Here is a 55,699-nt window from a genome sequence, read left to right as displayed (position 1 = left end):
TCGCCGCATCGCCCGAGCGCACCAGCGTCTCGGGGAGGGTCGAGAAGTGGTGCGCGCGCAGCACCGCGCGCGGCGTGATCCCGGTCTCGTCGAGTGCCCGGCCGACGCGGTCGTGCCCCGACGACGAGTCGATCAGGGCCAGGCGCAGCGTCGCCAGCTCGGCGGGCTCGACCGGCACGCCGACGAGATCGTCGGGCCAGGTCGCCACGCAGACGTAGGTCTCGGTGAACAGGTCGGTCGTCACGGTACGGCCGGTGGGCGCGGCGCTGCTGACGGCGGCGTCGACCTCTCCGCTGAGGATCCAGCGGTCCACCGCGTCGACGTCGATGGGCACGACGTCGAGACTCACGCCGGGAGCCTCGGTCGACATGCGCTCCATGAGGGGCGGCAGGTAGGCGTACTCGCCCATGTCGGTCAGCGCCACGCGGAATCGGGAGCGGGCCGTGAGCGGGTCGAACTCCCGCCCCGCGACGACGTCGTCGATCGCATCGATCGACGACCGGGCGACGGTGTAGAGCTGCTCCGCCCGCGCGGTCGGCGTCATCCCCCGGGCCGAGCGGACGAAGAGGGGGTCGCCGAGCTCCCCGCGCAGCCGGCCCAGCGCGTAGCTGACCGAGGGTTGTGTGACGTTGAGCGCTCCGGCCGCCCGTGTGAGGCTGCGGCGCTCATAAATCGCCACGAAGGTGCGCAGCAGATCGAGATCGATGGATGCCATGTGCTCGCCCTTCCGGTGCAGCTCTATAGAGAGATTCTATGGTCGGCATCCGAACCTTCGTCTGGACCTCTCGGCGTTCGGCGTCTTGAATCGACAACGGCGCACGAACACGCGCGAAGGGAAGAGTGCAATGACGCAGACATGGTCGCCGCGGCGCGTCGCGATCCTCGGGGCATCCGGTCTCACCGGTGCGGGCCTCGCCCATCAGCTCTCACTCAGCGACGACTACGACGAGATCCTGCTGTTCGATCTCAAAGAGAACGTGCTGCAGGCGCACGCGATCGACATGCGTGAAGCGCAGATCGTCGCGGGACGCACGCGGGCCCGGCTCGTCGTCGTGCCGCTCGACCGCGCGGCCGAGCAGGAGCCCGTCGACCTCGTGGTGTTCGCCGCCTCGCTTCCCGAGACGCCGGACGGGACCCGGGAAGCGTTCCTGCAGGGCAACCTCGGGGTGCTCGACGCGGTGCGTCCCGCCATCGAGGCGCTCGCGGGCGAGACGGGCCTCGTCATGATCGTCACCAACCCCGCCGACGTGCTGGCCACCTGCCTCGCGCACACCAGCGGCATCCACCCCGCGCGGATCTTCGGCTACTGCCTCAACGACAGCGCCCGCTTCATCGCCGCGATCTCGCGGGAGCTGGAGGTGGACCCGGGTCGCCTCGACGCCCTCGTGATCGGCGAGCACGGCGACGGTCAGGTGCTCGTGTGGAGCGGTGTCACCCTCGACGGCGCTCCGCTCGTCCTCGACGCCGCGCAGCGCGCGCGGATCGACGCCGACGCCCGCGGCTGGTTCCGGCGCTGGTCCGACCTGCGGCCCGGCCGCAGCTCCGGCTGGACGACGCCGGTGGGCTCCGCCCGCACGATTGCGCAGCTCGCCGCCGGCGAGCCGGTACCGGTCGCGGTGTGGCGACGCGACGGCGATGGCAACGACTCCCACACGACGCTGCTCGCGGTCGTGCGCGACGACACCGTCGCGCCCACCCCGCTGGACTACCTCGACGACGCCGAACGCGCCGCCGTCGACGAGGCCTCCGCGGCCCTCGCCGACAAGGCCCTGCGCGCCGCCGCACTCACGCACTGACACACCGAAAGGGGACTGACCGATGACGTTCTTCGACCCGCAGACCTGGGATGGCCGCTACTTCGACGGATCGTGGGTGAGCACGCCCGACACCGCCGCGGTGATCTCGCCCTCGACCGGCGAGACGATCGGCCGGGTGGCCGCGGCCACCGCCGCCGACCTCGACCGCACGGTGGACGCCGCGCGCCGCGCGCAGACCGCGTGGGCCGCCGCCCCCGCCGAGGAGCGCGCCGCCGCCATGCGCCGCGCCGCGGCGATCATCGAGGAGAACACCGAGACCCTCGCCCGCTGGCTCAGCGACGAGGCCGGTTCCGCCCAGGGCAAGGCCCACTTCGAGGCCAGCCTCGTCGCGAACGAGTTCCACCTCGCCGCGGCCACCGCGATGATGCCGTACGGCCAGCTGCTGCGCTCGGCGCGCGGCCGCGCCTCAGCCTCAGCCGTCGCCGCCCCGTCGGAGTGGTCGGCGTGATCTCGCCGTTCAACTTCCCCGGCATCCTGTCGGCGCGCTCGATCGCCCCGGCTCTCGCCCTCGGCAACGCCGTCGTGCTCAAGCCCGACCCGCGCACGAGCGTCAGCGGCGGCCTGTTCTTCGCCGCCGTGCTCGAGGCCGCCGGTGTTCCCGCCGGGGTGTTCTCGGTGCTGCCGGGCGGCGTCGAAGTGGGATCGGCGCTCGTCGATCACCCCGCGGTGCCGATCATCTCGTTCACCGGGTCGACCGAGGCGGGTCGCATCATCGGTGCCCGCGCGGGACAGCTGCTCAAGCGCGCGCACCTCGAGCTCGGTGGCAACAACGCCCTCGTCGTGCTCGGTGACGTCGACGTCGCCGCCGCGGCATCCGCCGGCGCGTGGGGATCGTTCCTGCACCAGGGCCAGATCTGCATGACCACCGGGCGCCACCTCGTGCACGACAGCATCTACGACGAGTACGTCGAGGCCCTGAGCGCCAAGGCGTCCGCCCTGCCCGCGGGCGACCCCTCCACGGGTGTGCCGCTCGGACCGATCATCGACGAGCGCCAGCGCGACAAGATCGCCGCGATCGTGAGCGAGACGGTCGACGCCGGCGCCCGGGTCACCGCGGGCGGCGGGTATGACCGCCTGTTCTTCGAGGCCACCGTCCTCGCCGACGTCACCGCGGAGCACGCCGCGTTCCAGAAGGAGATCTTCGGCCCCGTCGCCCCGGTGACGCGCTTCGGCTCGGTCGACGAGCTCGTCGAGCTCGTCAACGCTAGCGACTACGGCCTCTCCCTCGGCATCCTGGCCAAAGACGCGTTCCGCGCCTACGAGCTGGCCGATCGCCTGCCCAGCGGCATCCTGCACATCAACGACCAGACCGTCGACGACGAGTCGCAGGCTCCGTTCGGCGGCGTCGGCGCCTCGGGCACGGGCGCACGGTTCGGCGGGCACGAGGCGAACATCGAGGCGTTCACCGAGACGCAGTGGGTCACGATGCAGGCCGACATCGCGACCTACCCGTTCTGATCTCGCGGAGGAATCCCCCCAATGTCCACTCCCGACGTCGCCCAGGCGTTCTACGAGGTGCTGCGCGCGCGCGGCGTGACCCGGATCTTCGGCAACCCCGGCTCCAACGAGCTGACCATGCTGAAGCACCTGCCCGACGACATCGACTACGTCCTCGCCCTCCAGGAGGGCGCGGCGGTGGCGATGGCCGACGGCTACGCGCAGGCGTCAGGGTCGCTGGGTGTGGTCAACCTGCACTCCTCGTCGGGCACGGGCAACGCGATGGGCAACCTCACCAACAGCGCCGCCGCGCACGCTCCCGTGCTCGTGCTCGCGGGGCAGCAGAGCCGCCGCTACGTGCCGCTGAACGCGATGCTGACGAACGTGGATGCCACGCGCCTGGCGGATCCGCTCGTGAAGTTCTCGGCCGAGCCGCTGCGGCCGGAAGACGTGCCCGCGGCGGTGTCGCAGGCGGCGCTGCTGGCGCTGTCGGCTCCGACCGGACCCACCTACGTCTCGGTCCCGCTCGACGACTGGGCGCGATCCGCCGACGAGCGCGTCGCCGCCGGACTCGCGTCGCGGTCGGTGGCGGCGGCCCCGGTGCTCGCCGAGGCGCACCTCGACGAGATCGCGGCCCAGCTCGACGCCGCGTCGTCACCGGTGCTGGTACTCGGACCGGGCGTGGACACGGATGCCGGATGGGCGGCCACGCGCGCACTCAGCGAGCGCCGCGGCCTGCCGGTGTGGGTCGCGCCGAGTCCGTCTCGCGCGCCGTTCTCGACGCGGCATCCGCACTTCCGCGGCATCCTGCCCACTGGGCTCGGGGCGGTGGCCGACGTGCTCGCCGACCACGACCTCGTCGTGACCCTCGGCGCCGCGGTGTTCCGGTACCACCAGTTCGTGGAGGGGGCTCCCCTCGCCTCCGGCACGCGGCTGGTCGGCGTCACCTCCGACCCCGGCGAGGCGGCTCGTGCCGCGGCGGGCGCGATCTTCGTCGGCGACCCCGTCGATGCCGCGGCGCGACTGGCATCCCGCGTCCGACAGGGCGGATCGCCCGCGGGCGCCGCCTTCGCCCCGGATGCCGCTCCCCCGGCGACGGACGGACGGTTCTCGGCGCCGGCGATCCTCGACGCGGTCGATCGCGCGAAGCCCGACGACGCCGTGATCGTGCTCGAGTGGACCTCGGCGGATGCCCTGTGGGCGCGCCTGACGTTCGATCGCGCGCAGTCGTACTACTTCCCCGCGAACGGCGGTCTCGGCTGGGGCCTGCCCGCCGCGATCGGCGTGCAGCTCGCCGACCCCGGCCGCCCGGTGATCGCGCTCATCGGCGACGGGGCGATGCAGTACACCCCGGCGGCCCTGTGGACGGCGGCGCGCTATGGCATCCCCGTCACCTTCGTGATCGCGCAGAACCAGGAGTACGGGGCGCTCCAGCGCTTCTCGCGCATCATGGACGTCCCCGACGGCGGGTACCTCGACATCGACGGCCTCGACCCGTGCGCGATCGCGCGCGGCTACGGCATCGACGCCCATCATCTCGACGACCTCGACCAGCTCGAGGACTTCGTCGCCGCGGCCTCGGCCGCTCCCGGCCCACGGCTCGCCGTGGTCCCGCAACTGTCCCAACGCTGAATCCCTGCCTACCCGCTGCGACGGTCACGTCGCGGCGTCGACAACGATGTCCAAGGAGTCCTGCATGTCCGCTGAACACTCACGCCGTTCGGGTGGTTTCACCCCGACCGGCACCATCTCGACCGCGGCGGACCGCCGCCGTGTCGTCTTCGCCACGGTCGTCGGCACCACCGTGGAGTGGTACGACTTCTTCCTCTACTCCACCGCCGCGGGCCTGGTGTTCGGCCAGCTGTTCTTCGCTCCGGCCGGGCCCGGGTTCGCGCAGATCCTGTCGTTCCTCACCGTGGGACTGAGCTTCCTGTTCCGCCCGCTCGGCGCGTTCCTCGCCGGGCACCTCGGCGACAAGTACGGCCGTCGCATCGTCCTCATGCTGACGCTGATCCTGATGGGCGCGTCCACGACGCTCATCGGCGTGCTGCCGACGTACGACGTCATCGGCATCGCCGCCCCCATCCTGCTGATCCTGCTGCGCATCCTGCAGGGGATCTCGGCCGGCGGCGAGTGGGGTGGCGCCGTGCTCATGGCCGTCGAGCACGCCCCCAAGGCCAAGCGCAGCCTCTTCGGCGCCTCCCCGCAACTCGGCGTGCCGCTCGGTCTGCTGCTGGCCAGCGGCATCCTCGCGCTGATGGCACTCATCGCGCCGGGCGACGCGTTCCTCGCGTGGGGCTGGCGCGTGCCGTTCCTGCTGTCGTTCGTGCTGATCCTCGTCGGCCACTACGTGCGCAAGAAGGTCGAGGAGAGCCCGGTGTTCGTCGAGCTGAGCGAGCGCAAGGAGAAGACCCAGGCGCCGATCGTCCAGCTCTTCCGCAAGCACGCCGTGCTCGTGATCATCGCCGCGCTCGTGTTCGCGGGCAACAACGCCGTGGGCTACATGACCACCGGCGGATACATCCAGCGCTACGCCACCAACCCCAACGGGCCGGTGGGGCTGGCCACCGCCGACGTGCTCGGCGCCGTCACCCTCTCGGCCGTGTCGTGGCTGGTCTTCACCGCGATCGGCGGGTGGATCGGCGACAAGATCGGCCGCCGCAACACCTACTTCGTCGGCTGGGCCGCCCAGCTCGTCGGCGTGCTGCTGCTGTTTCCGCTCGTCAACACCGGCAGCGTGGGCATGCTCGCGCTGGGCCTCGTCGTGCTCACGGTCGGCCTTGGCCTGACCTACGGGCCCCAGGCGGCGCTGTACGCCGAGCTGTTCCCGGCATCCATCCGCTTCTCGGGGGTGTCGATCTCGTACGCGATCGGCGCGATCCTCGGCGGCGCGTTCGCCCCGACCATCGCTCAGGCGCTCGTCGACGCGACCGGCGGCACGAACGCGGTCACCGTCTACCTCGCCGGCATGACGGTCATCGGCTTCCTCGCCACCCTGCTGCTGCGCGACCGCAGCGGCATCCCCCTCGGCCCCGACCACGAGGCCGAGCAGTCCGTGAGCCCGGTGCGCGGCCTGCAGCGGGCCTGACCCGGTTGCACGGCCTCGCCCCCCGTCGCGCGGGGCGGGGCCGTGCCGCGCGGGCTCGTGCCGTTCTTCGGATCGAACGCCCGCTTTTTTCTTCCTTGTCAAACAGACTGACTGTTCATACAGTCAGTGCAGATCACTCCGGAGGTTCCCATGTCCGACACGCTGTCCCCCACCGCCCCGGCGCTCACCGCACCCGACGGCACGCGATTCCGCGATCTCGACCACGACGGCATCATGGCGGTCTACGAGAACCCGACCGCGAGCATCGACGACCGCGTCGACGACCTGCTGTCGCGGATGACGTTGGCCGAGAAGGCCGGACAGATGTTCCAGTCGGTCATCGAGTCCGGACGCGGCGGAGTCGTCGTCGAGCACGAGACCCCCGACGATGACGTCGTCGGCGCCGAGCGCTACAACAAGACGGCGACCAGCGACCTGCTCGGCGAGAAGCACATGACGCACTTCAACGTGCTCGAGCTCGAGAGCGTCGAGCAGGCCGTGGCCTGGAGCAACGCCCTGCAGGAGGCAGCGTCACGCACGCGACTCGGCATCCCCGTGACCCTCTCCACTGATCCGCGCCATGCGTTCGTCCGCAACGTCGGCGCCTCGCTCCCCTCCGCGTTCTTCTCGAAGTGGCCGGAGCCCCTGGGCCTTGCCGCGCTCCGCGATGTCGAGACGGTCCGGGAGTTCGCCGACATCGCGCGCGCCGAGTACGCCTCCGTCGGCATCCGCGCCGCACTCCACCCCACCGTCGACCTCACGACCGAGCCGCGCTGGGCGCGGCAGATCCACACGTTCGGAGAGGATGCCGAGCTCGCCTCCGCCTACGTGCGCGCGTACCTCGACGGGTTCCAGGGTGCCGAGCTGGGTGCGACGTCGGTGGCCTGCACCACCAAGCACTTCCCCGGAGGCGGTCCCCAGAAGAACGGCGAGGACGCACACTTCCCCTACGGGCGGGAGCAGGTCTACCCGGGCGACAACTTCGATTACCACCTCGAGCCCTTCCGTGCCGCGATCGCGGCGGGCACGGCGGGCATCATGCCCTACTACGGCCTCCCCGAGGGGCTCGTCCTCGACGGCGAGCCGGTCGAAGAGGTCGGGTTCGGCTTCAACAAGCAGATCCTCACCGGCCTGCTGCGCGAGAAGCTCGGCTACGACGGGGTCATCTGCACCGACTGGGCCCTCGTGCACGGGTACACCACCCCCGGGCGGGAGCTGCCCCCGAAGGCGTGGGGCATGGAGCACGCCGACGCACGCACCCGCGTGAAGAAGATCCTCGACGCCGGAGCCGATCAGCTCGGCGGCGAGAAGTGCCCCGAGATCGTCGTCGACCTGGTCGAGAGCGGCGAGATCGCCGAGCAGCGCATCGACGAGTCGGTGCGGCGTCTGCTGCGGGTGAAGTTCGCCCTCGGGCTGTTCGACGACCCGTTCCTCGACCTCGATCACGCGCGCGCCGTCGCGGGGGCCGCCGACGCGGTCGCGGCCGGTCACGCGGCCCAGCAGCGCAGCATCACCGTGCTCACCAACGGCGACGCCGGCCGCGCGGTGCTCCCCCTCCGCACCGGTCTGCGGGTCTACGCCGAGGGCGTCGACCGGGCGATCCTGGCCGACTTCGCCGAGGTGGTGGACGATGCCCAGGATGCCGACATCGCGATCCTCCGCGTGAAGGCGCCGAGCGAGGTGCGGCAGACCTTCTACTTCGAGACGTTCTTCCACCAGGGCTCGCTCGAGTTCTCGGCCGACGAGGCCGCCCACATCGACGCGCTCTGCCGCGCCGTCCCGACCGTCGTGGACGTATTCCTCGACCGACCGGCCATCCTCACCGACGTCGTCGCCGCGGCGGCGGCGGTGACGGGATCGTTCGGCAGCGGAGATCGCGCGTACCTCGAGGTCCTCTTCGGTCGTGCGCGCGCGGAGGGGCGGCTGCCGTTCGAGCTCCCCTCGTCGATGGCCGCCGTCGAGCGTTCGCGCGAAGACGTGCCCTTCGACACCGAGGCACCGCTGTTCCCCCACGGACACGGACTCACGACCACAGCCTGACCCCTGCCCCCTCCCTTCCCCCTCGTCAAAGGAGACACCATGACACAGACACAGCATCCGGTCCCGACGGCCGCCGACAGCACGGCCGAGAGCACCGCCGAACGCATGATGCGGCTGACCGGCCAGCACGTCGGCGCCGGCTTCATCACCCGCTACGTGCTCGGCCAACTGGGGGTGTGGATCGCCCTCATGACCCCCGCCGCCGTCACCCTCTCGCTTCGCGTCGGCGACGTGGATCCGGCGAACAAGGCGGCATCCCTCTCGCTCATCGCGGGGCTCGGCGCCGCCTGTGCACTGTTCGCCAACCCGATCTTCGGGCGCCTCAGCGACAAGTCGACGTCGCGTTTCGGTCAGCGGCGCCCCTTCATCCTCGGCGGCGTGCTGGTGGGGATCATCGCGACGTTCTTCCTGGGAGCGGCGACGACCATTCCGATGATCGCCGTCGCCTGGTGCATCGCGCAGGTCGGCTTCAACACCGCCCTCGCCGCCACCGTGGCCGTGCTGCCCGAACGCGTCCCCGCGCACAAGCGCGGTCGGGTGTCGGCGTGGCTCGGCTCCGGCAGCCAGGTCGGTGCCGTCGCCGGAACGTTCCTCGTGCAGGGGACGGGCACGCAGGGCGTGTGGATGTTCCTCGCCCCCGCCGCGCTCGCCCTCGTGCTCGTCGTCGTCTTCGTCGCCGGCCTCAAGGAAGTGCCGCGCACCCGCGCGGAGGTCGGCCGGTTCCGTCTCGCCGACATCTTCACCGCGCTGTGGATCAACCCGTTCCGCTTCCCGGCCTTCGGACTGGCGTGGGTGGGTCGCTTCCTCGTCTGGACCGCGCTGGCCCTGCTGACGACGTACAAGACCTACTTCCTCAGCGACCACCTCGGCCTCCCCAAGGAGGCCCTGCCGAACCTGCTCTTCATCTCCATGCTGGCTCTCGCCGCCAGCGTGTTCGTCAGCAGCCTGCTCGCGGGCTGGCTGAGCGACATCGTGAAACGACGTAAGGTCTTCGTCATCGCCGCCTCGCTCGGCTACGCGGCCGCGATGATCGTGGTGGCCACCGCCACCGGCTTCGACGGGTTCCTGCTCGGCGTCGTCATCGGCGGTCTGTCGCAGGGGGCGTACATGGGCGTCGACTACGCACTCGTCTCGGACGTGCTGCCCGACTCCGACACCGAGGCCGCGAAGGGCATGGGCGTGTTCAACCTGTCCAGCACCGTGCCCCAGACGGTCGCCCCCGTGCTTGCGCCGGTGCTTCTGCTGATCGGGGCGACGCCCGGCAGCCAGAACTACGTCGCGCTGTACGTCGGCGCGGCGGTCTTCGCCCTGCTGGGCGCGGCGGCGATCGCCGTCATCCGCGGCGTCCGCTGATCCGACCGGGCGGCGGTCCGCGAGACCGCCGCCCTAGGATGAGTGCCATGCCCCGCGCCCCCCGGATCGTCGCGCAGGGTGACTCGACCCGGGAGGCGATCTTCGCCTCGGCCGTGCACAACTTCGGCCGATTCGGCTACCGCGGAACCTCTCTCGCACGTATCGCCGCGGACGCCGGCATCGTCCAGTCCGCGATCCTGCACCACTTCTCCACTAAGGAGAAGCTGCTCCTGGCCACGCTCGAGCGCTTCTACGACGAACACGGCACGCTGCGCGACCCCGAGGGCCGGGGCATCGATGAGATGCCCGTTCCCGACTACCTCGAGCTCGCCGCCGCCACCAACGAGCGCCGCGCAGACCTGGTGCGCTTCTACGCGGTGCTCTCGGCCGAGAGCACGACCGAGGAGCACCCCGCTCAGGAGTTCTTCCGCGCGCGGTTCGCGCAGATGCGCGGCCATCTCACCGACAAGATCCAGGCCGAGTGGGGCGGCGCCCTCTCCCCCGAACGAGCGCGCGATCTCGTCACCCTCGCGGTGGCGGCCCTCGACGGCCTGCAGACCCAGTGGATCCTCGAACCCCGCGTCGCGATGACCTCGTGCGTCACCCTGCTGCGGCGCGTCCTCTCCCCCGTCGACCCCGTCGACCCCGCCGACCCCGCCGACCCCGCCGACCCGGCCGACCCGGCCGACCCCGCCGACCCCGCCGATTCGCGCGTCGGCTGAGGGCCCGCGGCCCCGCCGGGGCGGATTCGCGCGCATCGACCGGCGGGCAGCGCTGCGCGCGGACGCGCGACCGAGGAACGCAAAAACACACGAGGAGCGCCACGCCTCCCGTGCCGCTCAGCCGACGAACCGCTCCGCCAACGCCGACCGCCGCACCTTTCCGGCGTCGTTGCGCAGCGGCGCGGTCGACACGTGCACCGCGACGGGCGCGCGACGACCCAGGTGCGTCCGGGCGTGGGCCATCACCGACGCGGATGCCGCCGAGTCGGTGAGCCGGACGGCGGCGTGCACCACCTGGCCCAGCTCGTCGTCGGCGACGCCGAAGGCGACGGCTTCCGCCACGGCGGGATGCTCTTGGAGCGCCGCCTCGATGACGGCGGGGGCGATCTTGTCACCCCCGCGATTGATCATGTCGTCCGACCGGTCGTGCAGGAAGAGGTAGCCGTCGGCATCCACGTGTCCGATGTCGCCAAGGGTGTCCCAGCCCTCGGCGTCGCGGCGCGAGGTCCCGCCCACGTAGGCGTAGGCGGGGGCGGCGCCGCGCCGCATCCACACCAGTCCGCCCTCGCCCGTGGGCAGGTCGCGCCCGCTGTCGTCGCGGATACGGATCTCGGTGCCCCCGATCGCCCGCCCGACGCTGCCCGGGCGTTCGAGCCATTCCGTCCCCGCGATGCGGGTGAGTCCGTTCGACTCGCTGCCGGCGTACACCTCGTCGACCCGCTCGGCGCCGATCCAGTCGAGAAACGCCCGCTTCAGCGCCGGCGCGCACGGTGCCCCCATGTGCAGCACGCTCTCGATGCTCGCGACGCGCTCGGGGGCCCGCGCTTCGGCGGGCAGACGCAGCAGGCGCGCCATCATCGCGGGAACCAGCAGACCCCACGTCGCCCGGTGCGTCTCGACGGCCGTGACCCACGCGGCGGGGTCGAAGCGGTCCAGGATGACGAGACGGTGACCCGTCAGCAGGCCGCGGAACGCGTAGGTGAACACCGCGGAGTGCCACAGGGGTCCGGCGACGATCTGCGTCGCCTGGCGGGGCAAGAACTCCGCGACCGGGCGCGAGGGATCCAGGGTCGCGGGCGCGGCAGCGCGCACGATCTTGGGCCGTCCCGTCGAGCCCGAGGTCGCCGGGGCCTTCCAGCACGATGCCGCCGCATCCGGCAGCTCGCCGCCGCGCGGGGCCACGCGCGCCCCGGGCAGCCACGCGATCCCGGACGACGCGGGCCGCGACCCCACGGCGGCCGCGGGCACGGCCAGCGCCTCCAGGGCGCCGCGCTCCGCCGCGGTCAGCTCGGTCGACAGGGGCTGCGGCGTCGCGCCCGCCCGCCAGATCCCGAAGCACGCGACCACGAAGTCACGCCCGTTGCGCAGCGACACGGCGACGAGGTCGTCGCGCCGCACCCCACGGCGACGGAGTTCGTGCGCGAGCGCCGAGGCCGCGGCATCCAGCTCCTCCGCCGTCATCGCGCCGGCACTGTCCACGACGAGGGGCTCGTCGGGATCGGCCCGCGCGCGCTCGGCGAGGATCGCCGAGAATGTCTGCTCGGTCATCGCGGGCTCGCCAGCGGCACGCGGGCGTAGAACTCCTCGTGCGCTCGCGCCGCGCGATCCCACGTGTGGGCACGGGCGAGCTCGACCCCGGCGGCGGAGTCGACGAATGCCCGTCCGCGCAGCACCGCGCCGAGCTGGGCTGCGATCTCGGACGGCGTCGACGCGTAGAGCACGGCGTCACCGAACACCTCGCGAATGACCGGCAGGTCTCTCGCGCGACCACCGGCGTGGCCGCGGCGAGCGCCTCCATCGCGGCGAGGCCGAAGCCCTCCTTGGTCGAGACGAAGGCGAGCGCCCGCGCCTCGGCGACGAGGGCCGGCAGCGCGGCGTCGTCGACCGGCCCGAGGATGATCGGACGGATGCCGAGCTCCACCGCACGCGCCTCGAAGCGGTCCCGGTACTCGCGGTAGTCGAACAGGGTCTCGCCGCCGCCGAACACCAGACGCAGGTCGGGGTGCGTATCGCGCGTGAGGGCGTAGGCCTCGAGGAGGTCGATCGAGCCCTTGCGCGGCTCGATGCCCCCGAGGGCCAGCACGTACGCGCCGAGCTGCGTTCGCCATGCCGCCCGGGCGTCGTCTGCCTCGGCCGCGGCGGCGAACCGTTCGGCATCCACCCCGTTCGCGATCACCTCGGGGCGTACGCCGTACCCCTCCTCGACCTCGCGCGCCACCGCGTGCGAGACGCACAGTCGGGCGACCGGCTCGGTGACGGCGCGGTCATGGCACGCCACGAGCTGGGGCGTCGTGAACGCGTCGAGGTGGTGGATCGTGCGGACGACGGGGATGCCGCGCCGCAGGGCCGCGTTCGCCGAGATGCAGTCCTGCGCGTGGACGATGTCGGCATCCGGGTCCAGCGCAGCGGCCATCAGCTCGATCGAGCGCTCGATGCGCTCCCCCACGCCCTCGCCGTCGCGCGGGGGGAAGGGCACGACGCGCACGCGGACGCGCGGGTCGACCGGACGGAAGAACGCGGTGTCGTCGCCGCGCCCGAGCGTCCACACCTCGACCTCGTGACCGCGTGCGGCGAGCGCCTCGGCGAGCGCGAGGGTGTGCACGACGCCGCCGCGGGGTTTGGTGGAGTAGGTCAGCTGCGCGATGCGCATGGGTCGTCCTTTCCGCGGCGAGCACGCGGTCTATGCCGGCGCGGTGAGCCGGTAGGCGTGTTCGGCGCGCTGCGCGAGGTGGTTGAGCGAGCGTCGCGCGCGGGCCACGTCGGCGGAGACGTCGGCCTCCGCGACGGCGAGCCCGCCCTTCGCCCAGGTCTTGGCGACGATCTCGCCCGCGGGGTCGACGACCTTCGCCTGCCCGAGGAAGCGCAGGCCGCCCAGCACGCCCGTCTGGTTCGACGACACGAGGTAGACCTGGTTCTCGGCCGCGCGGGCGCAGTCGTACAGGTCGAACAGGTGGGCCTGCCGGTCGTTGCGGATGCGGTCGGACCGGTCGGTCACGCTCGCCGGCCACGCGCTCAGGCACGCGATGACCTGTGCGCCGTCGAGCGCGACCGACCGCGCCGCCTCGGGAAAGGTCTTGTCGAAGTCGATCAGCATGCCGATGCGACCGACCGGGGTGTCGAAGGCGCGGAAGTCGTCGCCGGCGGCGTAGACCTCGGATTCGCCCAGCGGCAGGTGCACCTTGCGGTGCACCCCCAGCACGCCGTCCCCGTTCACGCAGACGGCGGTGTTGTACCGCCGCTCCTCGCCCCCGTCGACGGCACGCTCGGCGATCCCGAAGCACACCGTCATGTCACCCGCCAGCGCGACGATCGCGGCGACCTCGGGTCCGTCGATCTCAACGGAGTGGGGGATGCCGTCGCCCTCCTCCACCGGGTGGTGCAGGTCGAGCAGGTAGCCGCCGATCGTGGCGTCCGGCAGCACGAGCAGATCGACACCGCGCCCGCGCGCGTCATCGATGATCCCGGGGAGCTTCGCGAGCGTGCGGTCCACGTCGCGACCGAAGTGGGCCGCCACCGCAGCCATCGTCACGGATGCCATTCCCCGAGAGTACGCGCTGGCCGCTCAGCGCACGGCGAGGACGCCGCGCGACGCCGCCACGATGCCGGCGGCGACGTGCTCGGCATCCCGGGCGATCGCGTGGAAACGGCCCGAGCCCCACGTGTGCAGCCACGGAAGCCCCACGAAGGAGAATCCGGGGACCGCCGTCGCGCCACGGTCGTGCGCCGGGTGCCCGGCCGCATCGAGCACGTCGAGGTCGCCGAGCCACGACCAGTCCGCGCGGAAGCCGATGGCCCAGACGACGGCGTCGATCTCGTCGAGGTCGAGCCGAGTGGGGCCTCCCGCGGGCGTCCACACCGGCTGGTAGCGCGCCTCGACCGGAGCGTCGATGCCCTCGCGGGCGATGTAGGCATCGATGTCGTTCTTGATCGACTCGGCGACCGCATCGGCCCGGTCGAGGTTGGCCGCCAGGCTGTCGTCGAACGCGAGGCTTCCGTCGGCGACGCCGATCGCCCGTCCGTGCAGGCCCATCCCCTGAGCCGCGAAGAGGCGGAGGTCAATGTCGCGTCCGCCGTCGCGCCCGGTGACGTAGTGGTTGGTCGCCGCGCGCTTGGCCGCGGCCTGCTCCCCCACCGGCACGTCGTAGACGCCCATGTCGGCGAGCCACGTCATGCAGTCCCGTCCGCGGTAGAACCGCGCCACGCGCGGCGCGCGCCCCACGGCGAGGTGCACCTGGCGCCCCTCGAGGTGAAGGTCCTCGGCAATCTGCGTGCCGGACTGCCCCGTCCCCACCACGAGCACCGAACCCGGGAGCTGTGCCGCGTTGCGGTAGTGGTGCGAGTGCATCTGCACGATGCGCTCGGGCAGGTCGTCGGCCCACGACGGCGTGATGGGGCGGTGATAGCCCCCGGTCGCCGAGGTGACGGCATCCGCGGTGATCTCGCCCGCGCTGGTCTGTACGACGAACACCCCGTCGTCGCGGCGGTCGACCCGCCGCACCTCCACGCCCTCGGCGATCGGAGCGTCGAACGTGTCGGCGTAGCCGCGCACCCAGGCGTAGACCTCGTCGCGGGTCATGAACCCGTCGGGGTCGGGGCCGTCGTAGGCGTAACCGGGAAGCCGGCAGTGCCAGTTGGGGGTCACGAGGGTGAAGTTGTCCCACCGCCCGTCGCGCCACTCGTGCGCCGCGGACTCCCGCTCGATCACGACGTGCCGCACCCCCGCCTGCGCGAGGTGCCAGCTGACCGAGAGGCCCGCCTGCCCGCCGCCGACGATGACCGCGGAGTAGTGGTCGCCCGGCTGCAGGTCGACGGCGATCATGACGCACCCACCGGGAGGGGAGGCTCCATGCGCAGCACGGTGACCTCGCCGCCGTCGTAGGCAGCCGCCGACCGCACGATCTCGTCACGGGATGCCATGGCCGAGGTGCACGCGAAGCCATAGGCGGCCCGCACGCGTTCGCCCGCGGCATCCAGGGCCTCGCTCGATCGTGCGACGAAGTCGGCGACGTCGTAGCTGCTCCCCGTGGAGAGGTAGTCGTGCATCACGAGGCTCGGTGAGTAGTGCGAGGACTCGACGCCGTCGGGCCAGCGCACCGCGAAGCGCATCTCAGGCACGGGCCAGCTCCTTCCATCCCTCGACGTGCGCCCCGGCCGTCTCGGCGACCGGGCCGTAGACGTCGGGCCGACGGTCGCGCAGGTGGAACATGCCCCCGCGCATCGTCCGGAACGTCTCCTCGATGTCGATCTCGGCGATGGCGAGCCCGGTGCCGAGAAGGGTCGTCGCGAGGATGTTGCCGCCCGGGTCGACGACCTTCGCGTTGCCGACGTAGCGGAGCGACCCGAAGGTGCCCGACTGGTTGGATGCCATCCAGAACACCTGGTTGTCGAGGGCCCGCGCGATGTCGAACTGGTTGAACCGGTAGGTCCACCGGTCGTCCTGCAGGTTCTCGGCGGTCGCGGTGCGCGCCGCGGGCCACGCCGACATGCTCACCACGATCTCGGCACCGTCGAGGGCGAGCATGCGCGCGGCCTCGGGGAACGCCTTGTCGTAGCAGATCTGCATGCCCACGCGCCCGATGGGGGTGTCGAAGGCGCGATAGGTGTCGCCGGCCGAGTACGACATGTTCTCTCCCAGCGGCTGGTGCACCTTGCGGTACGAGCCGTAGATGTTCTCGCCATCCAGGCACACCGCGGCGTTGTACCGCGTCTCACCGTCGTCGGCCAGCTCGCAGAAGCCGATCGTCACGACCATGTCGCCGACGAGCTCCTGCACGCGGGCGATCTCGGGTCCGTCGAGCCGGATGGCCGGCGGCATCGAGCGCTTCGTGGTCTTGACGGTGTCGCCGTGGTTGCCGAGGGAGGAGAGGTACCCGCCGATGGCGGCCTCGGGGAACGCGAGGAACGACACCCCCGCGGCGCGCGCCTCGGTCACCAGGTCGGCGATGAGCGCGTAGTTCTGCTCCAGGTCTCGGGTGAAGTTCGCCGAGACGGAAGCGACTTTCATGGTCATGCCGGGCCTCAGAGGTTGTAGGTGGAGTTGATGATCGCACCCTTGCGCGCGTAGTAGATGAGCGCGTCCTGCACGTCGAGCGGGTGCGCGGGGATGACGCCCTCGATGAGGTCTTCTTCGCGGATGCCGTGCAGGGCCAGGCCGAAGCGGCAGCAGTAGACCGTGCCGCCCTCTTTGATGAAGGTCTCGAGAGAGTTGTTCATGTTGAGCTCGCCCGGGAAGCCCGCGTCACCCGTGGTCGGGAAGCCGCGGTTCGCCGTGGCGGCGAGGGTCCCGGGGCCGTACAGGTAGATCGCCGACTCGAAGCCCTTGCGCAGCGCGCGAGTGGCCTGGAGGATCGCGACGAAGCTCACCGACGACTCGTGCGGGATGCCGTGGATGAGCGTGAAGTACGACTCGCCGTCCTCGGCCTGGAAGTCGGGGAACAGCTTGGTCGAGCCGTAGATGTTGCTGCCCTTGGGGAGCGAGGGGTGCGGAACCTCGCCGAGGGATTTGGCGATGTTCTCGGCGATCTGGGCGTCGATGTCGGTGGTCATGGTCGTGTCCTTCGCGTCGGTGGAGCCGGGGATGGAGCGTCTGTCTAATTCCAGGCTCGTCGGTTCGTGTTTCGGATTGGTTTCGGTCGGAAAGAGGTTGCGTTACGCCTGGCCGAGGCCCGTGGCATCCGTGTCGAGCGCACGGGTCTCGACGCCGTCGGGCCACCGCAGGACGACTCCGGGCTCGGCGCTGAGTTCGCCGATCGTGGCCGAGTGCGCGAGCGGCGAGGGGATCTCGGGCGCATCGGCGGTGAGCATGCCGAACCCCGGGAAGCAGGTGAGCCAGTCGCCGAAGGCGACGTCGGGCGGCGCGGGGATGTCGGCCACGTCGATGCGCGCGCCCGTGCCCGACGCCTCGGCGAGCATCGCCGTCGTGCCGACGATGCCGGCCATGCTGACGTCTTTCGCCGCAGCGGGCCGGTGCGCGGCGAGGAGCCCTGCCAGGTGCCGCAGCTCCTCGCCCGTCCGGGTGGAGGTCGAGTCCCACTGGCGCCCCTCGAAGCCGCGGCGCCAGCGGCCGTGCAGGTCGACGGTGAGGCCCAGCCGGTGCCCGACCCGCCCACCCCCGCCGGGGATCGGCGCGGTCGTGCGACCGAGCGCGGTCACCGCCAGCGACGACGCCCCCCGCAGCTGCGTGTGCCCGCCGAGGATCGGCACGTCCCACGCGACCGCGGCGCTGCGCAGCCCCGAGACGATGCGGCGCACCGCCGACGGGGTGGCCGCCGACACGGCATCCATCAGTCCCACCGCCCGCGCACCCATCGCCGACAGGTCGTTGACGTTGACCAGCACTCCGCACCATCCGGCCCACTCGGGGTCTTTGTCGATGAGGGCGGGAAGGATCGCGTCGGTGGCGACCACGACGTCGGTGCCCGACACGAGCGCCCCGTCGTCTCCGACCCAGCCGTCGCCGCCGAGGGACTCGGGATGGTCGTCGCGGATGCCGGCGAGCACGTCGCCGAGGGGGAGCTTCATGGCCCCCACGAGGTCGGCGATGCGGTCGATGGGCCAGCGCATCCGCACGTGCGGCGCGCCGCCGATCACGGCCTCCCCCCAGCGCACCCACCCGAGGTGGCGGAAGAGGGGCTCGTTGCGCTCCTGCACCGTGGCGTCGAAGCGCAGCACGCCGCGGCTCACAGCCTCACGACACGCTTCGCGAACGAGAGCGGAACCGATCCCGCCCGCGTGTCGAGCGCCGCGGCGCACGACCAGGCGTCCGCCCGTCCACCAGCCGATGTCGCGCGCGGTGGCGGGCGCGAGCCGCACCCCGCCGAGCACGTCACCGGTGGCGGTCGCCGCGACCAGCACCACGGTGCGGGGGTCGTCGTCGATGTCGTCGTGGTCGGTGCCGGCGAAGAGCCCCTGCTCGCCGACGAACACGTCGCGCCGGATCGCGCGGTACGCGGCGAGGTCGGCGGCATCCGCCACCCGGATGACCCACGCGGGCGCCTCCTGCGCACGGCGTGCGCCGGTCAGCACAGGGACGTCGAACATCACGCGCCCGCCGTCTTGAGGATGCTGCACGCGCCACACGCGGCACACCCGGCCTTCTGATCCTCACCGCGCATGCCGGCCGCGTGCAGCAGCTGCGCGACCCGCGACGTGATGTCGTCGACGACCGCGCGGTGCGGGGCCGGCACCTTATCGACGTCGGTGGCGAGCGTGCCCTTGAGCGGGCGGAACGGCACGACGAACGGGTACACGCCCATCTCGATCAGCTCGCGCGCCCCCTCGACCGCCTCATCGGGGTCCTCCCCCATGCCGACGATGAGGTAGGTCGACACCTGATTCCAGCCGAACACCCGCACGGCCTCGCGCCACGCGGCGCGGTACTCGTCCATGCTCACGCGGGACTTGCCCGGCATCCATCGGCGGCGCACGTCGTCGTCCATCGACTCGACATGGATGCCGATGGATCGGGCGCCCGCGTCGTACAGGTCGGTGATGGCCTGCAGGTCGGCGGGCGGCTCGCACTGCACCTGGATCTCGAGCTGCGGGACGGCGGCCTTGACAGCCCGCACGCAACGCGCGAGGTGTTTGGCGCCGCGGTCCCAGCCGTTCGAGGTGCCGGTGGTCATGACCATGTGCGTCACGCCGTCCAAGCGCACAGCCGCCTCGGCGACCTCGGCGAGCATCGCGGGCGTCTTCACCGCGATCGTCGTACCCGCATCGAGGGAGGCCTCGATCGCACAGAAGCGACAACGCTCGCTCTCGTCGTAGCGGACGCACGTCTGCACGACCGTGGTGGCGAGCACGTTCTTGCCGTGGAGCTTCGCGATCTTGTCGTACGCCACGCCCTCGTCGGTCTGCAGGTCGTAGAACTTCGGTCGCACGACCGGGGCGACGTCGAAGCCGAGATCGGCACCGTCGCGGGTGAGGCGCCCGGACGCGGTGATGACGTACGGGCTGTTCGGATTGAGGGGGATGGCCGCGCCCTCGCCGTCGACGACGAAGTGGCCGTCGTCGCTCGGGCCGGCTCCGCCGGTGCGGCGGACGGGGGCGTCGCTGCGGACGCCGAGCAGGGCTAGGCTGACACGCGTCGAGACGCGATCACGGTCGGCGGGTGCGAGCGCTGAAGCGTTGTCCATTCCCCCAGTAGAACGATGGCGTATTTCGAGACGACGTCCAGCGGATAGCGGTTCTGTTTCCGCATCCTGGGTGTTCGCGCTTCCGTTCAGCCCGGGCGAGGGCCGGAACCCGCGATGACGGACCGTGACGCCGCGACCCCCTCCCCGACGGCGACGCCGTTAGCGTGACGAGGGTGACCCGACCGCTCCGCTCCCTCGGATTCCTCACCATCGGCCTGTTCGACCGCGAGAACCCGCGGGCCGGGCACGAGACGACGCTGTCGATCATCGAGCGCGGCGAGCGCCTCGGCTTCGACAGCGCGTGGCTGCGCGACCGCCACCTGCAGTACGGCATCTCGTCCCCCGTGGCGGTGCTGGCCGCGGCATCGCAGCGCACGAGCCGCATCCGCCTGGGCACCGCGGTGATCCCGCTCGGGTGGGAGAACCCGTTGCGCCTGGCGGAAGACCTCGCCACGGTCGACGTCCTCGCGGGCGGGCGGCTGGAGCCCGGCTTCTCGGTCGGGGCTCCGCGACGCTACGACGAGATCGCCCCCGCGCTGTACCCCGACACCGCCGATCAGGAGGACTTCGGCTACGAGCGCCTCGCTCGCCTGCGCCGTTTCCTCGCCGGCGAGCGTGTCAGTCCGTTCTCGGGCACCGAGGGCATCGAGGAGTACTCGGAGCGCGTCGAGCCGCATTCCACGGGCCTCGCCGACCGCCTCTGGTACGGCGCCGGGAGCCCGGCATCCACCACCTGGGCGGCCGAGAACGGTTTCCATCTGCTGACCAGCAGCGTCATCCAGTCGGTGCACTCGACCGACTTCGACGTCGAGCAGGACGCGCAGATCCGCCTCTACCGTGAGACGCACCCCGACGGCGAGAACGCCCGGGTGTCCCAGGGGCTCGTGGTCGTGCCGACCGACTCGGCGACGCCGGAGCAGCGCCGACGTTACGAGGCGTACGCGGAGTCGCGGCGGGGACGCGTCGGCATCCCTCAGGGCCCCCGCGGTCTGCTGTTCGCCGAGGACATCGTCGGCACCTCGGAGCAGATCGCGGAGCGTCTGCTGTCGTCGCGGTCGTTCCCGCAGGTCGACGAGGTGGCGTTCGCGCTGCCTTTCGCCTTTGAGCCCGACGACTACGCGCGAATCCTCGAGGACATCGCCGGGCGGTTGGGGCCGCTGCTCGGGTGGGCGCCGACGGCCTGACGCCGGGGCTCGTCACGCCCCACGTCCCGTCGCCCCCGCCCCCAGCCGGTTGAGTGTCCAAGAAACCCGGACGATTCTTCGCGGCGTCCGGGTGTTCTGGACACTCACGGGTGGTCACGTCGTCACGCGCGGGGCCGCGGGCCGTGAGCACGCAGCCATCTCCATCAGCGCGCGAGCGCGAGACACTCTCGCGCCGCCCGCCACAACTTCAGCGATCCGCACAACCTCAGCCCGAACACCCCCCAGCGGACTGAGGTTGTGCAGATCCCTGAGCGAACGCCGCCCCCGTGGCCCCCGCGCGTTCAGCGCTGCGGCCCCAGCCCCCGTATCCCCGCGCGCTCAGCGCTGCCGCGCCACCGCCCGCGTCAGCCGCGCCGCCGCCTCGAGCAACAGCTCCTCCGACGTGTCGCCGTAGGCGAGGCGCAGGTGCCGGTCGGCATCCGTCCCGGGCCCCGAGGGGAAGAACGACCCGCGCTGGTACTCCACGCCCTCGGCGCTCGCGTCGGCGGCAAGGCGGTCGGCATCCAGGGAGTCGTCGGTCAGACGCGGCCACAGGAACAGACCGCCGTCGGGCACCGTGACGTCGAAGAAGCCGGATGCCGAGAGCGCGTCGGCCAGAGCGTGCGCCCGCGACCGGTACAGCTCCCGCGCCGCCCCCAAGACGCGCGGGAACAGTCCGGTATCGCTCGTCAGCAGCTCGGCGACCACCGCCTGCACGAAAGTCGACGAGTGCCCGTCCTGGCGGCTGCGCAGGGCGACGGCATCCGGAATCAGGCGCTCGGGCAGCACGACCCAGCCGAGGCGCAGGCCCGGGCCGAGGGTCTTGGTGAAGGTGTTGACGTGGATGACGTGGTCGGAGTCGTGGAACGGCGCGAGCGACTCGGGCTCGCCGTGGAAGCGCAGCTCGCGGTAGGGGTCGTCGGCGAAGACGACGAAGCCGTACTTCTCGGCGAGATCCACGAGCTCGCGCCGCCGGGCAGTCGGCAACGACGACTGCGAGGGGTTGTGGAACTCCGGCACCGTGTACACCGCGGCCGGGCGCTCGCCGGCACGCAGCTCGGATGCCAGGGCGTCGACGTCGAGCCCGTCGGAGCCGACGCGGATGGGCAGCACGCGCGCGTCGGCGAGCTCGAGGCCGCGCAAGAACAGCGGGAAGACGGGGTTGTCGACGGCGACGAGGTCGCCGCGCTCGAGCACCGTCTGCACCGCGATCGCGAGGCCGTGGAAGCCGCCGTTGGTCACGAGCACGCGCTCCACGGGCACGCCCTCGTGCGCGGCGATCCACTCGCGCAGAGCCGGGATGCCCTCGGTGCGCGAGTACTGCAGCGACGGCGCACCGGCGCGACCGAGTACCCGGGCGGTCGCCTCGGCGAGCTCGACGGTCGGCAGTACGGAGGGGTCCGGGATGCCGCCGAGCAGCTCGATCGCGTCCGGGCGACGATCGCGCAGGGTCTGGTCGCCGAACCCCTTCGGCGCCGTGAAAGCCTGCACGAGCGCAGGACGGGAGGGGGCGAGAACGCTCATCGGGAACTCCGGAGGTCGGGGGTGGGGATCGCGTCGACGAGGGCCCGTGTGTATTCCTCGCGCGGGTGCGAGAGCACGTCGGTCACCCGCCCGGCCTCCACGACCCGTCCGTCTTTGAGCACCGAGACGGTGTCGGCGATCTGCCGCACGAGCGCGAGGTCGTGCGAGACGAAGAGGTAGGTCAGGCCGCGTTCGCGCTGCAGTCGGCGGAGCACGTCGAACACCCCCGCCTGCACCGTCACGTCGAGCGCCGAGGTCGGCTCGTCGAGCACGATCACGTCGGGTTCGAGCACCAGGGCGCGGGCGATCGCGACGCGCTGACGTTGGCCGCCCGACAGCGCGTCGGGGCGACGGCGGGTGAGCTGCGGCGACAGGCCCACGGCATCCAGGGCCTCGGCGACCTTGGCCGACCGCTCGGCGCGCGTGCCGACGCGGTAGCGGTCGAGGGGTTCGCGGACGATGCGCCCGACGCTCCACGTGGGATCCAGCGAGGTGAAGGGGTTCTGGTACACGAGCTGGAGGTGGCGACGGATGCCGCGGAGCTCCGCCTCGGTGCGTCCGGTCGCGGGTTTGCCGTCGACGAGGATCTCGCCGGCGTCGGGGTTCTCCAGGCCCAGCAGCAGCCGTACCGTCGTGGTCTTGCCCGAGCCGGACTCCCCCACGAGCGCGTGGGTCGTGCCCGGCGGCACGCGGAACGACACCGCCGACACCGCCGCGCGCTCGGACCCGTCGACCACGAAGCTCTTCGACACCTCGCGCACCTCGATGCGGGTCGCGGTGGTGTCGGTGGTCCACGCGTCGACCCCGCGTCCGTCGGCGTGCCGGTAGCGGTCGGGGTTGAGCGCCGGGGCGTCGGCCTGCAGCTGCAGCGTGTAGGGCGAGGTCGGCGCCTGGAACACCTCGCGCGTGCGCCCGGCCTCCTGCACCCGCCCGTCCTTGAGCACGACGATCTCGTCGGTGCGCTCGGCAGCGATCGCGAGGTCGTGTGTGATGAGGAGCAGGCCGATGCCGAGCTCGGCGCGCAGTTCTCCGAGCAGATCGAGGATGCGCTTCTGGATGGTCACGTCGAGCGCGCTCGTCGGCTCGTCGGCGACGAGCAGCTCGGGCTTCGGCAGCACCGCGAGACCGATGAGCACGCGCTGCAGCATGCCGCCGGAGAGCTGATGCGGGTACGAGCCGTAGACCCGACCCGGGTCGGGCAGGCCCACGCGGGCGAAGACCTCGAGGATGGCTTCGCGCCGGGCGCCGGCATCCGTGATCCCCGCCAGCACAGCCGCTTCGTGCGCCTGCGCCCCCACGGTGCGCACGGGGTTGAGCGCGTGCGAGGGATCCTGCGGCACGAAGCCGATGCGACGGCCGCGGAAGGGGCGGAACCGCGCCTCGCTCAGCCCGAGCAGCTCGTCGCCGCCGAACTCCCACGCGCCCGCTCGCCCGCCCGGTGGCGCGCGGCAACAGCCGCAGCACCGACCGCGCGATCGTCGACTTTCCCGAGCCCGACTCGCCGATGAGGGCGAGGCTGCCCCCGGGCGGGATCGAGAACGACACGTCGTGCACCACGGGGGTGCGCCCGTACGCGACCGAGAGGTCCTGCACGCGCAGGAGCGGAGCGGGCGTGGCGCGCGCCTCTTCGCGGAGAGGGAGCGTGATGGTCATGACGTCCTCCTCAGCCACCGGCTGATGCGGTTGATCGACAGCACGCTCGCTACCGTGACCAGTGCCGGCCAGACGACGAGCCACGGCGCGCGCGGGTAGTCCTTGCCGGCCGAGATGAGCAGACCCCAGTCGGATGCCGGGGGCGGGTCGCCGTAGCCGAGGAACGCCAGACCCGCGATGACGAGGATCGACAGGCCGAACTGCAGCACGGCGAGCGGGATGAGCGAGCGCGAGGCGTTGGGCAGGACGTGCCGGAACAGCACGTGCAGGCTCGATCCGCCCTGCAGCCGTGCCGCCTCGACGAACACCGACGACCGCACCCGCAGCACCTCGGATCGCATGACCCGCGCGAACACGGCGACGGCCGAGACGCCCGTGGCGATCGCGGCGTTGATGGTCTGGAAGCCCAGGGAGCTGACGATGACGACCGCGAGCAGGAACGCCGGGATCGCCAGCAGCACGTCGACGAAGCGGGCGAGCACGGTGTCCGTCCACGACCCGAGGAACCCGGCAAGCAGACCGATGAGCCCGCCGACGACGACGCCGATCGCGACGGCGACCAGGGCGCTCGTCACCGACGACTGCGCGCCGAACACGATGCGCGCGAACAGGTCGCGGCCGAGGTGGTCGGTGCCGAGCAGGTGCGCGGCGCTCGGCGGCTGCAGCTTGTCGGCCGGCACGCCCTGCGCAGGGTTCTGCGACGTGAACAGGGTCGGCGCGAGCGAGAACGCCAGCACCACCGCCACGACGAGGAACGACACGATGACGCCGAACGGAACGGCGAGGCGGATGCCGCGGGCCCGGGCGACGACGGAGCGCGGCGGCGCGGCGAGTGCGGCGGTCATACGACGCTCACCTCCTCCCGCAGCAGCGACGCCGGCTCTTCGCGCGGGGTCGCCGTGACCGCGCGCCCGCGCGAGCCGATGGACACGCGGGGGTCGAGCAGCGGATAGGCGAGGTCGGCGAGCAGGTTGACGACCACGAAGACGATGGCGGCGAGCGACACCACGGCCTGCAGGACGGGGAGGTCTTGACTGGCCACCGACGACTCGACCAGGGTGCCGATTCCGACGCGGCCGAAGATCGCCTCGGTGATGAGCGCGCCGCCGAGGAGCTCTCCGACGATGAGGGCGAGAACGGTGACCGTCGGCAGCGCCGAGGGCTTCACGAGGTGACGCAGGAACAGCGCCCCCGATCGCAGGCCCCGCGAGCGCGCGACGGCGACGTACTCCTGCCGCGACTCGTGATCGAGCGAGGCGATGAGCACCTCCGCGAGCTGCGCCGAGACGGGAATGCCGAGGGCCACCGCCGCGAAGAAGGTGCCCCAGGGCGTCTCGGTGTCGATCATGCTGAACAGTCCGAGCCCGAAGGCGAACACGTGGATCAGCAACAGGCCGATCACGAAGTTCGGGACCGACAGGAACAGCGACGGCAGCGAGCGCAGCACGCCCTGACCGAAGCGCGCGGGGAGGAACTGCGTGCCGTACGCGATCGCGACGGCGAGCACCACGGCGACCAGCAGGGCGGCCGCCGCAAGGCTCAGCGTCGACCCCAGCGCGTCGAGCACGAGAGTGCTCACGGGCAGGTTCGACCGCAGTGAGACACCGAGGTCGCCGACCACGAAGCGTCCGAGCGACGATCCGAGCTGTACCCACCAGGGCTGGTCGAGGCCGTAGTACGCCACGATCCGGGCGATGTCGTCCTCGGTGAAGCCGTTGTCGGGGTTGCGCAGGGTGCTCGTGACGGGGTCGCCGGGCAGGATGCTGATCACGAAGAACGTGAACAGGTACGCCAGCAGCACGACGACGAGCGCCTGGCCGGTGCGGCGCAGCGCGAAGCGGCCGTAGGTGCGGAACATGCTCTCCTCCTCTCGTCTCGGTGGAACGGTTCGGGGGACGGATGCCGTGGCATCCGCCCCCGGCGATCAGTCGTTCAACCAGGCGTCCAGGTAGTACGCGTAGGCGAGGCCGTTGTAGCTGACGCCGCTGACGTCGGGGGCCTGCACGTAGACGCGCTGCACGATCTGGGTGAGCGGCACGAAGTAACCCTGGTCGAGCACGTAGCCCTGCAGCTCGTCGGCGACCTTCGCGCGGGCGTCACGGTCGGTGGCCGTGGCGATGCGCGTCGACAGGTCGTTGAGCGTGGCATCCGAGGTGCCCACCTTGAACCAGTCCTCGTCGCCCTTCTTCTGCGAGGTCAGGACGCCCGCGACCGTTCCGACGTCGACGAAGCTTCGGGTGATCTCGGTCGCCGGCACGGTCGCGTTGCCGATGACCTTCTGTCCGTAGGTCGGCACGTCGTAGGTTTCGAGGTGCACCTCGAAACCGAGGGTGGTCAGCTGCTGGTCGACGAGCTCGTCGACCGATTGCGACGCCTGCAGGTACGGGTTGGGGTAGAGCGTGAACGACAGCTTCTCGCCGTTCTTCGTGCGCACGCCGTCGGCACCCTTCACCCATCCGGCTTCGTCGAGAAGGGATGCCGCCTCGTCGGGGTCGTACGCGAAGTCGGCGCTGTGATCGGTCGCCTCGGGCACCGTGCTCTGCAGGAACGACTCCGCGGCGTGCCAGTCCTCGGTGTAGACGGTCGAGAGGATCTCGTCGCGGTCGATGCCGTGCTGCACCGCCTGGCGCACCCTGATGTCGTCGAAGGGGGCGACCGAGGTGTTCAGCGCGTAGCCGTTGACGAAGCCCAGGTAACGGGGCGTCTCGACCGTGAGCCCCTCGCTCTTGAGCGCTTCGAGATCTTGCGGGCTGGCGTTGTACGCCACCTGCGCCTGGCCCGACTCGACCGAGGCGGTGCGCAGCGAGGGTTCGGCGACCTGCTTGTAGGTGATCGAGTCGAGGTAGGCGGGCCCGTCGTGCCCGAGCGCCTCGGGACCCCAGTCGTAGTCGTCGCGCTTCTTCAGCACGACGCTGTCGCCGTCGGCGACCTTCTCGACGACGAAGGGACCGCTGCCGATGTCGTTCGCGAGGTCGGCCTGCTGGTCGGCGGGGAGGGCGAGGGTCGCGGGCGAGAGCAGGATCGACCCGTGGTACGCCAGCGTCGGGATGAAGCTCAGGGTGGGAGCGGCGAACGACACCGTCACCGTCGTGGCATCCACCGCCTCCGCCCCGACGTAGTTGGCCGAGGGGAACAGACCGATGCGGTTGATGCCCTCGTCGGGGCGCCCCTTCGCCCAGATGTCGATGTTCGCCACGACGGCGGCGGCGTCCAGCGGCGTGCCGTCCGAGAAGGTCACCCCCTCTTTCAGGTGGAGGGTGAACGAGGTCTTGTCGGCGTTCTCGTCCCAGCTCTCGGCGATCCACGGGCTCAGCGTGCCCTCGGCGTCGACGTACACGAGCTTGTCGGTCAGGTGCCCCCAGATGTGGCCCTGGTAGCTCGAGATCGAGCTGTTGTTGGGGATCCACGTGGCACCGAGCGAGTCGATGAGGAACACCAGGTCGCCGCCGGACTTCGGCGCGGCATCGGCGGCCGGGGCCGCGGTCGAGCCGGCGCCGCACCCGCTCAGCAGGACGGCACCGACGGTGAGGGCGGAGGCGACGCCGAGAAGGCGCCGCAGCGGACGGAGGCGAGTGGTCATGGGGTGTCCTCGGGTGCGTGTGCGGTGGGATGCGGGTTACAGGGCTTTGCCGGGGTTGAACAGCCCGGCGGGATCGAGCGCGGTCTTGATCGCGAGCTGGGCCTCGCGCACCCGGGCGGCGAGCTCCTCGGCGGCGAGCGCGCGCTTGACGGTGCCGATGCCGTGCTCGCCGCTGACGGTGCCGCCGACGGCGAGGGCGGCGCGCACCAGCGCATCGGCGGCGTCGTGCACCGACGCGGGGACGACGGCGGGGTCGGCGTCCACCGGGATGGGCAGGGTGATGACCGGGTGCAGGTTGCCGTCGCCGGCGTGGGCGACGGCGCTCACGGCCACGCCGTAGCGGGCCTGGATCGCGGGGAAGCCGGCGAACACCTCGGCGATGCGCGACTTGGGCACGGCGACGTCGCCCCCGGCGAACCAGGACCGCTCGTCGAATCGGCGTCCCGAGCGTCGCAGTTCCCAAAGGATCTCGGCATCCGTGTCGCTCTCGACCCGCACGCGGGCACCGGCGGCCTCGAGCGCGGTGGTCAGTTCGGCGGTCTGCTCGTCGATGCCGAAGCCGTCGAGCTCGATGAGCAGCAGTGCTGCGCCGCGGGCACGGAGCCCGGAATCCCGGGCCGCGTCGATGCCCTCGAGGGTGGGCTCGTCGAGGAACTCGATCACGCTGGGACGCACGCGCGAGGCCGTGATGGCTCCGATGGCCGCCGCTCCCGCGCTCGTCGAGTCGAAGAACGCCGTCACCGTGCGACGCGCGACGGGGAGGGGGCGGATGCGCACGGTGGCACCCACGACGATGCCGAGCACGCCCTCCGACCCGACGAACAGCGACACCAGATCGAGGCCGGTGACGCCCTTGATCGAGCGGTGGCCCACCGAGACGAGGCTGCCGTCGGCGAGCACGACGTCGAGGGCCAGCACCGATTCGCGGGTCACGCCGTACTTGGCGCAGCGCAGGCCCCCGGCGTTGGTGGCGATGTTGCCGCCGATGGTCGAGATGCGCCAGCTCGCGGGGTCGGGGGCGTAGAACAGGCCGAGGGGGGCGAGGCGTTCGTTCAGGGCGGCGTTGAGCACGCCGGGCTCGACGACGGCGACCTCGTCGGCGGGCGAGACCTCGACGATCCGCGTCAGGCGGTCGGTCGAGACGACGAGCTGATCGGCGTGGGCCGTCGCGCCGCCCGAGAGACCGGTGCCCGCCCCTCGCGGCACGACGCTGACGCCGTGACGTGCGGCAAGGCGTACCAGCAGCTGTACCTCGGCGACCGTCGCGGGAAACGCCACCGCCGGCCCGTCGGGCGCCAGGGCGTCGCGGCGGGGCGCCGTGCCGGCGTCGTAGCCGAACTCCGCCGTCTCGGGCGAGGACGCCCGCACCTCGATGTCGGGTGCCTCCCCGCGCAGGTCGTCGAGCAGAGCGGACAGAGCCGTGGTCGGGGCGATCGCGGTGGGGACACTCATGGGCGGACCTTTCTCGACGGGGACGGTGATCACGCCGAACGTAGGCGGCCTCGGCGACGCGCTCACCTCGAGCGAAACGGTCTGTCGCGATGCGTCACCGGCCGAAACGATGCGTCTCGCAGCGTCACAGTCGTGCACCTCGCGGGTCCGGGCGCTACGTTCGCGCGTCTCTGTCCGTTCGTGACGCTTCGAGGCGTTGTATGACGACACGGATTGAGACCCGGCGCACTCCGGCGAGACAGTGATCAGCACCTCGCCTGACACAAGGAGCTCCCGATGCCGGATCGCATCCATCTCGCCGTCGCCCTGGACGGCGCCGGCTGGCACCCGGCCGCCTGGCGCGAGCCCGCGGCCCGGCCCACCGAGCTGACTTCGCCCGCGTACTGGCGCGACCTCGCCCGCACGGCCGACGGTGCGGGGCTCCTTTTCGCGACGATCGAGGACGCCCTGAGTCTGGGCGGCCGGTCGTTCGAACCGGATGCCGAGACCCGCCGCGATCGTGCCCGCGGGCGCCTCGACGCCGTCCTGCTGGCGTCGTTCCTCGCCCCCGTCACGCGTCGTCTCGGACTCGTCCCCACCGCGACCACCGCGCACCCCGAACCGTTCCACCTCGCGACGGGCCTGCAGACCCTCGACCACGCCAGCCGTGGACGCGGCGGAGTGCGGCTGGTCGCGGGTTCGACGGCGCAGGAGCGGGCCAACTTCGGTCGCCGCGCCGACGGCCCCACCGTCCGCCCCGCCTCCGGACGCATCGAGGACGATCCCCTCATCGTCGCGGCGTTCCGCGAGGCCGGTGAGGTGGCCGACGTGATCCGCCGACTCGCCGACTCGTGGGAGGACGACGCGATCGTGCGCGACCTCGAGACCGGGAAGTTCCTCGACCGCGACCGCGTGCACAACGTGGAGTTCGAGGGCGAGTTCTTCTCGATCACCGGCGCCTCGATCGTGCCCCGTTCTCCACAGGGGCAGCCGCTCATCACCGTGCTCGCGCACCAGACGGTCCCCTACCGTCTGGCAGCCGAACAGGCCGACCTCGTGTACGTCACCCCCTCCGAGGCGGCGGCGGTCGCCGGCATCCTCGGCGAACTGACCGATGCCGCCGATGCAAAGCGCGCGATCGCGGAGCCCCTGCGCGTGTTCGCCGACCTGCTCGTGCTCGTCGAGGAGACTCCGGCGGCGGCCCGTGCCGTCTGGGACCGCCTGCAAGAGCGCGCACCGCTTTCGACCGATGCCCGCGTGGTGGTCGGCACCGCCGACGACGTCGTCGAGGAGATCCGCGCCCTCGCCGCCGCCGGCGTCGACGGCGTGCGCCTGCGCCCCGCCCGGCTTCCGGCCGACCTCGAGGCCATCGCCGACCGGGTCGTGCCGCGCGCGGCCGCCGCCGGCATCCTGCTCACCGACGACGGCTCTCCCACCCTGCGCGAGCGTCTCGGCCTCCCCCGTCTCGCCAGTCGCTACGCCCGTCAGGAGGTCGGCGCATGACCCGCCGTCAGATCCATCTCGCCGCGCACTTCCCGGGCGTGAACAACACCACCGTGTGGACCGACCCCGCGGCCGGCAGCCAGATCGACTTCTCGTCGTTCGAGTACTTCGCCCGCACCGCCGAGCGGGGCTTGTTCGACTACCTCTTCCTGGCCGAGGGCCTGCGGCTGCGTGAGCACCGCGGGCAGCTGCACGACCTCGACGTGGCGGGACGCCCGAACACCCTCGCGATCCTGACCGCCCTGGCCGCGGTGACCGAGCACATCGGCCTCGTCGGCACGCTCAACACGACCTTCAACGAGCCGTACGAGCTCGCGCGCCAGCTCGGCACGCTCGACCTGCTGTCGAACGGGCGGGCGGGGTGGAACGCCGTGACGAGCTCCGACGCGTTCCACGGGGCGAACTTCCGTCGCGGCGGCTACCTCGACCACGCCGACCGGTACGTGCGAGCCTCGGAGTTCGCGGCGCTGTCGAAGGCGCTGTGGGCATCGTGGCGCGACGACGCCATCGTGGCGGATGCCGAGACGGGTCGGTTCCTGCGCGACGACGCCATCGCTCGGGTACGGCACGAGAGCCGCCTGTTCGACGTCGACGCCGTGTTCGACGTGCCGCGCTCCCCGCAGGGGCGGCCCGTGATCGTGCAGGCCGGGGACTCCCCCGACGGCCGCGACTTCGCCACCGCCCACGCCGACGTCATCTTCTCGCTGCACACCGCCTTCGACGACGCGCAGCAGTTCTACCGCGACGTGAAGGGGCGTCTGGCGGCGAACGGCCGCGACGAGGACTCGCTGAAGATCCTGCCCGCGGCGACCTTCGTGCTCGGCGACACCGCCGACGAGGCCCGCGAGCGCTCGCGCGAGATCGCCCTCGCCCAGGTGCGCCCGCAGACCGCGATCACCTACCTCGAGCAGATCTGGAACCGCGACCTCAGCGGGTACGACGCCGACGGGCCGCTGCCCGACCTCGAGCCCGACACGGGGGTCGAGACGGCGCAGGGCTTCGCCGGGCGGCACGCCGCGATCCGCGCCCGGGTCGGTCAGCTGCGCGAGCAGGCGAGGGCCGAGAACCTCACTATCCGCGAGCTCGTCATCCGCCTGACCGCGAAGCACACCTTCGTCGGCACGCCGGAGCACGTGGCATCCGAGATCGACCGCTACGTGCAGGAGCGCGCGACCGACGGGTTCACCGTGGTCGGACATGTCACCCCGCACGGCCTCGACGAGTTCGTCGACAAGGTGGTGCCCCTGCTGCAGGAGCGCGGGTCGTACCGCCGCTCGTACGACGAGGGGGCGACGCTGCACGACCTGCTGGGTCTCCCGCCGGTCCACGCGGGCGTCGGGGCGCGATGACCGACCTCGTGATCGTCGGGGCGGGGCCTCGAGCGGTCATGCTCGTCGAGCGGCTGCTCGCCCGACGCTCCCCGGTGCCGCTGCGCATCACCCTCGTCGACCCCTACCCGCCGGGGGCCGGCCGCATCTGGCGACGCGAGCAGTCGCCCCTGCTCAAGCTCAACTCGATGGCACGCGACGTGACCGTCTTCACCGACGAGTCCTGCACGATCTCGGGACCGATCCGCTCGGGCCCCTCGCTCATCGAGTGGGCCGAGCGGGTACGCGCGGGAACGCTCCCCGACGTGACGATCGACGATCCCGAGTTGCGTTTCGAGCTGCAGGGCCTGCGCCCGGACTCCTTTCCCACGCGGCGTCTACAGAGCGCCTACCTCGACTGGTTCTGGCGTCGCACGGTCGCCATCGCCCCGCCCGGGGTCGAGGTGCGGTGGCACGAGGGCGTCGTGCAATGGGTCGACGACACCGCCGACGGGTACGAGGTCGCCCTCGCCGACGGCATCCGTCTGTCCGCCGACGTGCTCGTCTACGCGATGGGGCACAACGCGCGCGAGCCCGAGGGCGAGGCGGTGTCGTTGGGCGAAGCCGCTGCGAGCGCCGGTCTGACCTACCTCCCTCCGGCGTTCACCGCCGACGCCGACCTCAGCGTGTTCGCCCCCGGCGACGACGTGATCGTCCGGGGGATGGGCCTGGCCGCGGTCGACGCCGTGGTGCTGCTGACCGCGGGTCGGGGCGGACGCTTCGTCACCGATACGACCGGCAACCTGCGCTACGAGCCGTCGGGCCTCGAGCCGCGCCTGCACCTCGGCTCCCGCCGGGGAGTGCCCTACCGCTCGAAGGTGTCGTCGCGGTTGCAGGGCGAGGCACCCGTGCGCGAGATCCTGACCCCGGCCGCGGTCGCCGAGCTGCTCGCGCGACCGGGCACCGTCGACTTCCTCGACGACGTCTGGCCCCTCATCGCGCGCGAGCTCGTGTGGGGGCACTACCGCGAGCTCTTCACGGGCCACCCCGAACGCGTGACGACGACGTGGGAGGTGTTCCGAGAGACCCTTCGGGAGGTGGATGCCGACACCTCGGCGCTCCGGCTGGCCGCCGCCGAGGTGGTCCCCGACCCCCTCGACCGCTTCGACCTGCGCACGCTCGACGTGCCGTTGGGCGATGAGACGTTCAGCGGCGCCCTCGACGTGCACGAGCGGGTGCGCCGGCACATCGTCGACGATCTGCAGCTGCGCACGAGCCAGGACCGCAGCGCCGCTCAGGCGCTGTTCCTGACGATCCTGTCGTCGTTCCTCGGGCTCGCCGACATCCCGACCGAGCGGTGGAGCGCCCGCTCGCGCGCTGTCGATCTGCCCGTGACCTGGCACGCGTTCTTCAGCTACGTCGCCTCGGGGCCGCCGGCGCACCGGCTGGAGGAGTTCCTCGCCCTGGCTGAGGCCGGGATCGTGCGCTTTCTCGGTCCCGACATCTCGGTGCGCGTCGAGGCCGAACAAGGCTTCATGGCGTCGTCGCCGCGGACCGCGGGCGAGGTGAGCGCTCGCGCGCTCCTCGACGCGTGGCTCCCCGCCGCGACCGCGTCGGCGAGCGAGAACCCGGTGCTGCGCGAGCTCGCGAGTCGCCACGGACGCGAAGTGCACGTCTCGGACGAGTCGTTCACCGGCTCGCTCGGGCGCATCGACGTCGACGCCGACGGTCGCGTGATCGGTCGCGACGGGCAGCCCCGTGCGGCGATGTTCGCGATCGGTCCCTTCACCTCGTCGATGGAAGCCGGGGCCTTCACCCGCCCCCGCTCCGATGCCCTGTCGCTGCGACAGACCGATCGGATCGCCGGTGCCGTCTCCGTCGCCCTCGCGGCGCGGGCCCGAGCCGGCGTGCGCTGACGCGCCGCGGAATGCGAAGCGGTCGACGCTGTTGTCTTACGTGCACCCCGTCGCACCTCCCCCAGAACGGATGCCCATGACCACCACCTCCGCCCTTCCGCTCCCCGTCCCGCACGCCGACGCCACGGTGCTCGACAACGCGGCGTGGCATTCGCTCGCGGGACCGCACGCGCATTTCGCGGTCGGCGGCGATCTGGTCAAGCGCTACCCCGAAGACGTCGCCCCCTTCGTGGCCGTGCGCACGTGGGACGACCCGGACGTGTGGGACGCCCTCCGCGAGCTCGTCGGACCCGGCGCCGACGTGGGGCTCTCCGGCTTCGAGGGCGAGATCCCCGCGGACTGGCAATGGGTCGGCGGCGGCGAGGGAGTCCAGCTCGTCGAGACCGACGCCCTGCGCACCCGGCCCGACGACGAGGCCGTCGAGCTGAGTGCGGCTGATGCGGCCGAGATGATCGACATCGTCGCGCGCAATCAGCCCGGCCCGTTCCGGCCCCGCACCTACGAGCTCGGTCGGTACATCGGCATCCGTCGCGACGGACGTCTCGTGGCGATGGCCGGCGAACGCCTGCACCCCACGGGCTGGACCGAGATCAGCGCCGTGGCCGTCGACGCCGACCACCGCCGCCAGGGCCTCGCCTCGCGGCTGGTGCTCGACGTCGCCTTCCACATCCAGCAGCGCGGGGATCGCGCGATGATGCACGCCGCCGCCGCCAACGTCGGCGCGATCGCCGCCTACGAGCGCCTGGGCTTCGCGTTGCGACGCCGCAACAGGTTCGCGGCGGTGCGCACGCCCGCGTGAGCCGGGATCGGCCCTCCGGGGCCGTCGTGGTTCACCGACGTGCACCCCGCCGCTGGCCGAGACGTCGACGTTCAGTTCGCTCGGGCGACCCGTCGCTCAGCGCGCGAAGCGCCGCGTCAGACGTGGAAGACCGAGTGCAGGTCGCCGCCGAGCGCCTCGCGGCCGCCCAGGCCGTCGATCTCGAGCAGCGTCGCGATACCGACGACCTCGCTGCCCACGGCCTCGAGCAGCTCGCGGCCCGCACCGAGGGTTCCGCCGGTGGCGAGAACGTCGTCGAGCAGAAGCACGCGAGCACCGGCTGCGGCGTCGTCGTGCATCTCGATCCGCGCCGAGCCGTACTCGAGGTCGTACGAGACACTCGCCGCGGGGCGGGGCAGCTTGCCGGCCTTGCGGATGGGCATGAGGCCCACGTTCGCGACGATGGCGGCGGCCCCGGCGAGCAGAAACCCGCGAGCCTCGACTCCCGCGACGGCGTCGAAGCGTCCGGCGAAGGGCTCGATCAGGGCCTCGACGACGACGCGCAAGGCCGCGGCGTCGGCGAGCAGCGGCGTGATGTCGCGGAACACGATCCCGGGCTTCGGATAGTCGGGGATGCTGGTGATGAGCGATTCAGCGCGGGCAAGGGCGGAGGCGTCGGGCACCGCCCCACTCTAATCGCGGCGCCCGCGAGGCGGGGCTCGCCGGGGCGGGCTCTCGCCCGATGCATCGAGTGTCCAAGACACCCGGACATTTCGAGATTTCGTCCGGGTGTTCTGGACACTCGAACAGTTTTGACGCCCCCAGGTGCGGGCCGCCCGGGCCTCGACCAGAACCATCCTCACCCCCCCCGGCTACGCCCGCCGGGATTTACCCGCCGCCCATTTGACCACGATGCAAGCGCTTGCACTAACGTTGTCGCATGACCTTCACGCAGGAAGACGCGCGCGCCGATCTCGTCGCCGCACCCGGCTCCGAGTGGTGGCGCACCGCCGTCATCTACCAGATCTACCCCCGCTCGTTCGCCGACGCGTCGGGTGACGGCCTCGGCGATCTGCCCGGCGTCACGGCGCACCTCGACGACTTGAAAGACCTGGGGGTGGATGCCATCTGGCTCAGCCCCTTCCAGACCTCGCCGCAGAAGGACGCGGGGTACGACGTCGCCGACTACCGCGACGTCGACCCGATCTTCGGCACCCTGGCCGACTTCGACGCGATGCTCGCGGGTGCGCACGAGCGCGGCATCCGGGTCATCGTCGACCTCGTGCCGAACCACTCCAGCGATCAGCACGTGTGGTTCCAAGAGGCCCTGAAGGCCGCCCCCGGGAGCCCCGAGCGGGCGCGGTACATCTTCCGCGACGGCAAGGGCGAGAACGGCGAACTGCCCCCGAACAACTGGGAGAGCGTCTTCGGCGGCGGCATGTGGAAGCGCATCACCGAGGCAGACGGCACCCCCGGCCAGTGGTACCTGCACATCTTCGACGAGAGCCAGCCCGACTTCGACTGGACCAATGAAGAGGTGCGTGCGGAGTTCCGCGACATCCTGCGCTTCTGGCTCGATCGCGGAGTCGACGGCTTCCGCGTCGACGTCGCGCACGGCCTCATCAAGGCCGAGGGCCTGCCCGACTTCACGCCCGACCCCGAGGGCGGCTCGATGGGCGGCGACGCCGAAGAAGTGCCCTACTGGGGTCAGCCCGGCGTGCACGATGTGTGGCGCGAATGGCACGAGGTGCTCGCCGCGTACGACGGCGACCGCGCCCTGTGCGCGGAGGCGTGGCTGCCGACCGTCGAGCAGACCGCCCTGTGGGTGCGTCCCGACGAGATGCACCAGGCGTTCAACTTCCACTACCTCGAGACGAAGTGGGATGCCGCCGCCCTCCGCGACGTAATCGGCGAGTCGCTCGCACAGTACGGCGCGGTCGGCGCCCCGAGCACCTGGGTCCTGTCGAACCACGACGTCGTGCGCCACGCCTCGCGTCTCGCACTGACGGCCGAGAACCCGCAGGGTGCCGGCATCGGCCCGAAGTCCCCCGGCCAGCCCGACCCCGTGAAGGGGCTGCGCCGTGCGCGCGCGGCGACGTCGATGATGCTCGCACTCCCCGGTTCGTCGTACCTGTACCAGGGCGAGGAGCTCGGCCTTCCCGAGGTCATCGATCTGCCCGACGACGCGCGCCAGGACCCCACGTGGTTCCGCACGAACGGCGAGCGGTACGGTCGCGACGGCTGCCGCGTGCCGATTCCGTGGAGCGCCGACGCCCCCGCCTACGGCTTCAACACCACGGGCGAGTCGTGGCTGCCCCAGCCGGCCGAGTGGGCCGAGCTCGCGCGCGACGCGCAGGTCGACGACCCGGCCTCGACGCTGACGCTGTACCGGTCGCTCCTCGCCGAACGTCGTGACCGCAATCTCGGCGCGGGCCACCTGGAGTGGCTCGACGAGTACGGCGACGACGTCGTGGCGTTCCGCAACGGTTCGCTGCTCGTGGTCGCGAACCTCGGCGACGAGACGGCGGAGCTTCCCGCGGGCGAGGTGCTCATCGCGAGCGGCCCCCTCGACGGCGAGCGCCTGCCGACCGACACGACCGTCTGGATCGCGGCGGCGTAGGCCGCGGCATCCATCGATCGATCGCGAGACCGTGGCCGGTATCGACGAGGTCGCCCGCGCGGCGGGGGTGTCGACGGCCACGGTCTCGCGTGCGTTGAGCGGGCGCGGGCCCGTCTCGAGCGCGACGCGCGACCGCGTCATCGCTGCGGCCGACCGGCTCGGCTACGTCGTGTCGGCGGCCGCGTCGAGCCTGGCGACCGGGCGGGCGCGGGCGGTGGGGGTGGTCGTGCCGTTCCTCGACCGCTGGTTCTTCAGCACGGTGCTCGCGGGCATCTCCGACGCCCTCGTCCGCGAGGGCTACGACATCACCCTCTACAGCGTGAGCGCCGACCCGGTCGAGCGTCGCCGCGTGTTCGACGACCACCTGCGTCGCCGCCGCATCGACGCGGTCATCACCATCGCCCTCGAACTGGATGCCGAGGAGTCGGCGTCACTGCGCGGACTCGGCGTGCCCATCGTCGCGATCGCGGGCCCGAACCCGCTGCTCACCACCCTGACGGTCGACGACCTCGCCGTGGGACGCCTGGCGACGGATCACCTGCTCGCCCTCGGCCACCGTCGCCTCGCGCACATCGGGGCGGACCCCGCAACCGCCGCGGGCTCGACGGTGCCGGGGCTGCGCCGCCGGGGATTCCTCGAGCAGCTGGCAGCAGCGGGCATCGCCCACACAGTGGTCGAGCCCGCCGACTTCACGATCGAGGGCGGCTCCGCCGCGGCAACCCGCGCTCTCACCGCCGAGAACCCGCCGACCGCGCTGTTCGCCGCGTCGGACGAGATGGCGATCGGGGCGATCCTCGCCGCGCGCGAGCTCGGCCTGCGCGTTCCCGAAGACGTGTCGATCGTCGGGGTGGACGGCCACGAACTCGGCCGTTGGTTCTCGCTGACCACCGTGGATCAATTCGCTCGGGGTCAGGGCGAGCGCGCGGCCGAGGCCGTGCTGGTGGCGCTCGACGGCGCCGAGCCGGGCCGTGGCCTCGGCACCCTGCCGTTCGAGCTGGTCGACCGCGGGTCGACGGCGGCGCCGAGGCGCTGAGGCGTCGGCCGGGATACGCGAGCGCGACGCTGGAGGTTTCCGAGCTCGAGCGGGACCCGCGGATGCCGCTCACCCCACCGCCGCGGCGCTGATCGACCTCATGCGGGTCGCGGCAGCCGTGGTCGCCGTCGTCGCGCTCGTCCGGGGTGGCCGCGATCGCTCGAGCATGAGCCGCGCCGCCCGCGCTGCGGCCTATGGGTCGGATGGGGTTCCGCTGACCCACCGCACTGACCTAGGGTCGGCTGTGCGGTGCGAGTGGCGCGTACGGTCGGGTTCATTGCCTGCCTCGACTGATGTGCGCCGTAGGCGCTGCAGGGGTGGGGTGTCGAACCGCAAGGGGTCCGGCATCCCGCCGCTCTTGCCCCTGCCGCCCCCGCGACCCTCCGCCCCGCGATGCCCTCGGGGAGTCAGCCGGCGTCGACGGGACTGCCGCCGAGATCATCCCGCGCGTCCGCCGCCGACTCCGCAACGTGCTCGATCGACTTCCGCTGCAGAAACGCGCAGAGATCGGCGGCGTGCAGAAGCTCGCGGCAGAGGTCTTGAACGGACTGCGGCGAGAGTTCTGTGATCTCGGGCTGGGCCTCGAAGGTGACGCGCCAGTCCGGGGCACCTACGGCGATCGGGGCGAGATACACCGATGTCGTCGCGTTCGCGAGGGGAAAGATCACCAGCCCGCTGTCGATGCCGTCGACGGGCTCCTGATCCGCTACGAACGCGATCCCGCCGCCGCCGGCACCGCTTGCGGCGTACTCATCCAGCCACGCCTGCAAGGTGGCTTTCGTACGAAACGGCACCGGCTACCTCTGATTTCTCGACGACCCGGCGTTCCCCTGAACCGGCCGTAGGACATTGTAAACACAGTCCATCAAGTCGCCGTCGTTCCGGCTGAGCGCGACGGGCGAGAGGGAGGAGCGCACCCTTGCATCGCGCGGGCATCCCGCCCCGTCGGAACGAAGGTCGTCTTCTGTGCTCCTTGGAACGTGCGAGCCGCTTCACGCAGTATTGGTCGGCGGCTCGCGGACGCGGGCGTACCGTCGCCGCATGAGGACCTACAAAGTACCGGGGGTGGGAAGGGTGTCGGTGACACTGCACGTCCACCAATTCGGTCTCACATCGTCCTCTGTGACGACGCTGGAGTCGGTCCGCTTCGTCGACGGGGGGCAGGTCCCGTGCCATGCGCACGAGCGTGTGGCGCAGCACCTGGAGACGTTGGGTGTGATCGACGCGAGTTAGCGCCGTGCCGGATGGTGTCGCCTGATCGTGGGCGGACGGCGCACCCGGGTCGTCCGCCGCGCCGCTGACGCGCGGAGAGGGGGCGCGATCGGATCTGGATCGCTTCGCGCACCCCGACGCAAGACCGACCGTGTGCGGGCTCGTCCGGGGGCGGGGGTGTCATACTCGTCGGCATGCGCCGCCTCGAGAACTCACCGCCCCTTCGTTCTCGTGAGCAGCTTGAGACGTGGGTGCAGGAGTTCGAAGATCAGGAGCACTGCATAGCCGGTCGCATCACCGTCGCCCCCCAGGAGGACAGCGGCGATCAAGACACCGGGCTGGTGATCGTCCGGTTGCGCAATGCGACGGCGTCGATCTTCATGGGGGCGCGGGGGTACGACGACCCGATGTGGCAGCTGACGATCACCGAAAGCCCCGAAGAGCTCAAGCTGTCAGCGACCGATCTGACGAGCCTGGCCGCCGAGCTGGTCGTCGCGGGAAACCTGTGCACCTTCCTGCAGTGGAAGTCGCTGGAGTGGGACCGCAAGAGCGGGCAACGCAATGCCGCCGCGCCCTCGTCTGCGGGCGCTTCGTCCCACTGAACCACCCCCTCGCGGACGCGGGGCGTTGCCGCTCCGACGGGGTGAGCGGCGACCGGATCCGCCGCGCTCCCGGGCGGGTTCAGATGGTGTCGAAAGGTGTGTCGGCGTCGTAGTCGACGGACACCCTCGGGCGCTCGTCCCCGCTGAACTCACCGTCGGCCGTGCCGGAGTCCAGTCGGAGGGTGTCGACGGTGATGGCGATGTGGGAGGACTCTGTCACGAGAAGGCTGAGGAGCCGGCCGTTGTCGAGGATCAGGTCGACGAATCCACCACCGGCGTGCACTCCCGCCAGAATGGCCGCCTTGACGGCATCGATGTGTTCGACGGGGCCCAATGCGTAGGTCACGTCGGCGACGGTGATGCGTAATCGCTCGATCGTGTGGGACATAAGGGCGACGCTATGCGCCACGGGGGCGTCCGGGGGCCCGGGTTGCACTTCGTTCCCTCTCGTGCCTGGAACGCTTCGCCGAGAAGATGCGTGACGAGCCTCGACGTGGTGCGACAGAGCTTTCCGGGGTCACGGGCGCGGGGTGTCGCGTGGCGCGACGCTAGCGCCAGTCCTCCATGCGCGTCTTGATGCTGAGCCGGGCGCGGGCGATGTTCCCCCGCACCTGACCGGTGGTGAGTCCGATCCTGTCGGCGATGTCCACGTAGCGCATCTCTTCGACTTCGCGCAGGATCCAGCAGTCCCGTTGCGTTTTCGTGAGAGCGTGCACCGCCCGGGACAGGTCGACGAGCTGAGCCCTTCTCATCGCAGACACCTCTGGTCCCTCGCCGGGGCTCTCGAGGGAGCGGGGAAAGGGGACCTCGCGCCGTCGTTCGCGGAGGTGGTCGAGCGCCTGGTGCGTGGCGATGCGGATGAGCCATCCCCTCACGTGTTCACGCTCGCGCAGTTGTGCCAGACGTTTCCACGCGATGACGAGGGTCTCCTGGACGGCGTCGTCGGCCGCGATGGGGCTTCCAGCGATCCGGGCGGCCGCGGTGAGCATGGCCGAACCATGCCGAGAGACCAGCATCCGAAACGCAGAAGGGTCTCCCTTGACGGCGAGGCCGACGAGAAACTCATCGGTGGCGGGGAGCAGCGCTGTCGGCGGGGGAGCGGCGCGGGTGGGAAACGGTGCCATGAGATTGCTCGGATCAATTTGTGACAGAACCATCAAGACGACGGTCTTACGTATGAGCGACCATCTCGCTCCCGTGTCGCCCTTGTCAGTGCGGTTGCGGTCTGCACGATCACGAGATACAGGACACGCACATGCCGCCGATCACCAGTTCCGCTCCGCTCGGTCTCACCTCCGTACTCGTGGGGTCGTTGCCGACGGCCCTCCTCACCGATCTGGCGCCCGGTCGCTACACGGTGGAGGCCGTTTTCACTCGCCGTCCCCTCGCGGACGAGATCACGCGCATTCTCGATGCGGACACGGCCAAGTACCTGTCCGACGCGGGCTACCCCTCGGTCGTCCTGACCGTCTCGGATCGGCGCCTCGAGATCGCTCAGACCAATCTGGAAGAGCTCCGAGACGGTCTCGCCACGACCCTGGCTACCCGACTGGCGGACATCAGCTCGGCCGTCAAAGCGCAGGATGACGCTGACGCCGCTCGATCCGCGGACATCGCGGGTCATGAGCTGATGCGGGCGACGGCCATCGCCCGGCTCGCCGGCACGGTGACGTTCACCCCGGCGGATGCATTCCCGCGCGATCACGGCGACGACCCGAAGCCCGAGGATGCGCACTCCGGCGATGCGGCCGAGGCGACCCGCTGACCGCCGCGGCCCGTTCGCACGCCCCTCGTGACCCACCTCGTGTCCACCGCAGCGGGATCATCCGCCGCAGCCCCCGCAGGAGGACACCGCGCAGATGCTCTCCCAGCGCGCGCGAACCCGCCCGCGCTTCCCCTCACCTGGCCCGTCACACGGCGTCGGCTGCATCTGCGAGCCCCCGGGTGTCAAGGCCCGTCGCGGGCTGACGAAGACGGTGGGACGGTGCCGTCATGCACTGGATCGCGACGCTGGGTTCGACCAGCGAAGAACTCGGCGGGTTCGATCATGGAATCGAGATCGAGGCGCCGGACTGTTTCGACGCGCTCTCGACGGCGATGCTGATCGCCGGTCCCGCGTGGACCGTCCTCAGCGTGCACCGGATCATGTCCGCCGCCGAGCAAAGAGGCCACTGATCGCGACCGCACGGGTGCGTCCGAGCGCGGCCTCGCCAGCGGCAGCAGTGCTGTCGCCGTCGAGGCGGCATCACCGCGAAAGAACGGTGACGGCGACGAACACGATCCCGAGCAGAGATGCCGCGGCCGCGAGCGCGAAGGCTCCGGCGGGCAGACGGCGCGTGTCATCGCCGTCCCATCCCGCAGCGTGAGAAGCGCGAGTCCGCGCCTGTGAGAGGGTGTCGTGTCGCGCGATCGGTTTCGCCGTGGCATCGAAGGAGACGAAGGTTCCGTGGGGGGCCTCGACGACGTGACCGATGACATGCACGCCGTCGGTGAGGACGTGGTGGCCCGGCCCTTTGACACGCCAGGCGGGTGCCGGGGTCACCTCGGGGCGAGGGGACAAGCGGGCGGACTTCATGATCCCGGCGACACCGGGGAGAAGCCGACGGAAGCGTGCGCGGTCTGCGTGACGACGTCGAGATCGACCCCCATCATCGAGGTGGCGGCCGTGCGCATCAGTTGATCCACGATGGCCGGTCGCAAAGCGATGCCATCTTGAGCATCGATGACGAATCGCAAAGCGATCGCGGGATGAAGCCAGACGTGAAGACGTGCGCCGTTCACCTCTCGCGGTATTCGCCATGATGCGAAGAACGCTTCGTTCCGCTTTAATTTCGCGACCGCGATGGCCTGCAGGTAGGCGAGGGAAACATCGGGAAGCGGCAGCGGTTCACGGATCGAACCGTAATAGAGGAGTCCCACAGCGTGCCCCGATCTTCACTAGCGAGTGAGCCTGCCGGGGTCTGGGGCAACGTGCGTTCAGAGTATTGTCATGCCCGCGCGAGATCAAGAGCGGATTCTCCTGCATTGCAACGCGACCCGGTGACGAACGTCGCAGCAGAAGGGCCCTACAGTGGACAGTGGCGTCCCCTAGACCTAGGCCGCTGGGTTGTACCTAGGTCAGGAGCATCATGTTGGAATTCCCCGCTTTCACCTCCCTGTGCGACTGGTTCGTATCGAAGTTGCCGATACACCACGCGGCGATCTCCACCCTGGGGGACCCGTTCGAGCTGACCACCGTGGGTGCGAGCGACGCGATCGCTGCCGAGCTCGAGGGGATGCAGCTCGATCTCGGGGTGGGCCCCTGCTGGGAAGCGAAAGCGGCGGGGACACCGGTCTTGGTGCCCACCTGAGGCAGGCGTCGACGCTGTCCTGGCCGGAGCTGCTGACGGCGGCCGAGTCCCGAGGGATTCGGGCCGCCTACGCGTTCCCGATGGCGTTGGGCGCGATCGACGTGGGCGTCGTGGACCTGTACGCAACGACCGCGCATGCCTTGAGCCCGCACGACGTGGAGGAAGCGTGGGCGATGGCCGATGTCGCCGCGGTTCGCGTGGTGGACCAGGTTCTCAGCGAGTTGACGTCTCCTGCGGCCGAGGCCTCGCCGAGGAGATTCCTCCACCAGGCAACGGGGATGGTGATGGCGCAGCTCGGAGTACCGTCTGACGATGCGATGGTCGTTATTCGCGCTCACGCTTTCGCAGCGGGTATGTCCGTCCCCGACGTCGCGCAGGCCATCATCCGACGCGATATCGATTTTTCGGCGTAGTCCGAGGTGAAGGAAAGTACATTGCCCCTATGACGGATGTATCGCGAGAGAAAGAGCTGGTCGAGACGTTCGTCGAACTCGCTGACACGATGGTCACCGGCTATGACGTCGTGGATCTTCTGCACCGGCTCGTGATCCGGTGCGCTCGCACCCTCGATGTGGCAGGCGTCGGCATCCTCATCCCGGATGCCGATGGGACCCTCGAAGTGGTCGCCTCCACCAGCGAACGCAGCCAGCTGATCAGCCTCCTCCAGCTGAGCGAGGATGAAGGGCCCTGTCTGGACGCGTACCGTCTGGGAGAGCCCGTCACCGTCAGCGATATCGCCGGGATACGTGAACGCTGGCCGAGGTTCGCAGGTGCCGCCGGGGAGCTCGGATACCGGTGGATGCACGCCATCCCCCTGCGCCTGCGTGAGGATGTCATCGGCTCTCTGAATCTCTTCGGCGACCAGCCGGACGCGTTGACGGCCGATGATGCGTTGGCCGCTCGGGGCCTCGCCGATATCGCGACCATCGGAATCCTGCACGAGCGCGCATTCCGGGAGGCGGATCTCGCCCGCCAGCAGTTGCAACATGCCCTCAATAGTCGCGTGGTCATCGAGCAGGCGAAGGGAATTCTGTCCCACGTTCACGGCATCGATATGGATGCCGCATTCTCACTGCTCCGAGAGCGCGCGAGAAACAGTCAGCAGAAGCTCTCCGATGTCGCGCGGCGCGTGGTCGAGGACGCGACCAGGGACCGTCGCGCGGGACGACACGTGAACGAGCAGACTCGCCGCCTCATAGAACAGCAGCAGGCATGGAATGATCAAGCGCTCTCCGAGGCACGCGAGAAGAAGTCGGACGACGCGACCGACAACTGACGGATCGCCTCCGCGTTCACCCGGACGGCCCCGCTCAGCGTGATGCGGAGTCTCGTCCGCGCCGGCGCGTCGCCGACCGTCTCACCCGACGAGCCGGATCGGACGCGCCTCGGTCGGATGATCGTGTTCTCCCGTGTGACCGACTCTGGCCCTGCAGGAGACCGAGCTGTCGCCGTCGACGTCGCACCGCAATGCGTCCACCTGCGCTTCCGCCTCTTGCCATTGCTCGCGCAGGTCGACGGCGCGGGCGGCGGCGTTGCGCAGCTTCAACTCCGCCAGTTCCTGCTCGGCGAGCCGAGCTCGGTCGCGCGCGTCGATGTACAGTGCGAGCGCTTCGGTCGCGCGCTCGCAGGCGGATTCGAACTGCTCTGGGGTGACGGTGGGGTAATCGGCAGTCATCTTTCAACCTCCGGTAGCGGACTCGGACGCTCCCCATCGGTGCGGAGCAGCCTCGGGCTGATCTCCTCTCTGGGATGACGGCGTTGTTCCGAGCTCGACGTCGGCACCGCCTGGGGCGCTAAGCGAACCGCAAACCGACACCGAGCGGAAGGGGGCCGGCCCGATCATGCGTTTCGTGTCGCACGTTCACGACGGGCATCGTCGTAAGCGGCGACGCGCCGACTATCCGCGCAGGTGGGATGCCCCGATCCTCAGGACGTGCTCCGAGCCCCTTGCGCGATGCGTCCTCGGATGAAGAAGACCAGGACCGCGCCGACGATGATCACCGCGAAGTTGCCGGGGTTGGCGACGGCGCCGATGGCGCCGTCGGCGGGGTACTGCGCGTGCATGAAGATGCTCGGATCGGTGCTGGCATGCAGCAGGACCGGGGCGAGAAGCGTGCGCGTGACGCGCATCGCGAGATACATGAGGATGCCGAAGAAGAAGGTGTAGACGAGCTGAATGCCCGTGGCCAACAGGGACTGCCCCCCGAGGAGGTTCCCGGCGTGCAGCAAGGCGAAAGTGCCGGCTGAGACGAGGGCGACAGCGATCTCACGGTGCCCAGCCTCACGCATGATCTTCACGACGTAACCGCGGGTCAGCACCTCTTCCGCGAAGCCGATGAACAATCCGGTGAGCAGCCAGGTGAGGACGTACTCGATACCTGCGGTGCCGTAGTCGATGCTCAGCAGGTGCAGGACGTTGAACAGCAGGACGACGACGATGGCGATCCACATCCACCCGCGGCCGCCGAGCGATTGCCGTGCGAAGAGGCTTCTGAGCCACCCCACGGACGCCCCGAAGGCGACCAGGAGGAGGCCGCCGAGCAGGATCGGGACGGTGAAGAAGATGAGGACGTACGACGCGCTCCCCGGCTCACCCGCGAGCGATACGAATGGCACCATGGCCAGTGACAGGGCCTGGTAGAGCACGAAGTAGACGACGGCGAGGACCACGGCCTTTCACCCGTGCCCGGCGTTCCAGAACCGTGCCCACGCCGACGGGCCTTTCGCAGCATCCATCGCATGCCCCCACGTTCTGCGCGACGGCCCGAATGTATCGCACGTGCGGATTCACGAAGCGTCCGTTGCGTTCTCGGGCCAGCAGCCTCCGCGCCCTCCGGACGACGGCTCGTACGCGCGGAGCGTGCGAGGCGCTGTCAGCCACCGGAGCGGATCGCTCGACGACCTCCTCGACCGCCCGGCGGAGCAAGCAGGCGTCGCACGGACCCGCCGTCGAGGTCCGTCGTCAGCGCGCCGACCCCGCCAGCGACCCGGTCGTCTCCTCGACGGCAGGATCGTAAAGCAAGCACGAGATCTCGCGGTCCCCGTCGGACCAGGTTCCCTCGGTAGGGGCGACGTACTGGTAGTTCAGCGCGGACTGCTCGTAGGCGATGCCGACGAACGACGGGAAAGCGGCGTCGCACCCCTGCTGCGCCGCCGAGGCAATGGCGTCGTCACCGGGGAAGGCTCCCTCGGGAAGGACGAAGCTGCTGAAGACCTCGTAGGTGTGCGCGGCCGCGCACTCGACGATGTTCGACGAACTGATGAATCCGCTCGGGACGTCGTCGAGGCAGACCCCGACGGGCAGGGTGTACGTGCCACCACCTCCGGGAGCCGTCTCACTCGGGCCCACGGTCACGCCGCCGTCCTGCGGGAACGTCGGGACATCGAAGGGGTCCGCGGAGGATGCCTTCGACCCGACCGTGAACGAGAAGATCAGCAGTCCGACGACGGCGAGGATCGCGAGGACCCCGATGACCGCCCCCGCGACGATGCCGGTGATGGCGAGGCCGCGGCCCTTCTCGCCCGTGCGCTTGATCTGGGCGAGAGCGACGGCGCCGGCGATGATGCCCCCGAGGGGGAAGACGAAACCGAGGACGATCGCGAGGATCGAGATACCGTTGGTGCGACTCGAAGCGGCAGGCGCGGTGCCGGGGAAAGGCGCGCCGTACGCCGGCACGCCGGTCTGGGCGTCCCCCGTCGCTGCGCCGTACGCGGGGGCGGTGGTCCCTGCGTCGGCCGAGGCAGCCGCAGACACGACGCCGGGGTACCCGGCAGGCGCGGGCGGCACCGGGGGTGCCCATGTGTCGCCGGTCGCGGCCGGCTGCTGCGCGGCGCCCGCATCAGTCGGTGAAGCCGGAACGCCCTGGGGCCCGCCGACGAGCACACCCTGCTGAGCGAGCCGAGCGCCCGTGCGGTGAGCTGCTTCGCGCACGACATCGCCGACCTTGGCCGCGCCGATCGCCCCGCCCTTGAAGAAGCCGCCCATGGTGGAGTGCTCGAACGCTGCGAGGGTGCCCTCGGGGATCTCGGAGAAGTGCACGTCGAAACGGACGTGCATGTCCTGCCCGGCGAAGGCCCCGGCCACGAGTGTGGTGCCCATGCTCCCGCGCGAGACGTCGAGGGATCCGGATGCCGTGGGCTGCGCCGTGAAGCCCTGCTCGGCGAGCGCGTAGCCGACCGCGTCGCGCGCGGAGTCGAGGGGGACGGACAGTCGTAGTTCGGCGGTAGCCATCAGGTGCTCCTGGGGGGGGGTTCGCGCGCCGAGAACTGTCAGCGCGCGTCCAGGTTAGTCCCGCGGCGCTCTCCCCCACGACCGGATCCGAGCCGAATGCCGGGGGCGCGAGACCGCTCGCCGTCACGCCCCCGCTTCTCAGCGGATGCGGCCGACGAGGTCGTCCCGCGTCAGGGTGTCTGCCTCCGCGAGCACCGAGCGGGCGGCATCCCGAGACTCCTCGACGTTCCACAGCAGCACGCCCACGACGCGATCGTCGTCGAGGTAGTAGACGACCCCGCGCTCGGCGTCGAGCCAGTCCTCGACCGTCTCGAGCGAGGAGTCGAGCGTGCCGACCGCCTCGTACCGGATGCCGAAGACCGCCGAGTAGTAGTACGGCGTGTGCGTGTAGGCCTCGGCGGCGCCCGCGAGGTTGCGGCCGGCGGCCCTTCCCTGCTCGTTCGCGTTGTCGACGTGCTCGACGCGGCGGCGCCCGAGCAGACGGTCGGGGTAGCTGGCGACGTCGCCCGCGGCGTAGACGTCGTCGACCGACGCGCGCAGCTGCGCGTCCACGTGGACGCCGTCGTCCACCGTCAGGCCGGCCTTCTCCGCCAGGTCCGCGGCCACCTCGATGCCGAGGCCGCTCACGACGGCATCTGCGCGCACCTCGTCGCCGTTCTCGAGAGACAGCCGCACGCCGTCGGCATCCGCTTCTCCCTGCGTGACCCTGGAGCCCGCGACGATCTCGACGCCGGCATCACGGAAGAGCTTCTCGAACCGCTCGGCGAGCCCGGCCGGGAACACCGCGTCGCCGAGCACCGATCCGGTGTGGATCAGCACGGTGTCGACCCCGTTCTGCACGAGGGCGGCGGCGAGCTCCGACCCGATGTAGCCGCCGCCGACGACGGCGATACGGCCGACGTCCTTCGCGAGCGCCCGCAGCCGGCGATAGTCCTCGGCGGTGCGGAAGCTGAGGGCCCGCTCGCCGTTCGATCGGTCCTCGAGGGGAAGGGGCACGGGCTTCCCGCCCGTGGCGATGAGGAGCTTGCCGTACGAGAACGTCTGGTCGTCGGCATCCACCTCGTGCTCGTCCGGACGGATCGCCGTGGCGCGCGTCTGCAGCCGGATGTCGGCTCCGGTGTCGCCGGAGGTGCCGAGAGGCACCTTGTCCCACGTGAACTCCTCATCGGTCCACAGCTTCTTGCTCAGAGCGGGGCGCGTGTAGGGCTCATCGACGTCGTCGCTCAGGATGCCGATGGAGCCGTCGGCGTCGATCTCGCGGATTCCACGGGCGGCGGTGTCGGCGACCATTCCGCCGCCGACGATGAGGTAGTCGAAGTGTGTGGTGGTCATGGCGAAAGCGTTGCCGCTCGACCTGGCCGGAGCGGATGGGTTGCGGGTGTCCCCGGCATCCGGTAGCGGTGCGGCGGCCCCGCCGCCGCTCGCTCGTCGAGTGTCCACGACACTCCGTCAGCCCATCGCTCAGTACGGCGTTTCTTGGACACTCGACGGGGAGGAGCCCGACCGCGCGCGGGCGGGGAGAACTAGGCTCGGAGACATGAGCGTCGACCTCGAAAGCCTCTACACCGACCTGCACGCCCACCCGGAGCTATCGTTCCAAGAGACGCGGACGGCGGGTGTCATCGCCCGCCATCTGGCCGATCTCGGGCTCGAGGTCGAAGAGGGAGTGGGCCGCACCGGCCTCGTCACGAGCATCGTCAACGGCGACGGTCCGGTCGTGTGGCTGCGCGCCGACATGGACGGCCTGCCCGTCGAGGAGCAGACCGGTCTCGCCTACGCCAGCACCGCTCGAGGCACCGACCCGGCGGGCAACTCCGTCCCCGTCATGCACGCATGCGGCCACGACATGCACGTCACCGCGCTGGTCGGAGCCCTCGAGCGCCTCGTCGCCACGCGCGAGGAGTGGTCGGGAACGGTCGTCGCCGTCTTCCAGCCGGCCGAAGAATACGGCGCGGGCTCGAAGGCGATGATCGCGGACGGCGTCCTCGACCGGTACCCGAAGCCCGACATCGTGCTCGGCCAACACGTCACCCCCCTCCCCACCGGAATGATCGGCGTGCGCCCGGGCACCCAGATGGCGGCATCCGACGGCCTCACCGTGGTGCTGCACGGCCGCGGCGGTCACGGCTCGCGCCCGCACTCGACGATCGACCCGGTCGTCATGGCCGCCGCCACCGTCATGCGTCTGCAGACCGTCGTCTCGCGCGAGGTCGACCCCCGCGACGTCGCCGTGGTCACCGTCGGCTCGATCCACGCGGGCCTGAAGAACAACATCATCCCCGCCGAGGCCAAGCTCGAGCTCAGCCTGCGCTACCCCGACGACGCCGCGCGCGAGCGCGTCATGACCAAGGTCGAGCGCATCATCCGCGCCGAGGCCGACGCTTCGGGCGCCGAGCAGACGCCGACCATCACCACCGACCACACCCTGCCGCCGACCATCAACGACGCGGATGCCACGGCCCGCCTCACCGCGGCATTCCGGCGCTCGTTCGGCGAGGGCTCGGTCGTCGACCCCGGCATGTTCACCGGCAGCGAGGACGTGTCGTGGTTCGCCCGCGAGTCGGGCGCTCCGCTGGTGTTCTGGTTCTGGGGCGGTGTCGACCCCGAGACGTTCCAGAAAGCGTTCGCAGGCGGCACCATCGAGCGCGACATCCCGACGAACCACTCCCCGCACTTCGCGCCGGTCATGCAGCCGACGATCGACCGCGGCGTCGAAAACCTGGTGGTCGCGGCGCGGGAGTTCCTGGGCTGAACGCGGCGAGGTCCACCCGGCGCTCGACTCCGTCGCACGCTCCGTGACCTCCAGCCCGTCTTCTCCCCGCTCGAGGTGCCGACCCCGAGAACACCGCGACCGCTGCACCGACTGAGCACCCGAAGTCCAGCCCCTTCGAGCACGCCACCCCCGCGCGTAGCCTGGCGGCCGTGACGTTCAACGACAATGCCCGCGTGGGCGGCAACTCGGCCAAGCGCCGGGGCGGAACCGTGGCGGCCGTCGGCGGCGGGGCCGTGGGCCTCGGCGCGGTGGTCGTGTTGCTCATCTCGATGTTCACCGGAACCGACCTGACGGGCCTGCTCGGCTCGGGCGGGGGTGCGGCCGCTCCCGGTAGCGGTGGCGAACAGATCGCGAGCTGCGAGACGGGCCGGGACGCCAACGCCGACGACTCCTGCCGCCTGGCCGCGGCATCGCTGAACATCGACCAGTTCTGGGCGGAGCGCCTCGACGGGTACCGCAAACCGCAGTTGGTCATCGTCGACGGACAGACGGGGAGCTCGTGCGGTACCGCCTCGAACGCGACCGGTCCGTTCTACTGCCCACCGGATGAGACGGTGTTCGTCGACCCGACGTTCTTCTCGATCCTGCGTGCGCAGTACGACACCACCGCCGGGCCCCTCGCTCAGCTGTACGTGCTCGCGCACGAGTACGGCCACCACGTGCAGAACCTCACCGGCGTGATGCAGCAGTACCCGAACAACGGCACCGGGGCGGACAGCAACGGCGTGCGCACCGAGCTGCAGGCGGACTGCTACGCCGGGGCCTGGGTCGCCGCCGCGGGCGAGCAGGTGGACGAGAACGGCACCCCGTACCTGCAGCCGCCCACCGACCAGCAGATCCTCGACGCCCTGTCCGCCGCTTCGGCCGTCGGCGATGACCACATCCAGGCCGAAGCGGGCCAGATCTCCAACCCCGACAGCTTCACGCACGGCTCGAGTGAGCAGCGCACGCGCTGGTTCGACGAAGGCCGCCAGGGCGGCGTCAACGCCTGCGACACGTTCTCGGTGCCCGGCGGGAGCCTGTAAGCCCGTCGCGAGGCGCGAGCAACGGTCGTCCCGTGGACTCGGCGGTCCACACCCCGCCTCCGGATGCCGAAACCCGGCGTGCCCGGCCCGGACTCCGCGAAAGGGAGGGTGGGGCGGACGCGCCGGGTGATGGCATCCGGAATCACTCCGTGTCGGACGGCTCCCGACCCTCGCGCGGGCGACGGCTGAGGATCACGACGACGATCACACCGACCAGGACGATCGCTCCGCCTCCGATCAGCAGGCCCACCGTCAGGCCGGACACGCCGCCCGAGGTCGAGGGCGCTGCCACCGGGGTCTCGGCGGGAGCCGCGCCCTGGGCGCTCGCGCACGGCGAGGAATCCGCTCCGGCCGAGGTGTTCTCGCCGGTGTACGTGAACGGGATCTCGCCCGAGACGGGGTGTCCGTCGGACGAGACCGCGCGCCACTCCACCGTGTACGTGCCGGGTGCCCCCAGGGCGACCGGGAGGGTCAGGGTGGGGCCGGCGAGAGCCACGCACTCGCTCTCGTAGTGCTTGCCGTCGGGGCCGACCACGATGACGATGTTGCCGCCGTCGTAGCCGAGCAGGTTGGCGCTGAAACCGAGTGTGACCTCCGACAGCGACGAGACGCTCTCGCCCTCCGCGGGCGTCGACGAGACGAGACTGTCGTGGGCCGAGGCCGCCGTCGCCCCGCCGAGGGCGGTGGTCATCGCCGCAGCGACGACCACCGCCCCGACCAGGGCCCGGCGCAGAGCGTTCCGGGTGCCCATGCTCAGCTGCGCTTCGGGCGACGCGACACCGCGAAGGCGCCGAGCAGGGCGCCGGCGACCGCGATCACGAGAGCCGCGATGCTGAGGCCCAGCGACAGGCCCGAGGAGTCGCCGGTCTGGGACGAGGCCTCCATCGAGTGGTCGTCCATCGTCGGCGCGGCCGAAGCGCTGCCGTGGCCGCTGTGTCCGCCGTGCCCGCTCGCGGGCGGGGTGTCGTTGATGTAGAGCACCGGGGCGGGCTCGAGCGTGTCGTCAGCCGCGACCTGCTCGGGGGTGTTCGTCCAGTCGACGACCGAGCCGTCGGAGTAGGTCTGCACGGCGGGGAGCACGAGGTGCCCGGTGTCGGGGATCGGTCCGAGCACCGCCGAGAAGATCTGGAACTGATCCTGTCCGATACCCACGCCGGGGTCGGCCTGCCAGACGATCTTGAGCGGGCCGTCCGAGATGGTGTTGCCGTCGACCTCGACGGGAGCGGGCAGCGCCCCCTTCTCGACGGAGGCGGTCCAGCCCGGGACGGGCTCGACGAGCACCGAGGTCAGCGGAGTATCGGTCGGCAGCGTGACCTCGAGCTTGACGGTGGATGCCGTCTTGGACTCGGTGGGGACGCGGAAGTTGACCGTGGCGTAGCTGCCGGGGGTCGCCGTGTTGGGGTTGACGGTGACGTGGGCCGAGGCCCGCGAGCGGAACGGCGATCGCCAGGGCCGCGCCGGCGGCGAGGCCGACGAGGGCACGTCGAAGGGTGGTCTTTCGAGACATGGTGCTGCTTTCTGCGAAGTGCGCACGCCGAAGAGGCGTTGGATACGCGCGAAGGATGAGGGGTGGGGTCAGGCCGCGAGCGGCGGGCCCCGGCGCCTCATCGACGACAGCACTGTCATCGCCGTCGTCAGCAGCAGCGGCGCGGGCGCCGAGAGCACGGCATCCGTCAGCGGGGAGAGCCCCCGGAACGGCCGCAGCACCGAGAGCACCGCGACGAAGAACCGCGCGATGACCTGCATCGCGCGTTCCCCTCGGCCGAGCGCGACGACCGTCACGAGAGCGGCGACGGCGTGCGCCGCCCACATCCACGGAGACTCCGACGCGTGGGCCAAGGCACTGTGCCCGCCGGCGGCGCTGAACAGCGAGGTCGTGGCGTGGTGACCGGCCGGCACGAATCCGCCCTGCAGGTCGAGCACGAGCAACGCATGGAAGAGTGCCTGGCTGAGGACGACCGCGAGCGAGAGGCGCGTCCACGACATCGCGCGGCCCGCGAGCATCACGCACAAGGGCGCGGCGAGGCACAGGGCCAGCACGATGTTGACGAACGGGGGCCGCTCGGCCGAGACCGCCGCGTGCGACAGGGTCGCCACGAACGTCGCGACCGCGGCTGCGGCCATGCCGCGCCCCGCCCGCTGCGCGCGCCCTGCTCTCGACGACATCGAATCCTCCGGGTCAAGCCTAGGCGGCGGCGACGGCGGGGGTGTTCCGTCGTCGAGGCACGTATGAGCCCTGGCGGCATACGAAGGGCACAGGCGCCGTGGGAAGAAGCCGCCGCGCTCACGGCCCGTCGACGCGCGGGCGGCGGTCTCCTACAGTGAAGGGGTGAAGAAGGCGGCGGCAATCACGACGGGCATCTCGGCCCTGGTGGTCGGCGGTCTCGTAGCTCTCGCCGCACCAGCCGTGGCGGGCGTCTATACACAGGTGTCGTCGTGGCAGACCGTCACAGGGGTGCCCTCCCTCCAGGCCGGTACCGACCGTTCGGCGACGGCTCCCGGAGCGTCCCCGACCCCGCTGCCCGGTGACGATGTGAATGTCGGCGGCGTCTCGATCCCCGTGAATGATCCTGGCGGCTGCGACAAACCGGCGTGGCTGCAGCTCGGACGGGCGAGCGCCAGTCTGAACCGAGACCTCATCGACAGCGGCCCCCGCGAGTACGCGGCGGGTACCGCTGGCCTCGATGACCAGGGGCGCGTCGTGACGTACACCGTCGCGGCCGGCGATGCCCTCGACGCCATCGGCGATCGATTCTGCTTGGCAAACCCCGGATCCGTCTCGACCTTGAACCACACGCGCGTCATTCAGCCCGGCGAACTGCTGCTGCTGCGGCCGGACAGCACTCTCCCCTGGATTCCGTACTTCAATCCGAACAGCGCGACGGAGGGGTACCTTCAGATTCCCTACCAGCGCGCGGTCGAGGCGATGAGCGCCGCCGCCCACGCGAACGATCTCGATGCGCTCCGCTCGATCTTCGCGAACGACCTCGAGGCGCTCTTCCCCGACCCCGCCGAGGCCGATGTCATTCGCCACGCCCTCGCGGTCGGTGACCTCGTGGCCCTGCGCCAGATGTTCGCCTGAGCCCATCCTCGGTGCCGGACCGGGCTCCCGGTGACACACGTCGCCGCCTCGTTCATGCCGTCCCGGTAGCGTCCCGGATCGAATTGAGTAGCGTCGGGACATGGCCGATGACGCGATCCACGACACCGACACCGCCCTGGCGCACGGCGCCGACATCCTGCGCGGCGAGCGCGTGCGGTTACGCGCGCTGACCGACGCCGACCTCGACCCACTCGTCGACTGGTGGCAGCGCAGCGACAGCGCCGTGCTGCAGCAGAACAGCGTGAGCCCGCGCACGATCGCGGCCGTCCGCGAGATGTTCCAGGCGTGGAGCCGCAACGACTCCCCCGGCGGGGCGGGCTTCAGCATCGACGACGAGGCCGGGCAGCTCATCGGTCACGCGACGCTCTGGGGAGCCGCCCTCCCGGCGCGCATCGCGACGTTCGCGATCATCCTCGGCCCCGACGCCGTCGGACGCGGATACGGCGCGGATGCCACGCGCACCATGCTGCGATTCGCCTTCGACGAGCTCGGGGTGCACAAGGTCGAGCTGCGGGTCTGGGCCTACAACGACCGGGCCATCCGTGCGTACGAGAAGGCCGGGTTCGTGCGCGAGGGTGTGCGACGCGCGGTGGCGTTCCACGGCGGGCGGTTCCACGACGAGGTGCTGATGGGCGTGCTGGCCGAGGAGTTCCGCGCGGGGTGACGCATCTCAGACGCGCGCGCCGCGGTCAGGTGGTCTTCTCCGCAGACAGGGACACCCAATCGGCGTACGTGTAGTCCACGGAGTAGGTCACTCCTGGGGGGAGGACGCAGTTCGAGCCCTCTAAAGATGTGCCCGCCGGGCACGTCTTGGGACCCAGGACTCGCGTGGGCCAGAAACTGTTCGATGCGCCTGACTTGTTGTCTCCGCGAAGCCCGGCCTGGTCGTCACCCCACGCCCAGATGTTCGTCGATCCGCTCGTATTCGGCGCCGCCATACCGAAGGCCCTGAAGGCGGACAGGACGACGGTTTGCACTCCCTTGCTGTCCGCCGAGGTCGCCGCGGTCGGGTGCGCCGTGGAGGTCGTCGTCCCATCCATCAGGAGCCCGTACTCGTTGTCGCCCCAACAGACCACCCCGCCATCACTGGCTCTCACGATGCACGCTGAACGGTAACCCGCCTCTAGGGACCGGAACCCGCCGGCGGCGATGATCTCGGGCGTTGTGCGCTCCGGCGAGACGCCGTCGCCCATCCTTCCCCAGATCCACACCTGCCCGTCGGCATCTTCCGCGATCGTGAACTGCAGGCCGGCCGAGATCTTGTCGAAACCCTGCTTGCTCGCCCCGTCCGGGAAGGTCACGCG

The 55,699-nt window shown here is 71.0% G+C and carries 55 protein-coding genes and 1 pseudogene (2 of these 56 cut by a window edge); 25 read left to right on the top strand and 31 right to left on the bottom strand.

From position 1 onward, the window contains the following. A protein-coding gene (locus tag QE416_RS06235; RefSeq protein WP_307314443.1) for a LysR substrate-binding domain-containing protein crosses the window boundary here: on the bottom strand, positions 1 to 715 show its 5' portion. The gene continues 212 nt to the left of window position 1, outside the view; 715 of the gene's 927 nt are visible here — the first part of the coding sequence; the start codon lies at positions 713 to 715; the stop codon falls past the left edge of the window. 130 nt (positions 716 to 845) lie between these two features. Here QE416_RS06235 and QE416_RS06230 point away from each other — a divergent pair, with 130 nt between their 5' ends. From QE416_RS06230 to QE416_RS06195, 8 genes are all read left to right on the top strand, one after another. Next, positions 846 to 1,796 (top strand): hypothetical protein, encoded by a 951-nt coding sequence (locus QE416_RS06230; RefSeq protein WP_307314441.1) that lies wholly within the window; start codon positions 846 to 848, stop codon positions 1,794 to 1,796. Between the two features lie 22 nt (positions 1,797 to 1,818). Next, entirely contained in the window at positions 1,819 to 2,265 is a 447-nt protein-coding gene (locus tag QE416_RS06225; protein WP_307314439.1) for an aldehyde dehydrogenase family protein, read from the top strand. Then, positions 2,262 to 3,275 carry an aldehyde dehydrogenase family protein gene (locus QE416_RS06220; RefSeq protein WP_307314437.1) on the top strand — a complete coding sequence of 338 codons (1,014 nt, stop codon included), beginning with the start codon at positions 2,262 to 2,264 and terminating at the stop codon, positions 3,273 to 3,275. Before QE416_RS06225 ends, QE416_RS06220 begins: the two co-directional genes overlap by 4 nt. A 21-nt stretch (positions 3,276 to 3,296) precedes the next feature. Continuing rightward, positions 3,297 to 4,886: a benzoylformate decarboxylase gene (mdlC, locus tag QE416_RS06215; protein WP_307314435.1), complete on the top strand. Its 1,590-nt coding sequence runs from the start codon at positions 3,297 to 3,299 to the stop codon at positions 4,884 to 4,886. Positions 4,887 to 4,950: 64 nt separating this feature from the next. After that, positions 4,951 to 6,342, top strand: coding sequence for an MFS transporter (locus tag QE416_RS06210; RefSeq protein ID WP_307314434.1), 1,392 nt, complete (start codon positions 4,951 to 4,953; stop codon positions 6,340 to 6,342). 150 nt (positions 6,343 to 6,492) lie between these two features. Then, on the top strand, positions 6,493 to 8,382 hold the full coding sequence (locus QE416_RS06205) for a glycoside hydrolase family 3 N-terminal domain-containing protein (RefSeq protein WP_307314432.1): 1,890 nt from the start codon (positions 6,493 to 6,495) through the stop codon (positions 8,380 to 8,382). A 39-nt stretch (positions 8,383 to 8,421) separates the two neighbouring features. Beyond that, entirely contained in the window at positions 8,422 to 9,735 is a 1,314-nt protein-coding gene (locus QE416_RS06200) for an MFS transporter (RefSeq protein ID WP_307314430.1), read from the top strand. Positions 9,736 to 9,782: 47 nt separating this feature from the next. Next, complete coding sequence (locus QE416_RS06195; RefSeq protein ID WP_307314428.1) at positions 9,783 to 10,457, top strand: TetR/AcrR family transcriptional regulator; 675 nt, start codon at positions 9,783 to 9,785, stop codon at positions 10,455 to 10,457. 117 nt (positions 10,458 to 10,574) lie between these two features. Here the strand turns inward: QE416_RS06195 and QE416_RS06190 are convergent, their stop codons facing one another. The 9 genes from QE416_RS06190 to QE416_RS06150 form a co-directional block, all read right to left on the bottom strand. After that, complete coding sequence (locus QE416_RS06190; protein WP_307317868.1) at positions 10,575 to 11,918, bottom strand: AMP-binding protein; 1,344 nt, start codon at positions 11,916 to 11,918, stop codon at positions 10,575 to 10,577. Next, positions 11,809 to 13,107 (bottom strand): MSMEG_0565 family glycosyltransferase, encoded by a 1,299-nt coding sequence (locus QE416_RS06185; RefSeq protein ID WP_307314426.1) that lies wholly within the window; start codon positions 13,105 to 13,107, stop codon positions 11,809 to 11,811. Before QE416_RS06185 ends, QE416_RS06190 begins: the two co-directional genes overlap by 110 nt. 30 nt (positions 13,108 to 13,137) lie before the next feature. Continuing rightward, on the bottom strand, positions 13,138 to 13,995 hold the full coding sequence (locus tag QE416_RS06180) for a carbon-nitrogen hydrolase family protein (RefSeq protein WP_307314423.1): 858 nt from the start codon (positions 13,993 to 13,995) through the stop codon (positions 13,138 to 13,140). A gap of 24 nt (positions 13,996 to 14,019) precedes the next feature. Continuing rightward, a complete protein-coding gene (locus tag QE416_RS06175) occupies positions 14,020 to 15,276 on the bottom strand; it encodes an MSMEG_0569 family flavin-dependent oxidoreductase (RefSeq protein WP_307314422.1) in 1,257 nt (418 codons plus the stop codon). Then, the gene (locus QE416_RS06170) at positions 15,273 to 15,563 is read right to left on the bottom strand and encodes an MSMEG_0570 family nitrogen starvation response protein (RefSeq protein WP_307317865.1); all 291 of its coding nucleotides are present in this window, start codon (positions 15,561 to 15,563) and stop codon (positions 15,273 to 15,275) included. Before QE416_RS06170 ends, QE416_RS06175 begins: the two co-directional genes overlap by 4 nt. 1 nt (position 15,564) lies before the next feature. Further along, positions 15,565 to 16,467: a carbon-nitrogen hydrolase family protein gene (locus QE416_RS06165; RefSeq protein ID WP_307314419.1), complete on the bottom strand. Its 903-nt coding sequence runs from the start codon at positions 16,465 to 16,467 to the stop codon at positions 15,565 to 15,567. 8 nt (positions 16,468 to 16,475) lie between these two features. Beyond that, a complete protein-coding gene (locus QE416_RS06160) occupies positions 16,476 to 17,003 on the bottom strand; it encodes an MSMEG_0572/Sll0783 family nitrogen starvation response protein (protein ID WP_307314417.1) in 528 nt (175 codons plus the stop codon). Between the two features lie 102 nt (positions 17,004 to 17,105). Further along, a complete protein-coding gene (locus QE416_RS06155) occupies positions 17,106 to 18,497 on the bottom strand; it encodes an MSMEG_0567/sll0787 family protein (RefSeq protein WP_307314414.1) in 1,392 nt (463 codons plus the stop codon). Continuing rightward, the gene (locus tag QE416_RS06150; protein ID WP_307314412.1) at positions 18,497 to 19,591 is read right to left on the bottom strand and encodes an MSMEG_0568 family radical SAM protein; all 1,095 of its coding nucleotides are present in this window, start codon (positions 19,589 to 19,591) and stop codon (positions 18,497 to 18,499) included. Before QE416_RS06150 ends, QE416_RS06155 begins: the two co-directional genes overlap by 1 nt. A gap of 164 nt (positions 19,592 to 19,755) precedes the next feature. Between QE416_RS06150 and QE416_RS06145 the strand changes: the two genes are divergently transcribed. Further along, positions 19,756 to 20,775 (top strand): LLM class flavin-dependent oxidoreductase, encoded by a 1,020-nt coding sequence (locus tag QE416_RS06145; protein ID WP_307314411.1) that lies wholly within the window; start codon positions 19,756 to 19,758, stop codon positions 20,773 to 20,775. A gap of 339 nt (positions 20,776 to 21,114) precedes the next feature. On the opposite strand, the gene QE416_RS06140 is transcribed toward QE416_RS06145, so the two are convergent. From QE416_RS06140 to QE416_RS06110, 7 genes and pseudogenes are all read right to left on the bottom strand, one after another. Further along, entirely contained in the window at positions 21,115 to 22,299 is a 1,185-nt protein-coding gene (locus tag QE416_RS06140; protein ID WP_307317864.1) for a PLP-dependent aminotransferase family protein, read from the bottom strand. Beyond that, on the bottom strand, positions 22,296 to 23,639 hold the full coding sequence (locus QE416_RS06135; RefSeq protein WP_307314410.1) for an ABC transporter ATP-binding protein: 1,344 nt from the start codon (positions 23,637 to 23,639) through the stop codon (positions 22,296 to 22,298). The genes QE416_RS06140 and QE416_RS06135 overlap by 4 nt, the downstream gene beginning before the upstream one ends. A 145-nt stretch (positions 23,640 to 23,784) precedes the next feature. Beyond that, positions 23,785 to 23,952, bottom strand: a pseudogene (locus QE416_RS06130) (ABC transporter ATP-binding protein); the annotation flags it as partial. Then, positions 23,949 to 24,797 (bottom strand): ABC transporter permease, encoded by an 849-nt coding sequence (locus QE416_RS06125; protein WP_307314408.1) that lies wholly within the window; start codon positions 24,795 to 24,797, stop codon positions 23,949 to 23,951. The pseudogene QE416_RS06130 and the gene QE416_RS06125, both read right to left, overlap by 4 nt. After that, positions 24,794 to 25,810 (bottom strand): ABC transporter permease, encoded by a 1,017-nt coding sequence (locus QE416_RS06120; protein WP_210072637.1) that lies wholly within the window; start codon positions 25,808 to 25,810, stop codon positions 24,794 to 24,796. The genes QE416_RS06125 and QE416_RS06120 overlap by 4 nt, the downstream gene beginning before the upstream one ends. A 66-nt stretch (positions 25,811 to 25,876) precedes the next feature. Next, positions 25,877 to 27,532, bottom strand: a complete 1,656-nt coding sequence (locus QE416_RS06115) for an ABC transporter substrate-binding protein (RefSeq protein WP_307314407.1) — start codon at positions 27,530 to 27,532, stop codon at positions 25,877 to 25,879. A 36-nt stretch (positions 27,533 to 27,568) separates the two neighbouring features. After that, positions 27,569 to 28,984: an FAD-binding oxidoreductase gene (locus QE416_RS06110; protein ID WP_307314406.1), complete on the bottom strand. Its 1,416-nt coding sequence runs from the start codon at positions 28,982 to 28,984 to the stop codon at positions 27,569 to 27,571. A gap of 276 nt (positions 28,985 to 29,260) precedes the next feature. Between QE416_RS06110 and QE416_RS06105 the strand changes: the two genes are divergently transcribed. From QE416_RS06105 to QE416_RS06090, 4 genes are all read left to right on the top strand, one after another. Continuing rightward, positions 29,261 to 30,466 carry an LLM class flavin-dependent oxidoreductase gene (locus QE416_RS06105; RefSeq protein WP_307314405.1) on the top strand — a complete coding sequence of 402 codons (1,206 nt, stop codon included), beginning with the start codon at positions 29,261 to 29,263 and terminating at the stop codon, positions 30,464 to 30,466. Next, positions 30,463 to 31,815 carry an NtaA/DmoA family FMN-dependent monooxygenase gene (locus QE416_RS06100; RefSeq protein WP_307314404.1) on the top strand — a complete coding sequence of 451 codons (1,353 nt, stop codon included), beginning with the start codon at positions 30,463 to 30,465 and terminating at the stop codon, positions 31,813 to 31,815. Before QE416_RS06105 ends, QE416_RS06100 begins: the two co-directional genes overlap by 4 nt. Then, positions 31,812 to 33,689, top strand: a complete 1,878-nt coding sequence (locus QE416_RS06095; protein ID WP_307314402.1) for an FAD/NAD(P)-binding domain-containing protein — start codon at positions 31,812 to 31,814, stop codon at positions 33,687 to 33,689. Before QE416_RS06100 ends, QE416_RS06095 begins: the two co-directional genes overlap by 4 nt. Positions 33,690 to 33,759: 70 nt before the next feature. Further along, the gene (locus tag QE416_RS06090) at positions 33,760 to 34,488 is read left to right on the top strand and encodes a GNAT family N-acetyltransferase (protein ID WP_373458839.1); all 729 of its coding nucleotides are present in this window, start codon (positions 33,760 to 33,762) and stop codon (positions 34,486 to 34,488) included. 116 nt (positions 34,489 to 34,604) lie between these two features. On the opposite strand, the gene QE416_RS06085 is transcribed toward QE416_RS06090, so the two are convergent. Next, a complete protein-coding gene (locus tag QE416_RS06085; RefSeq protein ID WP_307314399.1) occupies positions 34,605 to 35,129 on the bottom strand; it encodes an adenine phosphoribosyltransferase in 525 nt (174 codons plus the stop codon). Positions 35,130 to 35,386: 257 nt separating this feature from the next. Between QE416_RS06085 and QE416_RS06080 the strand changes: the two genes are divergently transcribed. Together QE416_RS06080 and QE416_RS06075 are read left to right on the top strand one after the other, a co-directional pair. Then, positions 35,387 to 37,066 (top strand): glycoside hydrolase family 13 protein, encoded by a 1,680-nt coding sequence (locus QE416_RS06080; RefSeq protein ID WP_307314397.1) that lies wholly within the window; start codon positions 35,387 to 35,389, stop codon positions 37,064 to 37,066. Between the two features lie 31 nt (positions 37,067 to 37,097). Next, positions 37,098 to 38,099, top strand: coding sequence for a LacI family DNA-binding transcriptional regulator (locus QE416_RS06075; protein ID WP_307314396.1), 1,002 nt, complete (start codon positions 37,098 to 37,100; stop codon positions 38,097 to 38,099). A 407-nt stretch (positions 38,100 to 38,506) separates the two neighbouring features. Here QE416_RS06075 and QE416_RS06070 read toward each other — a convergent pair whose 3' ends face one another. Continuing rightward, the gene (locus QE416_RS06070; RefSeq protein ID WP_307314395.1) at positions 38,507 to 38,869 is read right to left on the bottom strand and encodes a hypothetical protein; all 363 of its coding nucleotides are present in this window, start codon (positions 38,867 to 38,869) and stop codon (positions 38,507 to 38,509) included. Between the two features lie 636 nt (positions 38,870 to 39,505). Here QE416_RS06070 and QE416_RS06065 point away from each other — a divergent pair. Further along, on the top strand, positions 39,506 to 39,913 hold the full coding sequence (locus QE416_RS06065; RefSeq protein ID WP_307314394.1) for a hypothetical protein: 408 nt from the start codon (positions 39,506 to 39,508) through the stop codon (positions 39,911 to 39,913). A 79-nt stretch (positions 39,914 to 39,992) separates the two neighbouring features. On the opposite strand, the gene QE416_RS06060 is transcribed toward QE416_RS06065, so the two are convergent. After that, entirely contained in the window at positions 39,993 to 40,301 is a 309-nt protein-coding gene (locus QE416_RS06060; RefSeq protein WP_267789040.1) for a hypothetical protein, read from the bottom strand. A gap of 160 nt (positions 40,302 to 40,461) precedes the next feature. Beyond that, positions 40,462 to 41,037 (bottom strand): RNA polymerase sigma factor, encoded by a 576-nt coding sequence (locus tag QE416_RS06055; protein ID WP_307314392.1) that lies wholly within the window; start codon positions 41,035 to 41,037, stop codon positions 40,462 to 40,464. A 131-nt stretch (positions 41,038 to 41,168) separates the two neighbouring features. Here QE416_RS06055 and QE416_RS06050 point away from each other — a divergent pair, with 131 nt between their 5' ends. Continuing rightward, entirely contained in the window at positions 41,169 to 41,678 is a 510-nt protein-coding gene (locus tag QE416_RS06050; RefSeq protein ID WP_307314391.1) for a hypothetical protein, read from the top strand. Positions 41,679 to 41,905: 227 nt separating this feature from the next. Beyond that, positions 41,906 to 42,088, top strand: a complete 183-nt coding sequence (locus QE416_RS06045) for a hypothetical protein (RefSeq protein ID WP_267789037.1) — start codon at positions 41,906 to 41,908, stop codon at positions 42,086 to 42,088. A 70-nt stretch (positions 42,089 to 42,158) separates the two neighbouring features. On the opposite strand, the gene QE416_RS06040 is transcribed toward QE416_RS06045, so the two are convergent. Further along, complete coding sequence (locus QE416_RS06040; protein WP_307314390.1) at positions 42,159 to 42,488, bottom strand: hypothetical protein; 330 nt, start codon at positions 42,486 to 42,488, stop codon at positions 42,159 to 42,161. Beyond that, on the bottom strand, positions 42,485 to 42,832 hold the full coding sequence (locus tag QE416_RS06035; RefSeq protein WP_307314389.1) for a hypothetical protein: 348 nt from the start codon (positions 42,830 to 42,832) through the stop codon (positions 42,485 to 42,487). Before QE416_RS06035 ends, QE416_RS06040 begins: the two co-directional genes overlap by 4 nt. 209 nt (positions 42,833 to 43,041) lie before the next feature. On the opposite strand from QE416_RS06035, the gene QE416_RS06030 reads away from it, so the two are divergent. From QE416_RS06030 to QE416_RS06020, 3 genes are all read left to right on the top strand, one after another. Next, positions 43,042 to 43,263: a hypothetical protein gene (locus QE416_RS06030; RefSeq protein WP_307314388.1), complete on the top strand. Its 222-nt coding sequence runs from the start codon at positions 43,042 to 43,044 to the stop codon at positions 43,261 to 43,263. 80 nt (positions 43,264 to 43,343) lie between these two features. Continuing rightward, positions 43,344 to 43,676, top strand: a complete 333-nt coding sequence (locus QE416_RS06025; RefSeq protein WP_307314386.1) for an ANTAR domain-containing protein — start codon at positions 43,344 to 43,346, stop codon at positions 43,674 to 43,676. 29 nt (positions 43,677 to 43,705) lie between these two features. Next, positions 43,706 to 44,539 (top strand): GAF and ANTAR domain-containing protein, encoded by an 834-nt coding sequence (locus QE416_RS06020; protein ID WP_267789033.1) that lies wholly within the window; start codon positions 43,706 to 43,708, stop codon positions 44,537 to 44,539. Positions 44,540 to 44,620: 81 nt separating this feature from the next. Here the strand turns inward: QE416_RS06020 and QE416_RS06015 are convergent, their stop codons facing one another. The 4 genes from QE416_RS06015 to QE416_RS06000 form a co-directional block, all read right to left on the bottom strand. Continuing rightward, positions 44,621 to 44,938 (bottom strand): hypothetical protein, encoded by a 318-nt coding sequence (locus QE416_RS06015; RefSeq protein ID WP_267789032.1) that lies wholly within the window; start codon positions 44,936 to 44,938, stop codon positions 44,621 to 44,623. Positions 44,939 to 45,189: 251 nt separating this feature from the next. Continuing rightward, a complete protein-coding gene (locus QE416_RS06010; RefSeq protein ID WP_307314383.1) occupies positions 45,190 to 45,933 on the bottom strand; it encodes a CPBP family intramembrane glutamic endopeptidase in 744 nt (247 codons plus the stop codon). A 292-nt stretch (positions 45,934 to 46,225) separates the two neighbouring features. After that, complete coding sequence (locus QE416_RS06005) at positions 46,226 to 47,494, bottom strand: DUF4190 domain-containing protein (RefSeq protein WP_307314382.1); 1,269 nt, start codon at positions 47,492 to 47,494, stop codon at positions 46,226 to 46,228. Positions 47,495 to 47,632: 138 nt separating this feature from the next. Next, positions 47,633 to 48,826, bottom strand: coding sequence for an NAD(P)/FAD-dependent oxidoreductase (locus QE416_RS06000; protein ID WP_307314381.1), 1,194 nt, complete (start codon positions 48,824 to 48,826; stop codon positions 47,633 to 47,635). A gap of 205 nt (positions 48,827 to 49,031) precedes the next feature. Here QE416_RS06000 and QE416_RS05995 point away from each other — a divergent pair, with 205 nt between their 5' ends. Further along, a complete protein-coding gene (locus QE416_RS05995) occupies positions 49,032 to 50,246 on the top strand; it encodes an amidohydrolase (protein ID WP_307314380.1) in 1,215 nt (404 codons plus the stop codon). A gap of 170 nt (positions 50,247 to 50,416) precedes the next feature. Then, complete coding sequence (locus tag QE416_RS05990) at positions 50,417 to 51,292, top strand: neutral zinc metallopeptidase (protein WP_307314379.1); 876 nt, start codon at positions 50,417 to 50,419, stop codon at positions 51,290 to 51,292. A gap of 142 nt (positions 51,293 to 51,434) precedes the next feature. Here QE416_RS05990 and QE416_RS05985 read toward each other — a convergent pair whose 3' ends face one another. The 3 genes from QE416_RS05985 to QE416_RS05975 all read right to left on the bottom strand — a co-directional run bounded on the left by QE416_RS05985 (position 51,435) and on the right by QE416_RS05975 (position 53,458). Beyond that, positions 51,435 to 52,043, bottom strand: coding sequence for a copper resistance CopC family protein (locus QE416_RS05985; protein WP_307314378.1), 609 nt, complete (start codon positions 52,041 to 52,043; stop codon positions 51,435 to 51,437). 2 nt (positions 52,044 to 52,045) lie between these two features. Further along, positions 52,046 to 52,774, bottom strand: a complete 729-nt coding sequence (locus QE416_RS05980; protein WP_307314376.1) for a YcnI family protein — start codon at positions 52,772 to 52,774, stop codon at positions 52,046 to 52,048. 93 nt (positions 52,775 to 52,867) lie between these two features. Continuing rightward, entirely contained in the window at positions 52,868 to 53,458 is a 591-nt protein-coding gene (locus tag QE416_RS05975) for a hypothetical protein (RefSeq protein ID WP_307314375.1), read from the bottom strand. 163 nt (positions 53,459 to 53,621) lie between these two features. Here QE416_RS05975 and QE416_RS05970 point away from each other — a divergent pair, with 163 nt between their 5' ends. Together QE416_RS05970 and QE416_RS05965 are read left to right on the top strand one after the other, a co-directional pair. Then, positions 53,622 to 54,374: a hypothetical protein gene (locus QE416_RS05970; protein ID WP_307314373.1), complete on the top strand. Its 753-nt coding sequence runs from the start codon at positions 53,622 to 53,624 to the stop codon at positions 54,372 to 54,374. A 100-nt stretch (positions 54,375 to 54,474) separates the two neighbouring features. Continuing rightward, positions 54,475 to 55,059: a GNAT family N-acetyltransferase gene (locus tag QE416_RS05965; protein ID WP_307314371.1), complete on the top strand. Its 585-nt coding sequence runs from the start codon at positions 54,475 to 54,477 to the stop codon at positions 55,057 to 55,059. A gap of 25 nt (positions 55,060 to 55,084) precedes the next feature. Here the strand turns inward: QE416_RS05965 and QE416_RS05960 are convergent, their stop codons facing one another. Continuing rightward, positions 55,085 to 55,699, bottom strand: partial view of a hypothetical protein gene (locus QE416_RS05960; RefSeq protein WP_307314368.1) — the end only. It continues 954 nt past the right edge of the window; the window shows 615 of its 1,569 coding nt (coding positions 955–1,569); the start codon falls outside the window, past its right edge; it ends in the stop codon at positions 55,085 to 55,087.

The organism is Microbacterium sp. SORGH_AS_0421 (assembly GCF_030818635.1).
Lineage (GTDB): Bacteria > Actinomycetota > Actinomycetes > Actinomycetales > Microbacteriaceae > Microbacterium.
Note: the sequence above shows the minus strand (reverse complement) of the source record. Positions and strands in the feature narration are given on the sequence as shown.

What these genes read in the sequence shown, in the direction of transcription:
- QE416_RS06000 (WP_307314381.1), bottom strand. Translation starts at nt 48,826, where the DNA reads ATGACCACCACACACTTCGACTACCTCATCGTCGGCGGCGGAATGGTC.
- QE416_RS06005 (WP_307314382.1), bottom strand. Translation starts at nt 47,494, where the DNA reads ATGGCTACCGCCGAACTACGACTGTCCGTCCCCCTCGACTCCGCGCGC.
- QE416_RS05995 (WP_307314380.1), top strand. Translation starts at nt 49,032, where the DNA reads ATGAGCGTCGACCTCGAAAGCCTCTACACCGACCTGCACGCCCACCCG.
- QE416_RS06110 (WP_307314406.1), bottom strand. Translation starts at nt 28,984, where the DNA reads ATGAGTGTCCCCACCGCGATCGCCCCGACCACGGCTCTGTCCGCTCTG.
- QE416_RS06205 (WP_307314432.1), top strand. Translation starts at nt 6,493, where the DNA reads ATGTCCGACACGCTGTCCCCCACCGCCCCGGCGCTCACCGCACCCGAC.
- QE416_RS06015 (WP_267789032.1), bottom strand. Translation starts at nt 44,938, where the DNA reads ATGACTGCCGATTACCCCACCGTCACCCCAGAGCAGTTCGAATCCGCC.
- QE416_RS06045 (WP_267789037.1), top strand. Translation starts at nt 41,906, where the DNA reads ATGCACTGGATCGCGACGCTGGGTTCGACCAGCGAAGAACTCGGCGGG.
- QE416_RS06185 (WP_307314426.1), bottom strand. Translation starts at nt 13,107, where the DNA reads ATGCGCATCGCGCAGCTGACCTACTCCACCAAACCCCGCGGCGGCGTC.
- QE416_RS06055 (WP_307314392.1), bottom strand. Translation starts at nt 41,037, where the DNA reads ATGGCACCGTTTCCCACCCGCGCCGCTCCCCCGCCGACAGCGCTGCTC.
- QE416_RS06025 (WP_307314386.1), top strand. Translation starts at nt 43,344, where the DNA reads ATGGCGTTGGGCGCGATCGACGTGGGCGTCGTGGACCTGTACGCAACG.
- QE416_RS06175 (WP_307314422.1), bottom strand. Translation starts at nt 15,276, where the DNA reads ATGATCGCCGTCGACCTGCAGCCGGGCGACCACTACTCCGCGGTCATC.
- QE416_RS06200 (WP_307314430.1), top strand. Translation starts at nt 8,422, where the DNA reads ATGACACAGACACAGCATCCGGTCCCGACGGCCGCCGACAGCACGGCC.
- QE416_RS06120 (WP_210072637.1), bottom strand. Translation starts at nt 25,810, where the DNA reads ATGTTCCGCACCTACGGCCGCTTCGCGCTGCGCCGCACCGGCCAGGCG.
- QE416_RS06195 (WP_307314428.1), top strand. Translation starts at nt 9,783, where the DNA reads ATGCCCCGCGCCCCCCGGATCGTCGCGCAGGGTGACTCGACCCGGGAG.
- QE416_RS06020 (WP_267789033.1), top strand. Translation starts at nt 43,706, where the DNA reads ATGACGGATGTATCGCGAGAGAAAGAGCTGGTCGAGACGTTCGTCGAA.
- QE416_RS05985 (WP_307314378.1), bottom strand. Translation starts at nt 52,043, where the DNA reads ATGGGCACCCGGAACGCTCTGCGCCGGGCCCTGGTCGGGGCGGTGGTC.
- mdlC (WP_307314435.1), top strand. Translation starts at nt 3,297, where the DNA reads ATGTCCACTCCCGACGTCGCCCAGGCGTTCTACGAGGTGCTGCGCGCG.
- QE416_RS05965 (WP_307314371.1), top strand. Translation starts at nt 54,475, where the DNA reads ATGGCCGATGACGCGATCCACGACACCGACACCGCCCTGGCGCACGGC.
- QE416_RS06225 (WP_307314439.1), top strand. Translation starts at nt 1,819, where the DNA reads ATGACGTTCTTCGACCCGCAGACCTGGGATGGCCGCTACTTCGACGGA.
- QE416_RS06210 (WP_307314434.1), top strand. Translation starts at nt 4,951, where the DNA reads ATGTCCGCTGAACACTCACGCCGTTCGGGTGGTTTCACCCCGACCGGC.
- QE416_RS06105 (WP_307314405.1), top strand. Translation starts at nt 29,261, where the DNA reads ATGCCGGATCGCATCCATCTCGCCGTCGCCCTGGACGGCGCCGGCTGG.
- QE416_RS06150 (WP_307314412.1), bottom strand. Translation starts at nt 19,591, where the DNA reads ATGGACAACGCTTCAGCGCTCGCACCCGCCGACCGTGATCGCGTCTCG.
- QE416_RS06090 (WP_373458839.1), top strand. Translation starts at nt 33,760, where the DNA reads ATGCCCATGACCACCACCTCCGCCCTTCCGCTCCCCGTCCCGCACGCC.
- QE416_RS06125 (WP_307314408.1), bottom strand. Translation starts at nt 24,797, where the DNA reads ATGACCGCCGCACTCGCCGCGCCGCCGCGCTCCGTCGTCGCCCGGGCC.
- QE416_RS06170 (WP_307317865.1), bottom strand. Translation starts at nt 15,563, where the DNA reads ATGCGCTTCGCGGTGCGCTGGCCCGACGGCGTCGAGTCCTCGCACTAC.
- QE416_RS06050 (WP_307314391.1), top strand. Translation starts at nt 41,169, where the DNA reads ATGCCGCCGATCACCAGTTCCGCTCCGCTCGGTCTCACCTCCGTACTC.
- QE416_RS06030 (WP_307314388.1), top strand. Translation starts at nt 43,042, where the DNA reads ATGTTGGAATTCCCCGCTTTCACCTCCCTGTGCGACTGGTTCGTATCG.
- QE416_RS06115 (WP_307314407.1), bottom strand. Translation starts at nt 27,532, where the DNA reads ATGACCACTCGCCTCCGTCCGCTGCGGCGCCTTCTCGGCGTCGCCTCC.
- QE416_RS06155 (WP_307314414.1), bottom strand. Translation starts at nt 18,497, where the DNA reads ATGTTCGACGTCCCTGTGCTGACCGGCGCACGCCGTGCGCAGGAGGCG.
- QE416_RS06180 (WP_307314423.1), bottom strand. Translation starts at nt 13,995, where the DNA reads ATGGCATCCGTGACGATGGCTGCGGTGGCGGCCCACTTCGGTCGCGAC.
- QE416_RS06060 (WP_267789040.1), bottom strand. Translation starts at nt 40,301, where the DNA reads ATGTCCCACACGATCGAGCGATTACGCATCACCGTCGCCGACGTGACC.
- QE416_RS06100 (WP_307314404.1), top strand. Translation starts at nt 30,463, where the DNA reads ATGACCCGCCGTCAGATCCATCTCGCCGCGCACTTCCCGGGCGTGAAC.
- QE416_RS06165 (WP_307314419.1), bottom strand. Translation starts at nt 16,467, where the DNA reads ATGACCATGAAAGTCGCTTCCGTCTCGGCGAACTTCACCCGAGACCTG.
- QE416_RS06040 (WP_307314390.1), bottom strand. Translation starts at nt 42,488, where the DNA reads ATGAAGTCCGCCCGCTTGTCCCCTCGCCCCGAGGTGACCCCGGCACCC.
- QE416_RS06080 (WP_307314397.1), top strand. Translation starts at nt 35,387, where the DNA reads ATGACCTTCACGCAGGAAGACGCGCGCGCCGATCTCGTCGCCGCACCC.
- QE416_RS05975 (WP_307314375.1), bottom strand. Translation starts at nt 53,458, where the DNA reads ATGTCGTCGAGAGCAGGGCGCGCGCAGCGGGCGGGGCGCGGCATGGCC.
- QE416_RS06095 (WP_307314402.1), top strand. Translation starts at nt 31,812, where the DNA reads ATGACCGACCTCGTGATCGTCGGGGCGGGGCCTCGAGCGGTCATGCTC.
- QE416_RS06230 (WP_307314441.1), top strand. Translation starts at nt 846, where the DNA reads ATGACGCAGACATGGTCGCCGCGGCGCGTCGCGATCCTCGGGGCATCC.
- QE416_RS06065 (WP_307314394.1), top strand. Translation starts at nt 39,506, where the DNA reads ATGCGCCGCCTCGAGAACTCACCGCCCCTTCGTTCTCGTGAGCAGCTT.
- QE416_RS06190 (WP_307317868.1), bottom strand. Translation starts at nt 11,918, where the DNA reads ATGACGGCGGAGGAGCTGGATGCCGCGGCCTCGGCGCTCGCGCACGAA.
- QE416_RS06140 (WP_307317864.1), bottom strand. Translation starts at nt 22,299, where the DNA reads ATGAGCGTTCTCGCCCCCTCCCGTCCTGCGCTCGTGCAGGCTTTCACG.
- QE416_RS06160 (WP_307314417.1), bottom strand. Translation starts at nt 17,003, where the DNA reads ATGACCACCGACATCGACGCCCAGATCGCCGAGAACATCGCCAAATCC.